Origin of the sequence: Salinicoccus albus DSM 19776 (assembly GCF_000385175.1) — a bacterium.
GTDB classification, from domain to species: domain Bacteria; phylum Bacillota; class Bacilli; order Staphylococcales; family Salinicoccaceae; genus Salinicoccus; species Salinicoccus albus.
In genome coordinates this window covers 1-45874 of record NZ_ARQJ01000017.1, presented here as the reverse complement: position 1 = coordinate 45874, position 45874 = coordinate 1, and the positions used below count along the sequence as shown (strand labels likewise).

Below are 45874 nucleotides of genomic sequence, written 5' to 3'. Positions count from 1 at the left end.
GGCTCTATGTCAAATAGGGTTGATGAAAGATTTTAGCCGGAGCGCCTAACTTGCTTTACGCGAGTTAGGCGCTCTTTTTATTTCCGGTTGGTATAACCGTGTCATCAATAATATCCGGTCTCTAAAATGGGCAAAGTTCCGATAGCCAAAAGCCACGCGTTTTAATGCTTTGATACTGTTATTGATGCCCTCCAACGGGCCATTCGTTAGTTTTGGATAGTGTAATGTCTGTTCAATATGCGGCGCATACTTTTTGAATGTCCGTAATACTCTTCGCATACCGGGTGACAGCGGGGCGGCGTGTGATGTTTGTATGAGCGCTTTAAACTGCTCCATATGGCCCTGTCTTAACGCATCAGACAGTGCATGGGCGTAGTCGTAATTGGCGTTTAATGTTTCATCGACATTGAGCAGATACTGCGCAATACTGTCGGTGGACTTCCATTCTGAAAACAGCCGATATTTTTTATATTCCGTTCGCGTTAAGTGGTTCGGTGGTTTTAACAACAGCTTCCAGTACCGTTTAAACTTATTGTATAGTGGCCGGTCCCGATGTCTGTATTGATTCATGACTTGAATGCGCGTACGATTCAGCTCTCGATTTAATGCCTGAACCAGGTGAAACTTATCAATGATAATTTTTGCCTTCGGGAAACACGCCTGAATGACATGGAAGTAAGGGGCATACATATCAACCGTAACGGTCTTCACTTTGTGGCGCACCGACCGGTCATAGCGTAAAAAATATCGGGTTAATGCATATTGTTTCCGGTCTTCCACGATATCAATCACCCGATGGCTGACCGCATCACAGAATATAAAACTCATGGCTGTGTCCACCGATTTCACGCTTTTAAATTCATCAAAGCAGAGGTGTGCCGGTAAGGTGTGCGTCGGCCGCTGACGAATGGCATGCGCTGTTTCTTCAATCACACGACGCACGGTCGTTGTCGAGACACTCGCCATTTCCGAAATGTATTTTTCGGTGAGCCGTTGGTCGCATTGGTGGGCAATCCACTGACGGGTGCGTGTCGAGATGTGACAATATTTCTCGACGATGGGGGTCTCTGCAGTAAAGCTGTGGCCACAATCTTTACAGAGATAGCGCTGTTTTGTCAGTTTTAAGAATGCCGGCAGCCCGGAAATATGCGGCAACGTGATGCGGGAGGCACGGGTCCCGTTTTTGACGATACTGTACTCAGCATTCATGCATCCACAATCGGGACAGTGTGTCGGAATATACGTAAGTTTGGCCGTGATAAACAGGGATTTAATCCCTTTATGGCTGATCTCTTCAACCGTCGTGTTCGTGCAGTCGATATTATTCTCTTTTATTTGGAGTAAAGATAGTATAAAATGCTTCATAGGCGTAAATGTTTCCTTTGTATGGGGTGTGGTGACTTCATTATAAAGAACATTTGCGCTATTTTTATACCTTTTTATAGAAAAATACGATTAATGACATTTCAGTCATCAACCGTATTTATTATAGAGCCCAAAATAACAGCCCATCTCTGAGCTCAGAGATGGGCTGTTTAATTTTGAAATCTATGCCTTCAATTTGTTTCTGAGAACAAGCTGCAGAATACCGCCGTTGCGGTAATAGTCCACTTCTACTTCAGAATCAAACCGTGCTTTTACCTTAAATTCTTTCTTGTCACCTGATTCATTTAACGCAGTAACATTTATCATATCTCCAGGTTTAACAGTATCATCTACCTGAATATCAAATGTCTCACTGCCGTCCAGTCCATGCGTATCAGCATTCTCACCATCAGCAAACTGCAGTGGCAATACACCCATCATCACAAGGTTGGAACGGTGGATACGTTCGTAACTGGCAGCGATAACCGCTTTAACACCGAGAAGATTCGTACCTTTAGCTGCCCAGTCCCTGCTGGAGCCCATTCCGTAGTCATCGCCGGCAATTACGGCAAGACCGGTGCCATCCTCTTTATATTTCATGGCTGCATCATAAATGCTCATCACTTCGCCTGTCGGCCAGTAAGTCGTAAATCCGCCTTCAGTGCCCGCAGCAATTTTGTTACGGATACGAATGTTGGCAAACGTACCGCGCACCATCACTTCATGGTTACCGCGCCGGGAACCGTAAGAGTTGAAGTTTCTTGGTGAGACACCCTGATCAATCAGCCATTTACCAGCCGGGGTATCCTTGCCGATTGCGCCTGCCGGTGAAATATGGTCGGTGGTCACCGAATCACCGAATTTGCCAAGCACACGCAGCCCGTTAATCGGCGTCACTGTCCCTGGTTCAGTGGACAGATCCTGGAAGAATGATGGATTTTGAATATATGTGGATTCCGGATCAAAATCATAAAGCGGTGCGTCTGTCGTTTCAATATTATTCCAGGTTTCATTGGAATCAAATACAGTTTCGTACTCCTTCTTGAAGAGTTCAGGCGTCACGGTGCTCATTACAGTATCTTTAACCTCTTTCTGTGAAGGCCAGATATCTTTCATGAATACATCATTACCGTCCTGATCTGTGCCGAGCGGCTCATTCTTCAAATCAATATCCACTGTGCCCGCCAATGCATAGGCAACGACAAGCTGTGGGGATGCAAGATAGTTCGCTTTTACCAGCGGATGAATACGCCCTTCAAAGTTACGATTGCCGGACAATACAGATGAAACCAGCAGATCTTCTTCTACAACCGCGTCGGATATTTCCGGACGCAGCGGACCGGAGTTACCAATACAGGTGGTACAGCCGTAGCCAACCAGATTAAAGCCGAGCGTATCCAGATACTCCTGTAAACCTGAGTCTTCAAGATAGCCAGTAACTACTTTTGAACCTGGCGCAAGAGAAGTTTTTACATAAGAAGGTACTTTAAGTCCTTTTTCCACTGCTCTTTTAGCAATCAGTCCGGCACCAAGCATTACGTATGGATTGGAAGTGTTTGTACAGGAAGTAATGGCAGCGATTGCCAGGTCACCTGTTTTCATCTCTGTTGTTTCACCATTGTCAAATTTCACCGTTGACGTTTTATCAAACTCGGATTCATCCAGACCATGACCGCTGTTGCCGCTTTCAGCAGTAATGGATTTTCTGTACTCTTTTTTCATGTTGGAGAGCTCGATGAGATCTTGTGGACGTTTTGGACCGGAAAGTGACGGTTCCACAGTCGAAAGGTCAAGTTCAACAATATCCGAATACACTGCTTCATCATCCGGGTTGAAGAACATATCATTTTCTTTGAGATAGTTCTCCACTACATCGATATGGTCTTCTGTACGGCCGGTCAAGCGCATATAGCTGAGTGTTTCTTCATCAACAGGGAAGAACGCACACGTCGCCCCATATTCCGGAGACATGTTCGCTATTGTTGCACGGTCGGCCAATGGGAGTTTGGACACGCCTTTGCCGAAGAACTCAACAAATTTGCCCACCACACCTTTTTGACGGAGCAGTTCCGTCACGCGCAGTGCCAGATCTGTTGCTGTAGAACCTTCCGGCAGCGCATTGGTCATTCTGACACCGATGACTTCAGGTACGGGGATGTATGAAGGCTGTCCAAGCATGCCCGCTTCAGCTTCAATACCGCCAACACCCCAGCCAAGCACGCCAAGACCGTTGATCATTGTCGTATGGGAGTCCGTGCCTACCAGTGTATCCGGGTAAGTAACCAGACCATCATCTTCCTCTCTGACATGGACAACGTTCGCCAGATACTCCAGGTTGACCTGATGGACGATTCCAGTTGCAGGCGGCACCGCCCTGTAATTGTCAAATGATTTAGTGGCCCAGTTCAGGAACTCATAACGCTCCTTATTCCTGTCAAATTCGAGCTCCATGTTTTTCTGCAGCGAATCATGAGTCCCATATTCATCCACTTGCACCGAATGGTCAATGACGAGATCGACCGGTACTTCCGGGTTAATCTTCTGAACGTCTCCGCCAACATCATCCATCGCTTTCCTTAATGATGCCAGGTCGACCACTGCAGGCACCCCAGTGAAATCCTGCAAAATAACACGTGAAGGTTTGAATGGTACTTCTTTGCCTTCGTTATTACCCTGATCCCAGGTTGCAAGCGGTTCAATGTGCTCATCTTTGATTACTGTGCCGTCATACTGTCTGAGGACAGATTCAAGCAATACTCTGATTGAGTACGGCAGTTTTGACGGATCGGACATACCTTTTTCAGTTAATGATCTTAATCTGAAATAATTGTACTCCTTACCGCCGGCACTAAATGAACTTTTAGCAGTTTCATTTAAACTTTGACTCATGTTAATAGCCCCCTATCAATATTCCAGTCATATGACCGTTCCTTATAATTGTATAACTAATCCCATTTGGTGTAAACGGAACATACTTCAAAATCATCTTAATTATGATTTAAAAAAACAACCTATAGCGATAAGCATGACTTATCACTATAGGTTTATCCAATAATTATATGTTAATCATTATATGTTCCCGATATTTTACTGACTTTCTCCAAACCAGTCTTATTATACATTTTCTCCTAAGGATTGAACAGTTGTAAATTCAACCTTGTCTTTGAATGTGAAAAATGTCATATTGTTAAAGCATGTTAGATTCAATCATTCTTTTAAAAGGAGGTTCATTATGTGGAAGGAATTTAAAGCGTTTATCACCCAGGGCAACGTCATGGAACTTGCCGTCGCAGTTGTCATTGGCGCAGCATTCGGCCGGATCATCACTTCACTGGTCGAAAACATTATCATGCCTTTGACTGCACTCATTTTCGGTGACACTGATTTCGCAAGAAGCTGGGAATACATGGGGATCACCTACGGAGTATTTATCCAGTCGGTCGTGGATTTCCTCATCATTGCAGCCGCTGTCTTCATGTTCATCAAAATAGTCAACAAAGCGACCAAAAACAAATTTGTCGAAGAAGAAGCCGCGGAAGAAGAGCAGGTTTTATTACTCAGGGAGATCAGGGATTCACTTAAGGAAAATAAGAATGATATCTAGCAGATTAAGAAGAAATCAGGGAGACCGCTGAAGTTAACCAGTCAGCGGTCTCCCTCTTTAATATTCAGGATATGTTTAATACGATTGCAGTCACCAGCGCAATCGCTGCAATTATCAGCCAGAATGCAGTAATTTTCCATACAAACTTGACCCACTTGATGTATGGGATCCCGGCAACTGCAAGGACACCCATCAATGAAGCGGAGGTCGGGATAATCGTATTTGTGATGCCATCCCCATACTGGTAGGCCAATACAGCAATTTGACGCGGGATTTCCTGCAGATCAGCAATCGGTGTCATTATCGGCATCGTGGTCATCGCCTGGCCGGACCCTGACGGGATGAAGAAGTTAATAATCACCTGGATGACGAGCATTCCCAGTGCTGAAATCGTCTGTGGGAGGTAATCAAGCACCCCGCTCATGCTGTATATGATGGTGTCGATGATCAGACCGGATTCCAGCACAACCAGAATCGCGCGTGCAAACCCGACGATGATCGCACCATATACCACAAGCTTCATCCCATCGATAAATGAATCAAAAATATCATTGATTCGCATGCCGCCCATCAGTCCAGCGATTATACCGACAAGGAAAAAGTTTGCGGACAATTCTGTTAGAAACCATCCATGCTGAAAAATCCCATACACATTAATAATGATACCCAGCGCGAATGCAGCCAGTATGAATATATGTCTCTTTTTCAATGCCCCAAAATTCATTACATCTTCGGTAAAGTTAATCTGACCATTTTGCGTTTCATTAAAAACAATGCTTTTTTTAGGATCCTGTTGAACTTTTTTAGCATAATGCATGACATATAATATCGCAGCACTCAAAACGAATATATATACAATGGTCCTAAATTCCCAGCCGGAGAAAATTGTCAGCTCGGCAATCTCCTGCGCAATGCCAACTGTAAATGGATTCAGCATGCCCCCGATAAACCCTGAAGCAGCGCCGAGTGTGACCATTGCCGTGCCGACGATTGCATCATAACCCAGTGCAGTGGCAAGTACGATTCCTATCGGTACAAAGATAATTGTTTCTTCCGACATCCCTGTGGTAAAACCAAGCAATGAAAAGACAAACATGATGACGGGTATCATCAATTTTTCATTGCCTTTTACCGAATGCATCACTTTCTGTATCGCCGCCTCTATCGCACCAGTCGCTCTGATGACACCGAATGCACCGCCGACAAGAAAGATATAAAAGATGATATTGCCCCCTTCAATCAAGCCGGTCGGGATGGCTTTAAACAATTCAAAAAATGACACCGGATCCTGTTCGACACCGGAAAAACTGTCTGGCACCACCTGCGTCTGTCCCTCTCTCTCGACTCTCTCATACTCACCGGCAGGAATCACATAGCTCAATACCGCACTGATGATTGCAACCGCCAGAAGAATTGCATAAGTGTGCGGAAACCTGTGACCGGTACCTATGGTCTCTTTTTCATCGTGTTGCATAAACATCTCCCCTGTTTATAAAATATATCTCCATTATACATACAAAAAATGAAATAACAGAATTATTTGATTTATGACAGTATTTACTGACACTTCATTATTTCTATACAGGAAAGATAAAAATGAGCAGCCGCAGCTGCTCATTTCAGTTTTTTTCATTGAAATACTGTTTAATTTCACTGATGAAATAAAGGCTGCCGGTTACAAGAAGCATTTCCCCGTCAAATGTTTCAATGAAATTTTTATAGTCTTTGATTTTTTGCTTGTGCGGGTGATCAACCGCTTTATAGATTGTTTCAACAGATAATGCGTTAGGAAAATCAAAATCTGTTACGTAAAAGCGATCGGCAATTTCACATAGCTGGTCCACCATCCGTGTAAGCGGCTTCCCTTCGATCGCTGAAAACAGTACACTGATTTCTCTGTCGCTGTAATTTTCTTTGATGGTATTTACCAATGCTTCTGTAGCTTCGTTATTATGTGCGCCGTCAAGAATAATAACAGGTGACTGGCTGATAATCTCAATTCTTCCCGGCCATGACACTTCTTCGATGCCCCGGATCATTTTATTCAGCTCCAGAGATGTCTCCCCCCTATCCTGGAGTGTGAGCAGTGATGCGATTGCAAGGGCGGCATTCTCATGCTGATGCCTGCCGAGCATATTCAGATGTATGTCCTGAAAGTCATATCTGCCGTATTGGAAAGAAAATTCGTCATCTGAGGACACCAGTATGATGTCCCGATCCAGCTCGACGCCCTGTGAATGATTGTCTTTCAGCATTTTGTAAATATAATCCTTGGCATGTTCATCTTTGACGGCAAATGCCAGAGGGACGTCCGGTTTAATCACTCCGCTTTTATCTTTGGCAATATCAATGAGGGTGTTTCCCAAGACATTCGTATGATCCAGACCGATGCTTGTGAGCACTGTCATAATAGGTTCAAATACATTGGTGGAATCGTTTTTGGCGCCGAGTCCCGCTTCAATGATCACATAATCCACCGATCTGATTCTGCCAAAATAAACAAACATCATTGTCGTGATGATTTCAAATTCAGTTGCTGATCCCAAATCTGTTTTTTCATCCATCTGTTCGCTGACGGGGCGGACGATTTCAACCAGCTCCATGATTTCATCATCAGTAATCGGCTGGGCGTTTACTGATATGCGTTCGTTGAACGTCTCAATGTAGGGTGACGTAAATGTGCCCACATCGTAATCGTTATAGTTCAAAGCATTTCTCATATAAGAGGCTGTGGACCCTTTGCCGTTCGTACCGGCAATATGAATGCCATTGATATTATCCTCAGGACTGCCAAGCTTCTCAAGCATCCATTTCATGCGTCTGATCCCAGGCTTTATCCCAAATTTTCTGCGCTCGTGAATCCATTTCAAGCCATCCTGATAGTCCATACTTCACCCCTTTCTCTCAAGACTTTCGATACGTTCTTTTACTTCATCATACTGCGCCTGATAATCCATCTTTTTTTCTTTCTCCTTACTGACGACCGCTTCAGGCGCCTTGCTGACGAAATTTTCATTGGCGAGCTTGCCTTCAACACGTTTTAGCTCACCTTCCAGACGTTCCAATTCAGATTTAAGTCTTGTGAGCTCCGCTTCCATATCGATCAGCCCGGATAATGGCAGAATCACTGTCGCACCTTTGACAACATCTGTCTTTGCATCATCTTCCACTTTGATATTTTCAGCAATTTCCAATGCGGATGGATTACAGAACTGTACCAGATAGCTTCTGTTGGATTCTATACCCTGTCTTCTACTTTCATCCTTTACTTCAATCTGAATATTAATCGGTCTTGATATAGGGGTATTTAACTCATTTCTTGTCTGTCTGACAGATTTGATGATTTCCACCAGAATCGCCATTCTTTCTTTGGCTTCCATGTACATATGATCATCATCTGGCTCCGGCCATTCGCTCACAACGATGCTGCGCTTTGCATCGATAGTCTGATAGATCTCTTCAGTGACAAACGGCATGAATGGGTGAAGCATTTTCATCACGCGGTCCAGCGTATAAAGCAGCACTGAGCGTGTCATGTGTTTTTCGCGCTCGGCGCCTTCTGTCATCGACACTTTCGCCATTTCAATATACCAGTCACAGAATTCATCCCATATGAAATTGTATAGAAGCCGTCCAACTTCACCGAATTCATATTGCTCGGACAGTCTTGTCACATCTCTAACCGTTTCATTCAGCCGGGTCAGTATCCATTCATCAGCTAGTGTCTTATCACCGTTGAGATCAATATCATTCATCGTGAAATTCTCACCGATATTCATCAGACTGAACCTTGATGCATTCCATATCTTATTGATAAAGTTCCATACAGACTCCACCTTGGCATCAGAATATTTCAGATCATGACCCGGAGTCGTCCCGGTTGCCAGGAAGTATCTCATTGCATCAGCACCGTATCTGTCGATGACGTCCATAGGGTCGACACCGTTGCCGAGTGATTTTGACATCTTGCGATTGTGTTCATCCCGTACGAGTCCATGAAGCAGCACATCCTCAAATGGATACTCACCTGTATGCTCAAGGGAAGAAAATATCATGCGCGCCACCCAGAAGAAGATAATATCGTATCCGGTGACCAGGACATTTGTCGGAAAGAATTTTTTAAGATCATCCGTCTCCTCTGGCCAGCCCATAGTGGAAAAAGGCCATAGGGCACTGGAAAACCAGGTATCGAGCACATCTTCATCCTGTTCCCAGTTTTCAGGGTCTGCCGGCGCCTCAATGCCCACATAAATTTCACCGGTTGTCTTGTGATACCAGGCAGGTATCTGATGCCCCCACCAGAGCTGACGGGAGATCACCCAGTCCCGGATGTCCTCCATCCATCTGCGGAATGTGGCATCAAAGCGATCCGGTACGAAACGAATGGCATCATCCGAATCCTGATTGTCAAGGCTCTTTTCCGCCAGCGTATCCATACCGACAAACCACTGGGTGGATAAATATGGTTCTACAACTGCATCACTCCGTTCAGAGTGCCCCACAGAGTGCAGGTGGGGCTCAATTTCCAGCAGGCAGTCCGCTGCTTTTAAATCTTCTACGAGTGCGCTGCGGCATTCAAAGCGATCCATGCCGTCATATTTACCGGCAGATTCATTCATTGTACCGTCCGGATGCATGACATTGATTCGCTCCAGATTGTGACGCTCTCCAATCACAAAATCATTTGGATCATGAGCCGGGGTCACTTTCATCACTCCGGTGCCAAACGCCTGCTCAACATACGGATCAGCAATAATCGGCAGTCTGCGGTTGACAATCGGCAGCACAGCATGCTGGCCAATCATCCCCTGGTAGCGCTCATCATCCGGATGCACGACAATCGCTGTATCTCCAAGCATCGTCTCCGGGCGAGTAGTGGCGATTTCTACATGTCCGCCGTCCTCAAGCGGATATTTAACATGATAGAAATGTCCTTCAATTTCCTTGTGGACCACTTCAATATCACTGAGCGCTGTTTGAGTCACCGGATCCCAATTGATGATATATTGGCCGCGATAGATAAGCCCTTTTTCATACATATCAACAAATACTTTGCGCACCGCATCTGAAAGGCCTGTATCCATGGTAAAACGCTCTTTATCATAATCCAGGCCGAGACCCAGTTTCTCCCACTGATGTCTGATGAACCCCGCATATTCCTCTTTCCAGTTCCAAACATGTTCCAGAAACTTCTCACGCCCGATTTCACGACGGTCAATCCCCTGTTCACGAAGCCTTGCATCCACCTTGGCTTGTGTGGCTATCCCCGCATGATCCATGCCCGGCAGATACAGCACTTCGTAGCCCTGCATACGTTTCATACGGGTAATGATGTCCTGCAGTGTCGTATCCCATGCATGCCCCAGATGCAGCCTGCCAGTGACATTGGGCGGCGGAATGACAATTGAATAAGGTTCCTTATCAGAATTTGCATCCGACTTGAAATAACCGGCCGCTACCCATTCCTTATATTTTCCCGCTTCAACAGACTGCGGGTTATATTTCGTTGGCATATCCATAAAATCTCTCCTTTTACTGCATAATAAAAACTCCCTGATCCATCAATAGGACGGGAGTTCCGCGGTACCACCTAAATTCAGCAAAACGCTGCACTTACAATGATTAACGCTCATAAAACGTAAAGCCCTACGTATCAGTTCAGGCTAAATATCAAAACAGACTACATTCACGGTATCCTTCGGCATGCTTCCAGCGGACACACACTCTCTATCACCCGCATACCATGAAACTTCTGTACTCTCAAATATAAACTTACAGTTATATTATTTCATTCGGGATGAACTGTCAAGCCTGTTACTTCAAGCCCTCCCGCTTTTGCCGGCTGCGTGAAAGAATCAAATTGATGATCGGAGCGACAATCAACAATATGAAGAATATACGGAATATATGATAGCTTGAAATCATTGCAATATTTGATCCCATTTCCACCGCAACGATAATAATTTGGCCGATACCTCCAGGCGCCGCGCTCAGGAAAAGATTATTGAAGTTATGTTCAGTAAATGCAATGAAAATCAAGACGATGATCATCGTGCCGAATATCAGAAAGACATTCATTAATAGCATGGAAACGACCATCTTACCGTTCAATCTATTGATTAATGAGGAAACCTGTAATCCGATCCGGATGCCCAAAAGCAGCTGGGCGAAGAACATGAACTCAATATTTAAAGAAAAATTGTAACCGGTCAAAAGGTTCCAGATCAGAACCGCGAGCATCGGACCGATCATCACAGGCACAGGGAACTTCAAAAGTCTCATCACAAACATAAGAATCAGGGCACCGGCGATCAGGAAAAACATCTCGGGGATAATGACGGATGTTAGTACCGGGGCGCCATCCTGCATGGCACCACCTGAGGGATCAGTGAAAATACTGGCTATAAACGGTATGAAAATGACAACTAGGACAATTCTGGACATCTGAGTCAAAGTGACCAGCAGCAGATCCGCTCTATCTTCCTCTTCAGCCATGATAATCATCTGGGAAAGTGCACCGGGTATGGAGGCAAGGAGAGCAGTTTCATATGTACAGCCGCTCATTTTCATAAATAATCTGGCCAGAAGCAGACTGAGTCCAATGACCATAAAGGTAAGAAGTACAATATTAAACACATCATCCTGCATATCGATGAGCGTTTCAGTGGTGAATGTAGAACCAATTTCAATGCCGATGACAAAGATGCCGAGGTCGCCCATCCACTTCTTAAAATGGAAATTGTCTCCGATCAGTCGATAGAAGATGACGGTGGCAATCATAGAACCGAACAGCCACGGCAGTATCATGCCAATATTGTGCAGCACCCATGACACAAAAAATGAGAAAATGAAAAGCAGACCCAGATTCATATATTTCTTCACGATTACACCCCCCTCGCCCAATTATTTCGGATTTCGTTATATATGGTATAATTAAACCTCCCACAGCCCTATGTGGGAGGTTGTTAAGTAAATTATTGTCCTGCTAAGTATTCATGAAGTGCTGTGAGATCCTCATCGGCAATCTGATCCTGGCTGAACGCGGGCATGGAAGCCGGTCCTTCTCTGACAGTTGAAGAGAAGTCTTCTTCAGAGAGGCTTGTACCTGCCAGTGCAGGTCCCGTTCCGCCGGAGAAGTCCTCACCATGGCATGATGCACAGTTATCTCGGGCAAAACCTTCAGCATCGAAGTCGCCGGAAGATGCCTGCTCTCCGCCACCATCTCCGCCGGATTCTTCTGTACTCTCTTCTCCGCCGGAGCCTTCACCGTCGGACGCCCCTGATGATTCCTCTCCTGATGAACCGCCTTCAATATCGCCGGCAATCGGGTGACCGCCGTTGCCTGTCGCCAGATGAATAACGAGCGGAACCAATAAGACAACGACGATAATAGGAATAATCCAGGCAAGCGGATTTTTCTTATCATTCTCTTTTCTTTCGATCATATTCCTGTTTTGACCGTGGATGTAGACTTTTTCTTCTTTATTTTGTCCCTCCATATAAAATTCTTTGTCGGTCAAATGTTTGTTGTCATTATCATTCGCCATTTACTCTACCTCCATTTAACTGTTTGATTCAATTATACACTGACTGGTACATATTGTGAATGCTTAGTTGTCTGTAACACTGTCCAAAGCATTGCTGAATGCTTGTATCGTTGATTGGATATCTGCTTCAGTATGCTTGGTGGACAGGAACATACCTTCGAACTGGGAAGGAGGCAGATAGATTCCTTCTCTAATCAGTGCCCTGTACATTTTGGCGAATAGATCGGTGTCACTTGTATTTGCACTGTCAAAATCAGTGACCGGACCGTCAGTCAGGAAGAAGCCAATCATTGAACCGGCACGATTCACAGTAATTGGATATCCTTTATCATTGAAAACCGCTTTAAGACCTTTCTCAAGCATATCCCCCAGCTTGTTGAAATATTCATAGCTTTCGGGTGTCAATTGCTTCAGAGTTTCAAGACCCGCCGTCATTGCCAGAGGGTTGCCTGATAATGTACCCGCCTGGTATATGTCACCCGCCGGTGCGATATGTTCCATTATATCTCTTCTGCCGCCGTATGCACCAACCGGCAGACCGCCGCCGATCACTTTGCCTAAGGCTGTCAGATCAGGTTTAACGTCAAAATAACCCTGAGCAGAATTGTAGCCGACCCTGAACCCTGTCATCACTTCATCGAAAATTAAAAGTGTATCATTCTGTTCAGTGATATCGCGCACAAATTCCAAGTAGCCGTCGAGTGGAGGCACGACGCCCATATTGCCTGCAACAGGTTCCATAATTACTGCTGCGATATCATCGCCGAACCGTTCAAACGCCTCTTTTAAACTCTCCTTGTCATTATATGGGACGGTAATTGTATTGGATGCGGTACCTTCGGGCACCCCGGGGGAGTCCGGCAGGCCGAGCGTGGCTACGCCGCTGCCCGCTTTAATCAGCAGCGAATCACTGTGCCCATGATAACAGCCTTCAAACTTAAGTATTTTATTCTTACCGGTAAAGCCTCTGGCCAGTCTGATTGCCGCCAATGTTGCTTCCGTTCCGGAAGACACCATACGCACCATTTCCACTGAAGGAACCCTGTCTATCACAAGTTCGGCCAGCTCATTCTCCAGTGCTGTCGGCGCGCCAAAGCTCGTGCCTTTCCGGGCGGCTGCTGACACCTTGTCTACAACCTTATCATCGCTGTGTCCCAAGATTAACGGACCGAAGCTGAGCACGTAATCGATATATGCGTTGCTATCCACATCATATACTCTGGATCCTTTGGCATGATCGACAAAGACAGGTTCCATTCCGACTGATTTAAACGCCCTGGCTGGGCTGTTCACCCCACCAGGCATAAGGTTGACCGCTTTGTCATAAAGTGCTTTCGACTGTTCCAACATTTTAATACATCCCTTCATCGAGCATTTTACATATATCTTTGGCGAAATAGGTAATAATCATATCTGCGCCCGCACGTTTCATTGAGATCATCTGTTCCATAATGATCCCTTCATCGAACAGACCCGCGTCTATCGCATTGCGCGTCATGGCATACTCACCGCTTACGTTATATGCAACCACGGGTACATCCGTGTTATTTCTGACATCTCTCATGATGTCCAGGAAGCTGAGTGCTGGTTTGACAATCATCATGTCACAGCCTTCACTCAGATCACTGTTCAGTTCACGCTGTGCTTCCGAGCGGTTGGCTGGATCCATCTGGTAGGTTCTCCTGTCACCGAATGAAGGCGTGGATTCAGCGGCGTCTCTGAATGGGCCGTAAAATTTGGAGGAAAACTTGATACCGTAGCTCATAATCGGAATATGCCTGAATCCGTTATCATCCAGACCTTTTCTTATTTCAGCAACAAATCCATCCATCATGTTGGACGGTGCGATGATATCTGCACCGGCTTTTGCCTGTGAAACTGCTGTTTTTACAAGGAGTGGCAGAGTGCTGTCATTATCAACGTCTTTGGTTTTGGGATCGATCAGACCGCAGTGGCCATGATCTGTGTATTCACAAAGACACGTATCCAGAATCACCAGAATCTCCGGATAAAGCCTTTTACTTATCCTGCAAGCTTCCTGGACAACACCATGATCGTGGTATGCGCCGGTGCCTTCCGGATCCTTTTCATCAGGTATACCAAAGAAAATCACGGTTTTAATGCCTGCGTCACTCACTTCTTCCAGTTCATGATGCAGCAGGTTCAAAGAAACCTGGTAAACACCTTTCATTGAAGGTACTTCTTTCCTGATATCATCCTGTTCAACCACAAAAATCGGATAGATCAGATCATCTTTCGTTACTCGGGTCTCACGTACCATATCTCTCATAAATGCCGTACTTCTCAGACGGCGATGTCGGTCAAAACTCATTCTCTACACCTCTGTCCATTCCATATTCAAGCATGTCTATCATGTCCTGCAGCGTTTCTTTTCCCGGCTGGACGCTCTTAATACCGTATTTTTTCAACGCGTCGGCAGTCACATGACCAATGGCTGCAACGATTGTATTTTCGGGGATCTTTGGGCCAAATCTGTCTGCATAAGCTTTGACGCCGGACGGACTGGAAAACGTGATTGCAAAAGGCTTAGAATCCAGCAGTGCACCGATTTCCTCCAAAGAAACTGCATTCGGCACGGGCTTGTACAGCCTGATCCTGGTGACACTCATCCCATTTCCCGTCAAATGGTCATATAGGAGCGGCCGGGCATTAAGACTGACAGGATATAATATACGTTTGTTTCCATCGGCTTCAAATTCTTTCATAAAAGTTTCCTGTGAGTACCCCGTGGGTTCAAAGTCGACTGCTATGCCATGTTTCCGCAGAGACTCAGTTGTCTTCATACCAATGCTCGCAAGTTTTCTATAATTGACCCTGGAAATAAAGCGCATAAAATGTTTCACTGCATTCGGGCTTGTCAGAATTAGCCAGTCGTATTCCACAGCAAAAATCTTTTCATCAAAAGGCAGTGTTTCTGTTGTAATAATCGGGGCATGACGGATATCCAGAGCATTCGAAGTGATACCTGAAAGCCTGCTCTGAGTGACAATTACAGTACGATCAGAGGTTTGCATTAATCCGGTCAATAATATCCTTGGCACCGATTTTCTCCATCTCATCGGCGACGAGATTACCCAGCGTCTCAGGATTCCCATGAGATTTTTTCACAACATATTGTTCACTGCCATCCTCCGGCATAATCAAACCGATCAGATACATTTCCCCATCTTCGTATGTGGCAAAACCACCGATCGGCACCTCGCAGCTGCCATCCATCCGTCTGAGGAAAGTGCGTTCCGCTGTTGTGCATTCAGCATCTTTTTCAGAATGAACATTTTCAAGCATTTCGAGTAATTCAGCATCATTCGAACGGATCTCAATTCCCAGAGCCCCCTGTGCAATCGCTGGGATGAATGTTTCGGGGTCAAAATATTCCGTTACAATGGAATCGGACCATCCCATGCGCTTTAATCCTGCTGCAGCGAGGACAATCGCATCATATTCACCGGACTCCATCTTTTTAATACGGGTGTCAATATTACCGCGAACCCAATTCACAGTAATATCATCCCGTATCGCAAGAAGCTGGGCGCCTCTCCTGAGACTGCTGGTGCCTACCACACTGCCTGCAGGCAGTTCCCTAAACGGCACATTGCCGTTCGACAGGAACGCATCCCGCATATCTTCACGCTCAGGCACGCACCCGATCATAAAGCCTTCAGAAAGTTCACTTGGGACGTCCTTCAGACTGTGGATCGCCATGTCAATCTCACGATTTTCGAGTGCCTGTTCAATCTCTTTGACAAATAAGCCTTTGCCGCCGACTTTTGACAGTTGGACATCGACAATCCTGTCACCTTTGGTAACAATTTCCTTGATTTCTACATCGATATCCGGATAATGCTCTTTCAGCTTTTCAATGAATTGTTTGGATTGTGTCATCGCCAAACCGCTTCGCCTTGAACCGACGATAAATTTCCTCATAATCGAAGTTCTCCTTTAATATCCCCAAAAATGGAAACTGGATAGTTGTGTGATAAATAAATAATTAAGCATGCAAATGATAAATACTGCAATATTCAGCTTCGCAATACGCTGCAGATTACGGGCTGTCCGCACTTGAAACAGCAATGCGGCATACATTAGAAGTACCACAAATGTCCCGAGTACTTTAAAATCCCTGAATATATCAACACCGATGATGTTTACACCCCAGATGGCACCCAGCAGAATACTGACCGACATGCTGAACACACCAAACATCATCGAGCGCACCATCATCTTTTCTGCAGTGCCTATGCTGAATAATGAAAAGAACAGACGGTTAAAACGCTTTTTTTTAAGATTATCATATTGAATGACATAAATCACAGCATGCAGCACTGAGATGAAGAAGAGCAGGTATGCAATAAGCGCCAGGCCGACATGTATGACAAGCAGTTCATTCATCAATGTTGAGACTTCAGTGATTCTGTCGTAGGTGACAGGGGCAAATGTATACAAAGTATATAGTGTGAAAGTGGTTAGTATATATATGAACAGGGCAATTTCCGAGTCACTTTTTCTGTAATGGACCAAACCTGCAATAATAATCAGCATTGATAACGCATAAAACCCTTCAAACATTGTTTGAACGGGGATGCGTCCGATGCTGATGCCGATGCTCACAAAACTGACCGATTGCAGCAGTGCGGCAAATAATGCAATATAAAACGAAGCCTTTCTGGCCCGACGATTTCTAAAAAACAAATCGTAACATAGTACAGAAAGGCTCACAAAATATAGTAATAGTATCAATTCATGGATGCGGAACATAATGTCCATACTGTCCCCACCTGTCTAGTCGAGTGCGAGCTCTTTTTTTCTCGCTTGAAGCTTTTTCTGCTGCTTAACTTTATCCTGCTGTTTAATATCCTCTACAACATCTTCGATTCCAAACAGCTGTTCAATTTCTCTAAGTTTCTGTTCGGATTTTTTATCCCCTGCCATCTCTTTTGTATAGACGATAGGTTCTTTAAGCATTTGGTTTATGATACTCTTCATATGTTTGGATACTACTGTGCGTTCACGTTCCGTCATATCAGGCATCTTTCTTTCAACACTCTTGAACGTCTCTTCATGGATGTTCAAGGCCTTTGTGCGCATCGCCTGAATGACGGGAACGACACCAAGCATATTCACCCATTCATTAAAGCTGTCCATAGATTCAGCAATCATTCCTTCTATTTTTACCGCTTCCTCCTGCCTTGTTGAAAGGTTCGCATCCACCATGCCCTGAAGATCATCAACATTATACATATATACGTTATCGATGCTGCCTGCAGATGGATCTATATCACGCGGCAGTGCGATATCCATCATCACCAGCGGGCTGTGTTTTCTGATTGAAACTGCATTGCCCACAATATCTTCAGTAATCACATAATTCCTTGCCGCAGTGCTTGTGATAACAATATCTGCATCCGCCAGTTCTTCTTCCAATTGCTCGAAGGGCACGCTTTTGCCATTAAAACGTTCAGCCAATGCCTGCGCTTTATCTTCAGAACGGTTCACGACCGTCAATTGATCAATACCGTTTGATGTGAGGTTCAGCAGCGACTGTTCCGCCATTTCACCTGCCCCAACGACAAGCACTTTGGTGTCCTTGACATCCGCAAATATTTTCTTGGCCAATTCCACGGCTGCATAGGACATTGAAATGGCATTTTTCGAAATATCCGTTTCGCTATGGCCACGTTTTGCCAGCGTAATTACTTCTTTAAATAATTTATTGAACACAGTGCCTGTGGTATGCTCTTCCTGTGCAGTGAAAAAAGCATCCCTGATCTGTCCAAGTATCTGTGTCTCTCCCAGCACGATGGATTCAAGACCGGATGTCACCCGGTACAGATGTTGTATAGCATCATCGGCAACTTTAACATCGATGATATTTTTCACCGTTTCAAAATTTATATCAAACCAGTCAGCAAGAAATTTTTGCGAATAATACTTACCAGTATGCACCTGGTCGCTGACTACGTATACTTCCGTCCTGTTACATGTAGACAGAAGCAGGCCTTCCAATATACTTTTCTGTTCCCTGAGCTTATGTAAAGCAGGGACTATTTCATCCTCCTGAAAAGCAACTGCTTCGCGTTCTTCTACCGTTGCCTTCTTGTAATTCAGACTCAATGCAATCACATGCATCAGAATGGCCCCCCAATCATTTTGCACCAACACATAGTGCCTATAACACTCTTTATTTTAACAGATAATATGTTCGTTTTCCATGCATCTCACTATTTATATTGATTATAAATAAGAAAAATTTGTGACCTAATTGATATGCTTGTAGATTGCTTCCATTATCTCCGGCATATTATATTTGTCAATCGCTGAAAATGCAATCATCGTATCTGAATCATCCAAATCGATGCTTTCCCTGACGATTTTCAAATGTTTTTGGACCTTGCTTTTTGAAATCTTATCCTGCTTTGTACACACAACAATGACAGGCAGTTCAAAATGCTTTAGAAAGTTATACATCAGTATGTCATCCTCGGTTGGCTTGTGTCTGAGGTCAATCAGCTGGATGACAGCAGCAAGCGGTTCACGTTCCGCAAGGTAGGTTTCAATCATCATCCCCCACTTCTGTCTGTTCACTTTGGATTGTTTTGCATATCCGTAACCGGGCACATCCACAAATATAAACTTTTTATCCATATCATAAAAATTTAAGATCTGAGTCTTGCCGGGCTTAGATGACGTTCTAGCGATATTTTTCCTGCCGGCCACCGCATTGATAAATGAGGACTTGCCGACGTTTGATCTGCCGCTTAGCGCAATCTCCTTAAGACCGGTGTCCGGATACTGTTCAGGACCTGCTGCTGAAATTATAATATCAACATTTCCAGGATTTATCTTCATATTACCACTCCCTGTAATGAAAAAGAGCTGCCTCAAAAAGACAGCTCCTCCATGGATTTCAATTATGCACTTTTACGTTCAGGATCGATGAATTCGTCATTCTCATCATACAGCAGCGGCTGTACTTCATCCTCTATGGTTTCCCTGGTGATCTTCACCCTGCGGATATCGTCATTCGAAGGAATATTGAACATGATATCAACCATGCGTTCTTCAATGATTGACCGCAGTCCGCGTGCACCTGTTTTTCTTTCTATGGCAAGTTCACTGATGGCATTGAGTGCTTCTTTATCAAATTCAAGCTCAACATTATCGATTTCAAGCATCTTTTTGTACTGCTTGACCAGCGCATTTTTAGGGTCCGTCAATATGGAGTTCAGCGCCTCTACATCCAGTTCTTCCAAATAGCTGATGATGGGGACACGCCCGATGAATTCGGGAATCAGACCGTAGCTCTGCAGATCATCCGGACGCACTCTTGAAAGCAGTTCATCCTTATCCTCAATTGTCTCGGAAGCACCGCCGAAGCCGATCACTTTTTCGCCGATTCTTCTTTTGATGATTTCATCCATGCCGTCGAATGCGCCGCCGAGTATGAAAAGAATATTTTTCGTATCGATCTGGATGGATTCCTGATTTGGATGTTTCCGGCCGCCCTGCGGCGGAACGCTTGCAGTCGTACCTTCCAGAATTTTCAGAAGCGCCTGCTGTACACCCTCACCAGAGACGTCTCTTGTAATGGATGTGTTTTCACTTTTTCTCGCGATTTTGTCAATTTCATCGACGTAGATAATACCTTGTTCGGCACGTTCTACATCAAAATCAGCTGCCTGGATCAATCTCAGAAGAATGTTTTCAACATCGTCACCCACATAGCCGGCTTCTGTGAGACTTGTTGCATCGGCGATGGCAAATGGGACATTCAGCGTCCTTGCCAGCGTCTGGGCAAGCAGTGTTTTACCGCTTCCTGTCGGTCCGATCAGAGCGATGTTACTCTTGGATATTTCCACATCATCTTCAGTGGTCTGGTTCACCCGTTTATAATGGTTATAAACTGCAACACTTAACGCGCGTTTAGCATTTTCCTGCCCGATCACGTAATCATTGATAGAATTCAATATTTCTTGAGGTTTTGGTATTTCTGTGAATACTTCTGTTTTTTCAGACTTAAGTTCTTCCTCAATAATCTCATGACAAAGTTCTATACATTCGTTACAAATATATACTCCGCTGCCGGCGATAAGCTTTTTCACCTGTTCCTGATCTTTACCACAGAAGGAACAGGTCAGATTCGTGTCATCTTCATTAAATTTAAACATATTCAACACCTCTTTTTTCATTCCTGTAAAATATACTAAAAAATCTCATCAAAATCAAATATCTGGATTATACGTGAAATATGAGTATAAAGGCTCTGCAACACCAGTTGCAGAGCCTTTATATACTTTTACCGTCTGATGATCAGGATTGTTTTCTATTCTGTACAAGCACATCGATCGCTTTTTGAACTTTAAGGTCATCTTCAAGCATTGAAAGATCACCCAGAGTGGATTTAATATCTTCAACTTTAATTCCAAACTGTTCGCTCATCTTTTCAAGTTCAGCATCCATATCCGCTTCAGCCACTTCTATATTCTCATCAATTGCAATCTGTTTAAGCACCTGGTTTGTGCGCACGCGTTGTTCTGCATCATCTTTCATCTGTTCACGCAGTGCATCTTCATCCTGACCTGAAAGCTGCTGATACATTTCCATATTGATGCCCTGCTGGGAAAGACGCTGTTCAAATTCCTGCAGCATCCGGTCCGTCTCACTTTTAACCATTGCTTCCGGCACATCAATCTCTGCATTGTCTGCCGCCTGCTCAATCAGCTGTTCCTTCATGGATGTTTCAGCCTGATTTTCTTTCGATTCCTTCAGTTCTTTCTCAAGCTTCTCTTTATATTCATCGACCGACTCAACTTCTTCGTCGAGTTCCTTCAAAAGTTCTTCATCCAGTTCAGGAGTTTCTTTCACTTTGATGGAATTGATTCTTACTTTGAATACCGCTTCTTTTCCGGCAAGCTCTTCTGCATGGTATTCTTCAGGGAACGTGAGTTCCACATCTTTCTCATCATCCACTTCAAGTCCGATGACCTGTTCCTCAAAACCGGGGATAAAGCTTCCGGAGCCAATTTCAAGATCGTAACCTTCCGCTTTGCCGCCCTCGAACTGTTCGCCATCCACATAGCCGTCAAAGTCAAGGTTTACAATGTCACCTTCTTCGGCTTTACCATCTTCTTTAACAACCATGTCTGCATGGGACTCAAGCTTATTGTCGATTTCCTGCTGGACATCATCTCCAGTAACTTCAGTGTCCATTTCCTCTGCCTCAAGACCTTTATATTCGCCGAGTTTTACCTCAGGTTCAACCGTCACTTTTGCTTTGAAAATAAGATCTTTGCCTTTTTCAACTTCCTCTACATCCACATCCGGCTGATCGACCGGGTTGATGCCCGCTTCTTCGACGGCTGCTGTATAAGCTTGCGGAAGCACAATGTCAATTGCATCCTGATAGAGGGACTCTACACCGAACCGTTTTTCAAACATTTGACGCGGTATTTTACCTTTTCTGAATCCGGGGACGGATACTTCTTTAGATACTTTTTTAAATGCTTCATCCAGAGCTTCATCAAATTCCTCTGCAGGGACAGTGATCGTCAGAATTCCTTCATTGCCCTCTTGTTTTTCCCAATTTTGAGACATAGTCTAATTCCTCCGTAAGTACGTAATTTCAATTAACCAATATAGTATAACATATCATTTTTGACTGTCCAACTATTGATTTTGCCCGTCATCACCGGCAATTGAGCTTTCCATAAAACGGATCCATTCAACAACATTGCCGTTCACCTCTTTTTGTTTTTCATACTCAAGGTTCACCATATCATGAAGAATTTTAAGGTAAGCTTTTGTAATCTCATCCATATTATAGTCCGGTGCAAAAGGATAACAGTGTATAATATGGGACATCAGCATGCCCCTGGCAGGTTCCAGGAGTTCGGGCATACGGTGTTCAACTTCACTTAACACATTGTACAAAACGATGCTGGATAACTCAAATTCCTCAATCGACTGCAGATGCTCCGGCACAATTGTATGTGAAATGCCAAATTTGTTCACTTCAATGGCATCCCGATCCTCGATCTCTCTTAAAAACAACAGCATGAATGTAAGCAATTCATTGTTATCCGTGAGCGGCACCAGATTCCTGATCAACGCCCTGTAATGATCATTTTTCTCATTTGTCCATTCACCTAACAACTCGAGTTTCTCGTAATGTATTTTATGATTAAAATCGTCTTCTGTAATTTCAGAAAGTGCCTCCGCCGCTGCCGAAGAATCGTCATCTAAAGATTTCTTTGCCCGGTGCCTGAGGGCAGCCAGCTCAATTCTGAACCCTTGCGGAATCTCTTCTTCCATTAAGTGATCGATGAACGCAATCACTTCAAAGTATCTTTCCTGTTTGAGGAGGGAAATCAGCATATAATACATATGTGTTTCATAATTTCCTGAGTCTTCATTCATAGCTGACATGGCAGCATCGACGATAATCCCTTCATTATTGTTTTTCAGCAGCGCTTCATAATATTTTTCGATAAACTCCAGTGCCGGAGCTGTCATCCCGGCGTACTGATCGAACCTCTCGATGTAGCCCCTGTAATCCCCCCGGCTGTAAAACGTCTTAAGGTCCTGTTCCGCCTTCCTCAAAAAGCGCCCATGTGTACTGACTTTATCCGCCATAGGCATCCCTGATGATCAATTCACTCCACGATTCATATGGCGACATGACAGGAAGGTTTTCGTCAGCTTCCCAATTCAGTTCCAGCGTATCCGCCTCTTTAGAAGTGACAATCGAGGGATCCACTTTCACGCTTAATACAAGGCCGATATGCACTTTGCCAACCTCATTATCGTCATCGTTGATCAGCCCCATGATTTCCATCTCTTTAACAGCTTCACCCTCAAGTCCGACTTCCTCTGCCAGTTCCCTTTTGGCATTAACCGACAATTTATCATTGATATCGTCAGACTCAGGCACATCATTCATATGGCCGCCGACACCGATGGACAATAGACCGTGCAGACGAGCCTCACCACCGCCGTCAAGTCTTTTATACACAAGAGTAGATTCATCTCGATCCGATTTTATGATCACATAGCTGACCAGCTGTTTATATGAAGGAGCCTCCTCCATATCGCCGCGGCGTTTCACTTCAAAATCCTCAAATGAAGATACAATGCTATCATACCGCGCGTCACCTCTGCCAATGAATCCGTTAAAAGCCGTCCGCTCATCATCAAAGAGCCTGGACCTTGGAACAACAAGTATCTGTTCGTCAAATTTGTTCACCATCATTCTCCTCCCGTGTACTAATCATCATAAGTTATTTTATAAAAGCCTTCGGGGTTTGTAAATCATTATCATTTTTCAATTACAATCCTATACAAATTACAGGCAATAATAAAAACCTTGTAACAATGCGTTATGTTACAGAGTTTTAAAGACAATTATTGAATTTCATTTACGTCCTTAAACCCTATCAAATGGGTATATTGAGAGACTTATTGACCAGATATTGACTAGAGCATTTTTCTAAGCTTTAAATTTTTATCATATACAATGGATGGTATCGATTTTACTGTGAACGAGTGGTATCAACAAGACTCTGTGGGTGACGTGACAACCTCTAATGCAAATGATACTTATCTCATTTTAGATGTAACGGTTACGAATAATCAGGATGAAGCCGCAATGCTGACGAACAATTTCTTCAAAATAGTAATTGGAGAAACGACATATGAAGCTGACGGCGAAGCATCTACAACAGCTAATCAAGCGATTAGTCCGGATAATCTCGGATTACTCGGCGAAGAATTGAATCCTGGTTCATCACGCAGTGCATTGATCGTATATGATGTCACACAAGAAGTGATTGATAATACAGAAAAACAATTGCAAGTACAATCAGGAATGTTTGGTACGGAAACCGGATTAATAAACTTAAATTAATAAAGACAAAGCCACCTACTTTAAATAGTAAGTGGCTTTTCTGTTCATTTAAACTGTAAAGTCAGCAGTATCTCATTTAGATCCACTGATTTCATCATTCCTACAGGCAGACCTGGTACGTCATTAATATCCGGGCAGTAATTATTTATTCATTTTCTATCTTGTAATAGATGCTATCATCTTTATCAATGTTTCCCATAATCACGTCATGCAACAATCGCTGATTGAGCAGAATGTAAGCCACATTTATATGTAGTTCTATCTAATCACTCCTCATGGTAGAAATGGGTTCTTTTTTGTATACTTCAGGTCAAAGTATCAAATTTCTAATAGAGGATGTTGAACGTGGTTTAGATCACATTTTCAGCCATTTTAAGTGCTTTTTAATATTTTATAATCACTATTTGTAAGCGCTTTTATTTAAAGTTGTCTTTTGTTATCATAGAATTAAACTAATTCATGAATAGGAGGAATGCAAGATGAAACTGGATGGCAAAGTCGCCGTCATAACAGGTGCTGGTTCCGGTATGGGACGAGCGATCGCAACCCTGTTTGCTCATGAGGGGGCGAACGTGGTGGTGTCCGATATGAATTTGGATACCGCAGAACAGACCGTAAAAATCATTACTGAAAATGATGGTCAAGCCATTAGCTGTAAAGCAGATATCACCGATCAGAGCGACGTTGAAACACTTATTCGTCAAGCTGTCGATGCCTATGGCTCCCTTGATATTCTCGTGAATAATGCCGGTATGATGGACAACATGTATTCAGCAGGGAACATATCCGATTCATTATGGTCGAAAGTCATGGACGTAAATGTCACAGGGATGATGCGTACCATTCGAGAATCTCTCCCGATTTTTCTTAAAAAAAATTATGGCGTCATTGTGAATATGGGATCCTCATCAAGCCTTAACGGATCAAGAGCCGGGGCAGCATACACAGCTTCCAAACACGCCGTATTGGGACTGACGAAAAATATTGGATTCCAATATGCTGAAAGTGGTGTTCGCTGTAATGCGATCGCCCCTGGAGCGGTCGATACCAACATTGGAACCACCATGAGTGAACCTGATGAATTTGGTATGTCTAGAGCTATGTCCGGATCTAGCAACAACCCAAGATCTGGCAAGCCCGAGGAAGTGGCACAAATCGCATTGTTTTTAGCTTCCGATGATTCGAATTTTGTTAGTGGGGACATCATTAATGCAGATGCTGGATGGATGGCGTATTAAAATTTAAGATAATATGTAACCTGCGGGCTGAATGTGCCGCAGCCGTCCTCAAAAAATACTACTTTTGGATGTACCTTTTCCCTCGGTAAATATCTGATACCGCCTTGAGATGTATTATAGCAGCCCCCCTTTATAGCCTTCAATGATTGCCATTTCAACAACCTCGATGGCAGTATCTGGTGAGATCGTCTGCATAGACGGATATGAGACATCGAATGAAGACATATTTTGATGGACGTATATCGGTTCACTGCCAACTGTAAATGTTGCTTCAGCCGCCACCCAACGTTTGAGCAATTCGATAGTGACATTATCTCTGATACTTTGGACATCATTCTTAATTTTTTGAACTTCTTCCTTGTTTTCTTTCTGGGTGGTAAACATCATTTCTAGGGCTCCCATTGGAGTGTTCGGTACTCTATACTGCTGCGATTTGATGTGGTTCTCCATCTTATAGAATGATCTATATACATTGCAGTAGTGATTTGACCCCCTCCTGGTTTACAGATGAAATAAAAAATCTGTAAACCAGGAGGGGGTTATATGTCTGGAAGACACTTTTCTCCAGAAGAAAAGTGAGAAGTGATTGAAGCAGTGAATGCCGGGCGCACGGTCAGTGAGGTTATGGCCACATATTTCGTAGCGAAAAACACCATCAGCACATGGTGAAATCGAATTTGCAGACAAAAGCGGCAAAAGAAAGTCATACAATCAGCTGACTGAAACAGACCGTCTGAACAAAGAAATTTCCATGCTTAAAGCAGATAAATGAAAGCCTGAGATCGAGATTGCTCTTTTAAAAAAGTTGGACGCACTTGAGAGGAATTATAACCCTGCACGTACTGTGATATATTGACTAAATATTGACCAGACCATACCCTCAAAATACTCCATATTCAATGAGCCAAAAATAAAAACCCCATAACCGCGCAGGTTACAGAGTTTTTGAAAAGATTAATATTCAAATTAAGCGTCCCAGGAGGGAGTCGAACCCCCGACCTACAGCTTAGGAGGCTGTCGCTCTATCCAGCTGAGCTACTGGGACATTGATATGGTATAAAATAAAAACCCCGCCTTACGGGGTTATGGTTACTGTTAAGCGTCCTGGGAGGGATTCGAACCCCCGACCGATGGCTTAGAAGGCCATTGCTCTATCCTACTGAGCTACCAGGACTCAATTCGGACAAGTATTATTATACTCAAAATAGACTGTCAAAGTCAAACCCATTTTGATATTTTGTAATGGGTTATTACACTCTTTGAATATAAATATGTAAAACCGTCCTTAATCATCGATCCCGTCGGAGAAGCCGATACATGATGCAATCGTGATAATGGTCGTGAAGGAATTCGAATTCCGCCATTATGGATTCATTGTGGAAACCAAGTACTTCTGGTATCGCACGGCTTTTTCTGTTTTTTTCTCCGCAAATAATTTCGATCCGATTCAATCCGAGCGTATCAAAGCCATAATCTACAAGTGTTTTCACGGAGCGTGTGACGATCCCTTTGCCTTCTGCGTTTTTGGCGATCCAATAGCCGATCTGTCCTCTGCCCTGTGTTTTTACTATCAGATTGTATCCGCACATGCCGACGAGTTCATCATGATAAAATATGCCGAGTTCCATGCCTTCTTCTCTGTCCATATCCGTCTGCCACTGATTGATCACTGTTATGTATACATCCGGCCCGGTGGTATAATCCACCCATGGCAGCCACCGTTTCAGATGCAGCCGGTTCTCATCAACTGTATCAAAAAGCTTGAACCGGTCTTTCTCCTTCAGCATCTTGAGTTCTATCTCGTCATCTATTTTAATTTTCGTCATGTGATCACTGCTCTCTTATGATGAAATCATTTTCTTTTTCACTTCGCTGTCAATCTGTTCTGTGCCGCAGGTCCTCCCGCCTGCGAGCCTGTGCCTGTTCCTGGCGACGAATTTGTAGATGGCGGTTCGCATACATGTTGGCATAATTTTCGATAACCGGAGCGGAGCGGCTCCTGTGGCATCTGCAACGACTTCTATCACTGCATCGGCATGAATGTACAGATCATCAGAATAATAAGCGATTGTGTCAAAACTTTCAGGCATCACTTTCTTCAATTCGTCGACAGAGGCAAATCTGACCGTGCCGGTTCTGTCCACCCGCTCGACAAATTTGGCAAAACCATTACAGACAATGCATTTATCGTCAAAGTAAAGTATATTCAAATTATGACCTCCATATAAAATGCTATTAGAAAAGGGGACTCTATGAAACAATCTATTGAAATTGTCATCTCAACATTTTTCGTACTAATCGCAATACTCTATCTCTCAGACAGATATACCGCTTTTGACATGGCGCCCCCGATCCTTGTCATCGGCTGCCTGATTCTGATTATTTTCACTGTGCTTTGTCTGCTGAGAAATGTGATCAGACAAAACTTGTTCTCTGTTTCAATTGTTGTACTGACACTATTCATACTGCTCACACTGCTGATATAGATGGTTTCAGATGACAATGGGCCGACCTTACAGTTTGGTTAAATCTGTTTCTTCCAGAACCTGATGGCCGCGGTCCATGAATTGAACTGTATCTGTTGCTGTATCAAGTATTGCGTAAGTCTCAGCAAGCGCTCCTTTTGACAGTGAGATACTGCCCGGATTGATACAATATATCCCGTTCACATTCTCCGCTTTTGCAATGTGGGAATGCCCGTAAAATGCATATTTAGCGCCATATTCTTCTGCTCTTTTGGCAAGTGTCTGCCGATCCCTTTTTATATCATAGAAATGACCATGAGTATAAAAGGCTTTCGCTTCTTCATCATACCCTTCAACCGGATACCTTGTATCCCCGTCCACATTGCCTTTGACCCGGTGAAAATTTCTCATCTCTGTATCATCATAGTTGAATTCACTGTCACCAAGATGGACGTTCAGCTCACCGGCCTTCCTGCCGTAGATCTTATCGGATATTTCCGCTTCTCCATGATTGTCGCTCACTATCAGTATTTTAATATGAATCATTCCTCTCATCACGGACTAATAATTCGTACACGACAGTATCCTGTCTCATGTTCTCCAGCGCATTTCTTCTATGGCTTATCTTCCCTTTTTCTTCCGCATTAATCATTCCCAGATATGTCCCGTCATTTGTCTTAAACAACGGATCGTATCCAAACCCTGCCTCCCCCTGTGGCGAGTTCAAAATTTCCCCATGCAGTTCACCGCGATAGGTCCTTGTCTCTCTATTAGGAAGCGCAAATGCAATGACAGAAGTGAAATATGCGCGCCTGTCTGTCTCGCCGCCAAGCGCGCGGAGTAATTTTTCGTTATTCTCCTCATCCGTGGCCTCTGCCCCTGCAAACCTGGCAGAATATACTCCAGGGGCGCCGTCCAGAGCCAGCACGCTTAAACCGGAGTCATCACTGATTACAGGGAGCTTGAGCGCATCGCTGGCTGCTTCTGCTTTTAAAATGGCATTGCCTTCAAAGGAATTCTCCGTTTCCTCAACTTCAAAATCAGGCAGTAATTCCTTGATTCCAACAATTTCGTCATAGGGGAATATCGCTTTAAAATCGTTTATCTTACCCCGATTGCCGCTGGCCACTACAATTCTCACCATTTGGTCAGCCTCCTATATCTATTTCTTCCATTGTATATTCAATAAATGGCATCCAGTCATTCAAAATATACTCAAACCGCCCGCTATCTCCGTTTACAATCATTGTATGGGTTTTCCCTGTTCTCCCGGACGCATGTGCTTTCCTGAATGTCAGTATAGAACTCACTTCCCTCGCAGTTTCATACCCGGAGTCGATGACATTCTTCCTGCCATTGAAGTAGTCCCTGATTTCATCTGCCAGAAGCGGATAATGGGTACAGCCCAGGATAATCGTATCCGCCTTGGAACCGACGAGATGTTTGAGTGTCTGATGCAAAGCAATTCTTACGATTACTTTATCTTTATACCTCATCTCTTCAACCAGCGGTACAAACTTTGGACAGGCCAGACTGTAAATTTTGAAATCGCTGTTAATATCTTGAATGGCTGCCTTATAAGCCTCTGAATCTACAGTCACTTTTGTAGCAAGCACGATGACATTGTGGTTAATGCTGTTTTGTATCGCGCTTCTTGCCCCGGGGTTAATGACACCGATGACAGGGATATCATATCTTTGCTCAAGAAGATGGAGTGCTGATGCGGTTGCTGTGTTACAGGCAATAACAATCATTTTTACCCCGCATTTCACGAGATAATCGGTGACTTCCACCGTATACTGTTTAACTTCTTCCATTGGCCGGTCACCGTAAGGGCATCGTTTGAGATCGCCGAAGTACAGAATTTCCTCATCCGGCAGCTGTCTCATTATTTCTTTTGCAACGGTCAGTCCGCCTACTCCGGAATCCATTACACCGATTGGACTATCCATTACTGCGCCTGTCACTTTCCTGGAGTATCGATTCCAATATACCGGGAAGCTTATCCTTTTCTGCTGCATTCAAATGATCCGTAATATCAGAAATATAAGAAATCCGCTTTGCGATGACTTCATCGATAACCTTATGCCCTTTTTCCTGCATTAATATAAGCACTATTCTTTTGTCTTTTTCATATTTCTGCCTTCTGACAAAGCCGCCATTCTCCAATTTATCAACGATATCAGTCGTTGTCGAATGTGCAAGATAGAGACGATTCGACAGCTCGCCGATCGTAATCCCCTCTTTATCGCCTGCCCATTGCAGCGCTACAAATTGGAGCGGTGACAAATCGTATGTTTTCAATATTTCGCGACCATGACTTTTGACATGTGCAGAAATGTATCTTATGGATTTCTCAATAGAAATGATTGACTCTTTATCGCTCATACTTCCCAATCCTTATCCAGTTTTTTATCCATTATAACTTAATTTTATACAAAAAAACAGGAAGAGCGATGCTCTTCCTGTCAGTCTTCGTATTATTCCACTTCCTGATCACTGCCAAAGAATGATTTGAACATGTGGAAACTTGATTCTCTTTGCATTGCGGCAATGGAAGTGGTAAGCGGAATCCCTTGCGGACATGCCTGAACGCAGTTTTGAGCCATGCCGCATTCTGCAATTCCACCTTCATCCATCAATGCCTCGAGACGTTCATCCTTGTTCATGCTGCCTGTGGGATGGAGGTTGAACAGCCTCACCTGACTGATAGCCGCAGCCCCCATAAAGCCTGAGTTGTCATTGACATTTGGACAAACTTCCAGACAGACACCGCAGGACATGCATTTTGATAATTCATATGAAGTCTGACGTTTCTTCTCAGGGATTCTGGGACCAGGGCCGAGATCATGAGTGCCATCAATCGGCACCCATGCTTGTACGCGTTTTAAACCTTCAAACATGAATGAACGATCCACCTGCAGGTCTTTGACTACAGGAAATGTCGCCATTGGTTCAAGCGTGATCGGCTGCTCAAGCTGGTCAATGAGTGCGGTACAGGATTGTCTGGCACCGCCGTTGATTACCATGGAGCAGATTCCGCAGACTTCTTCAAGACAGTTCATATCCCAGGTCACGGGCGTTGTTTTTTGCCCTTTCGCATTCACCGGGTTCGTCTGAATATCCATCAGCGCACTGATCACGTTCATATTTTCCCGGTAACCCACTTCGAATTCTTCCCAGTAAGGCTGTGTTTCGTTATTTTCCTGACGTTTTATGTTCAATTTAATTGTTTCTTCACTCATTACTTATTGGCACTCCCTTCATTTTTTTTGGTGTAGTCACGTTTGCGTGGCGTAATCAGACTGACATCGACATCCTGATAGTCGAATCTTGGGGATTCTTTCGCGCCTTCAAAGTGTGCCATTGTTGTTTTCAGCCACTCTTCATCATTACGCTCCGGAAATTCCGGTTTGTAATGTGCCCCGCGGGATTCATTCCTGTTGTATGCTCCGATTGTAATCACACGAGCGAGCACAAGCATGTTCCAAAGCTGACGAGTAAAGAATGCCGCCTGATTGCTCCACCTTTTTGTGTCATTAATATTGATGTTTTCGTATCTTTCCATCAATTTGACTATCTCTTTATCAGTTTCAAGCAGCTTATCGTTGTGGCGTACCACTGTAACGTTGTCGGTCATAATCCGACCGAGTTCCTTATGGATGGCATATGCATTTTCATCGCCGTCCATATTCATGACGTTTTCAAACTTCTCTTCTTCCGCTTTACGATATGCTTCATATATGGAATCATCAAGATCTTCATAGGATTTGTCCAATGATCGCACATACTCAATCGCTTTTGGACCGGCAACATGACCGCCGTAAATGGCAGAGAGGAGCGCATTGGCACCAAGGCGATTGCCGCCATGCTGGGAATAATCACATTCCCCCGCTGCAAACAAGCCCGGAATTGAAGTCATCTGATCATAATCCACCCAGATGCCGCCCATTGAGTAGTGGACTGCAGGGAAAATTTTCATCGGTACTTTGCGCGGGTCATCACCTGTGAATTTTTCATAGATTTCAATGATGCCGCCAAGTTTAACATCAAGCTCATGCGAATCTTTATGTGAAAGATCAAGATATACCATGTTTTCACCATTGATCCCCAGTTTCTGGTTCACGCACACATCGAAAATTTCACGTGTTGCGATATCCCGCGGGACAAGGTTGCCGTAATCCGGGTATTTCTCTTCGAGGAAGTACCATGGCTTGCCATCCTTATATGTCCAGATACGTCCGCCTTCACCCCGTGCCGATTCACTCATCAGTCTGAGTTTGTCATCACCGGGTATCGCTGTCGGATGAACCTGGATGAATTCTCCATTTGCATACACAGCGCCCTGCTGATAGACAAGGGAAGCTGCAGATCCGGTATTGATCATGGAGTTGGTTGATTTACCGAAGATGATACCGGGACCGCCTGTCGCCATGATTACGGCATCAGATTTAAATGTCTTAACTTCCGCAGTTTTCATATCCTGTGCAGTAATTCCGCGTGCACGGCCCTCATCATCCAGAACAACACCCAGGAATTCCCAGCCTTCGAATTTATTAACCAGGCCGTCGACTTCAAAACTTCTCACCTGCTCATCAAGGGCATAAAGCAGCTGCTGTCCGGTCGTTGCACCGGCATATGCTGTCCTGTGGTGCATTGTACCGCCGAAACGTCTGAAATCCAAAAGACCTTCATTCGTTCTGTTGAATGTCACGCCCATGCGGTCCAGCAGATGTATGATTTTCGGCGCCGCGTCAGTCATTGCCTTTATCGGTGTCTGGTTGGCAAGAAAGTCGCCGCCGTAAACTGTATCATCTAAATGAATTGCCGGGGAATCCCCTTCACCTTTCGTATCGACCGCCCCATTGATTCCACCTTGGGCGCATACAGAGTGAGAACGTTTTACGGACACAACTGAAAACAGGTCGACTTCCGCGCCTGATTCAGCTGCTTTTATCGTCGTCATCAGACCTGCAAGGCCCCCGCCGACGACGATGATTTTATCATTAGCCATTATTTCCACTCCTTAATTAAATAAATGCGAGTATAGCTCGGATGCCAATAATCGTAACAGCAACGAAAATGATTGCTGATACATAGCTCATGACACGCTGTGATTTATCGGACTGGGTAATGCCCCATGTGACCATGAATGCCCACAGTCCATTCGCAAAATGGAATACAGTGGCCACGATACCGATAATATAGAACACCAGCCATAATGGATTGTCCACAATCTGGGCCACGAGATCAAAGTTGATTTCTTCACCAAAGAATACCTGCACCCTTGTCTGATAAACATGGATGGCGATAAAGATGAATGTAATCACACCGCTGACCCTCTGTAATAGAAACATCCAGTTCCTGTATGTACTGTGCCAGCCGTACTGTTTCCCTCCGATGTTATACTTGGCTGTGAATGCGATATACACACCGTATATACCATGGAATAAAATCGGCAGATAAATCACGAAAATCTCTAAGAATAGAACAAAAGGCAGATTTGCCATGATGCCTGCTGCCACATTAAACGCTTCTTCACTCCTCGTAGCTGTATGGTTGACAAGCAGATGTTGAATGAGGAATACACCCAACGGAATGACACCTAATAAAGAATGAAGACGTCGTAATGCAAAACTTGAATCCTGTTTCGACACTCGAATTCCCCCCTAACTGACCGCTAAATATAGTTTCACAACTTTTATTCTACCCCTCAGGCATATATAAATCAAGATAACATGAGCGGTTCAGTTCAAAAGAAATGTGAAAATATAGCCGGCAGTATTTTACAAATGAGGTTTTGTTGTATCAAGAATTAAGTTTTTCTATGATCCGATCAGCCACCGGAGCAGGAATTCCAATATCGGTATAGTCATCTGCCTGTTTTTCTTTCATGCGTTTGATCGATCCGAAATGACTCAGCAGTTTTTGCTTGCGCTTCGGGCCGACACCGTCTATGCCATCCAGTACTGAAGCCACGGAGGATTTCCTGCGTGTATTCCTATGGAAGCTGATGGCAAATCGGTGTACTTCGTCCTGGATTCGCTGGAGGAGATAAAATTCCTGGGAATTTTTCTTCAACGGGACGACTTCGCCCGCTTCCCCATACAGCAGTTCAGCCGTTTTGTGTTTTTCGTTTTTTGCCAGACCGGCTACGGGGATATCAAGTGACAGTTCATCTTCAAGCACATTCCTGATCGTATTCATATGGCCGAGTCCGCCGTCTGCAATAATCAGTCCGGGCAGCGGCAGTCCCTCTTTGAGCACACGTGTATATCTCCTTCTCACGGCTTCAGCCATGGAAGCATAATCATCCGGACCGGTCACTGTTCTAATTTTATATTTCCTGTAGTCTTTCTTGCTGGGACTGCCGTCTAAAAATGCCACCATCACACTGACAGGATCGACGCCCTGAATGCTGGAATTGTCGAATGCCTCAATGCGGACCGGCGTTTCAATATTCAGGACCTCCCCGAGATTTTCAATGGCCCGGATTGTCCTGGCTTCATCTTTCTCAATCATTTCAAATTTATTTTTAAGTGCAATATCTGCGTTTTTATTCGCAAGATCAACCATTTCTTTTTTCTGTCCGCGCTTCGGTTCCAGCACGTCTACGGGCAGGTAATCATTGATGACCTGGCGGTCCAGGCCTTTAGTGATGTGAACTTCCTTGGGAAGCAGATTGGACTCGAGATCGTAGAACTGGGCAATATACCGGTAGAACTCTTCCTGGACATCATCCTGTACCGGAAACATTTCGGCCTTTTTCTCAATCAGGCTGCCATTTCTGACAAGCAGCACGGAAACAGCCATCCAGCCTTTTGAAACGGCATAGCCAAAACAATCCCTTGCCGTCATATCCTTGGTAATCATCTTCTGTTTGTTCATCGTCTGTTCGATGTGACCGATCAGATCCCTGTATTCTTTCGCTTTTTCAAATTCGAGCGAAGCAGATGCCTCTTCCATCTTCTCCCTGAGATCGTCCACGATCTGTTTTGTCTCGCCGTTCAAAAAACGCGTGATGCCGTCAATCATTTCCTTGTATGTGTCCTGGGATACGTCATATACACAAGGACCAAGGCATTGGCCAATGTGATAATAAAGACACAATCTGTCCGGCATCGTATTACATTTTCTCAAGGGGTAGATACGGTCCAGCAATTTTTTGGTTTCATGGGCACTGTAGGCGTTCGGATAGGGGCCGAAATAAGTCCCTGTGCCAGGCATTACCGTCCTTGTGACGAGCAGCCTCGGATGCTCTTCATCAGTAATTTTTATAAACGGGTAACTTTTATCATCTTTTAACAGCACATTGTAGTGCGGATAGTGCTTTTTCACCAGATTGAGCTCAAGAAGCAGAGATTCCACCTCAGAGCTGGTCACTATGAAATCAAAATCAGCAATTTCCCTGACAAGTCTCATCGTCTTTTCGTCATGAGCGCCGGAGAAGTAGGATTTAATACGGTTTCGGAGGTTTTTCGCCTTGCCTACATAAATGACGATGCCGTGTCTGTCTTTCATGAGATAGCAGCCAGGCTCAGTCGGGAGTGCTGACAGCTTCAGTTTCAGATCCTCCATCTTATATCCCTCATATCAGTATAATATCTTCTAAAAATACCTATATATTTTGTCTGCCATACAGCTGATTCAATTGTATCAAATTCGTATATTTTTTACTGTCCGCCGAATTGTGTATTTTGATCATGCGGTTTTCTCAGTTTAATAAAAAAACCGCCCCGCGGCGGTTTTAAAAGTTAAGCGTGTTTATCGATCAGTGATGCCAGCTGTTCTTTCGGCTGAAAACCAACGACCTTATCTACCGGCTCACCGTCTTTGAACAGAATAAGTGTCGGAATACTCATCACTTCATATTCACTTGCAGTCGCCTGGTTATCATCGACGTTCAGTTTAGCGATATCTGCTTTGCCTTCTACATCAGTAGCAAGTTCCTCAAGAACCGGTGCAAGCATTTTGCATGGTCCGCACCATGGTGCCCAGAAATCTACCAGCTTAACACCGCTGTCCATTTCGTCTTTAAAGTTTTGATCGTTCACTTCTATTATTGCCATCGATATTACCTCCACTTTGCTAGTTTATGTTCATCATTATATCATGAGGATAAATTAAAGCTCAATGTAACTGCTTAAACCATAAATATCATATATAGAACACCGCCCAAGAACATAATGACGCCGGCCGCTATTAATATTTTAGCCAATGTAATCATATCAAAATTTTTCACAGATCCACCTACTTCATTTCCACTACCGTGACCCCGAATCCGCCTTCGGACGGCGCACCGCCTCTGAAGGATCTGACTCTGGAGTGGTTTTTGAGAAATTTTTGTACACCTTTCTGAAGCGCACCGGTGCCCTTGCCATGTATAATTTCAACTTCATTATAATTGGAAAGGATTACCTGGTCCAAATATCTGTCCAGCTTATTGAGGGCTTCTTCATACCTTTCGCCCCTCAGATCGAGTGCTCTCTGCACATGAGATTTGCCGACTCTTCTGGCGACTGGCCGGTCCGCTTTCGCCTTTTTACGTTTCTTCAGCTCTGAAAGTTCAACCTTCATCTTTATAATTCCCATCTGCACGGTGGCTTCATCGCCCTCTACATTCAGCACTTCCCCTTTCTGACCATAGGACAATACATCAACTTCGTCGCCCGGATGGATGGCTTCCTTCGCTTCAGTCCGCTCTGTCCTTTTCAATTCCTCCTGGTGATAGCTGTCTGACAGCGCCTTCTTCTGTTCAATAATTTCATGATCCTGTATATTCTCCGCACCTTTTTCTTTCATGTCGTGAAGCGTGCCGATGACTTCTTCGGCTTTAATTTCACTGTCTTTAATAATGCGATTTGCTTGATCTCTGGCATTTTTCTTCAGCTTTTCCCTATACGCTCTGTAGTCATCCAAAGCGGTACTGAGTTCACTGTGAAGCGCCTTGGATTCCTTAAGCACCCGATCGGTGTCCTCTTCATTTTGCTGCGCCTTTTTCGTATGCCTTTCAAGCGCTGAAATCATATCATTCACATCGCTTGAATCGCGTCCTGCAAGGTTTCTTGCCCGCTCGATCACTGCTGGCTTCATGCCAAGCTTATTGGAGATTTCAAACGCATTCGATTTGCCGGGAATCCCCATCAGCAGACGGTATGTCGGTGACAATGTATCCACATCAAATTCGACACTCGCATTGATAACATCTTCCCTGGTATAACTGTAGGATTTCAGCTGCGGGTAATGAGTTGTAGCCACAATGGTTGATGATTTTGCCAGCAGATATTCAATGATGCTGATGGCCAGTGCCGCCCCTTCTTCAGGATCCGTGCCGGCGCCCAGTTCATCTAAAAGTACCAGACTGTCATCATCCGCCACATCCAAAATACCGGTGATATTCGTCATATGGCTTGAAAATGTTGACAGTGACTGTTCAATGGACTGTTCATCCCCGATGTCGCTGTATATTTTCGAAAACAACCGGATGACACTGCCGTCACGGGCAGGTACAGGGATACCTGACTGGGCCATTAAAACACTGAGACCGACGGTTTTTAAAGTAACCGTCTTACCGCCTGTATTCGGACCGGTGATGATGACCGCACGTGTTGCTTCGTCCATGGCGATATCATTTCTGACAGATTCCTCAGAGGGAATCATCGGGTGAAATGCTGCCGGAAGATAAATTCCGCCTGTCGTCATTACCTCAGGTTTCGTTCCCCCAATCTTATTGCCGTATTTAGCTTTGGCAAACACCATATCGATATGATGCAATGAATCATCCGTCTTCGACAGTTCTGATGCGGCTTCAGCTGTTTCTGCAGTAAGCTGGTAGAGAATCCGTTCCACTTCCGTATCTTCTTCATCCCTGAGTGTCTGTATCTGGTTCGTCATCTCAACCGCTGCCATAGGTTCCATATATACCGTTTGACCGCTGGCAGAAAGATCGTGCACGATACCGTTGAATTCCCCCTGATACTCCACTTTGACCGGGACGACGTAACGGTTGTTCCTCATAGTGATAATACTGTCAGACAGCTTCTTCTGATTATTTCCCCGGATAATATCATTCAATCTGTCTCTGATTTTTTCTTCTTCCGAGCTGATTTTTGAGCGGATTCGGAGCAGTGTATCCGATGCATGATCCAGCACTCTGGCATCATCGCATGTTTCTGAAATTCTTTTATACAGATAATGAATATCTGGCAGACCATTAATATATACAGGGATATAGGTGAGCTCCACTTCATCTGCCTCAAATTCATCAAACACATTTGACAGCATTCTCTTGCGGTTTAATATACTCTTGATTTCATTGAATTCCGCTACGCCGAGCATGCTCCCGATTTCCGCCCGTTTGATATGCCCTTTAATATCCGTAATTCCGCCCAGTTCTATGTTTTTGAAGCGCAGCATCGTTAATGCATCATCAACTTCGTTGATCATCTGGGTTACAGAGCCGATGTCTGAAGAGATAATAGACGGATTGATGGATTTTTTCGTTTTTTCACTCTCTGCATTTTCAGAAAGCATGGCGAGTATTTTATCAAACTCCAGTGTCGTTATCGTTCTATCATTCATTTTAAAACCTCTATTTTCCTTTTTTAACCCACTTCCTGAAATCTTCTCTGGAGAAAGTGTTTAATACATGATTTTTTTCTATCAGCCCTTTTTGCAGCACGGACACACCGTATTCCATCAGCTCCAGGTGGTCTGAATGGTGCGCATCTGTGTTCACAGTCAGTCTGATGTCAGAATGCCTGATATGATCTGCAGACAAATCCAGCCGTTTTGGATTTGCATTGACTTCCAGCACCGTATTTGTATCCCCAGCAATTTCAATCAGCGCATTCATATCCACAGGATAACCCGCCCTCGAACCTATAATTCTGCCGGTTGGATGGGCAATATGCCTGACATATGGATTCTCACACGCCGTCTTCAACCGATGCATAATTTCCGCTTCAGTCTGGGAGAAACTTGAATGGATTGCAGCAATGACATAGTCGAGTTCTTTTAATATGTCATTTGAAAAATCCAGCGTGCCGTCCTTTAAAATATCCATTTCAGTTCCAGTATATATATCAATTTCAGGAAATTCATCTCGCAGGTTTTTAATTTCTTCTATTTGATTAAAAAGCCTTTTCTCATCTAATCCATTTGCAACTCTGAGACTCTTGGAATGATCGGTAATAATCATATACGCATAGCCCCTGTTGATACAAGCTTCCACCATCTCTCTGACAGAATAGGCACCGTCGCTGTATACAGTGTGCATATGAAGATCCCCTTTGATATCGGAGAGACCCACAATCTCAGATATATCTGTCTCTGTTTCTTCTCCGGTCTCTCTCATTGCCGGAGGTATATAAGGCAGATCAAAATGATTGAAAAAACCTGCTTCCGAATCAAAAGTCACTACTTCATCGTCTGACTCGATACCGTATTCACTGATTTTTTCACCGCGCGATTTAGCAATCTGCCGCATTTTGACGTTATGCGCCTTCGAACCCGTGAAATGATGTAATGTCGTAAAATACTCTTCTCCTGTGACAAAGCGGAAGTCAGCATTTATTTCATCCATGTCAACTTCAATGATGACAGAGAGCTTTTTCTCTCCCCTGGCAACCGTTTCCCTGACAATCGGGGCGTTTAAAAATGAATCTGTAAACGCACTGACATCTTCAACCTGAATGATGAAATCCAAGTCACCGCTTGTCTCTTTCAATCTTCTCACACTGCCGGCGGCATCATATCTTATCACGCCGTCCGCATCTTCCAACACACGCTCCACAGCTTTTTTGAATAAAGTGATCTTGTCAATCGGATACCGTTCCGGCCGTTCCTGAAGGTCTTCGATTGCTTGAAAGATATTTTCCTCAGTCTTTTTACCGAACCCGGATAAAGTACTTACCCGCCCGTTCTGACACGCTTCTTTCAGTTCTTCCATCGTCGTAATTGCCAGTTCCTTATTAATTTTTGCGATTTTCTTCGGCCCCAGTGAAGGTATCTTGAGCATTCTCACAAGACCTTCCGGTACAGTGTTTTTAAGGTCATCCAGCACTGTTGAGCTGCCTGCATCCAAATATTCCCAAATCACCTCGTTTACCCCTTTGCCGATCCCTTTGATTTCTGAAAAATCATCGATCTCAGACAGTGATCTGCCGTCTGCTTCTATTGAGTTGGCCGCTTTCCGGTAAGCGGACACTTTGAATGGGTTTTCGAGTGACAGTTCCATATAGGTTGCGATTGTTTCAAGCAGTACAATGATATCTTTTTTCGTCATAATCCGCCTCCAAAAAAAGAGTCATATCCCTATGACTCTGTTTGTAACCATTCTATAAATTTATCTGAAAGTATAAATGTATTATCCATGAAGAATTGTGCCAGCCCCGAATCATTGATGGGTGTCTGAATCCAGTCGAACGGAAGCACTGCAGCCATAAAGAGCAGAACAACCATGATATATATGATTTCGATCAGTCCAAATACAGCGCCGGCAATATCTCCGCCAATCCCGAGCACATTGATCTGCTGGAGATAATCAAAAGCACTGACAATCAATTGAATAATAATTTTTGAAATAATAAAAATGATAAAGAATGCGGCCATGTCATAAAAAGCATACTCTGCATTGTTCAGTTCAGGTAAAATTGGATTCGACAGTGTTTCCTCAGTAGCTGGATATGGTACGATCAAATCGAATCTGGCAGAAAGTGTATCGTAGTTCATCGCAGCTATTATGATTGCGGAAATTGTACCGAGTAAATGTAATGATTGCAGAATTATTCCCCGGCGATAGCCAATTAGTAATCCGATTATGAGTAGTATAAGTATAACCATGAGATCAATTATCCCTCTGTTCCATTTCCTTCACAAGTGCATCATGCTTTTCCTTGAGCTTTACATAATCATCCATGACATTCACTGCTGTGAGCACCGCTTTTCTGGTCGTATCGAGGCCTGAACTCCTGACACCAATCTCCCTGATCTTTGCATCGACCAGCCCTGCTACATATCGCATATGCTCCGGATCATCTTCACCAACAAGGGTATACTGCTGGTTATAAATGTCTACAGCAATGCGATTTTTATATTCTGCCATATGACATTGCCTCCTATACGAAATTTCCCTGATAAATGTTATATATAATTTAACATAAAATCCTGATATGATGCTATTGTAATTATCATATTCAATATTACTATAAAATATCACGAATAAAAATCATCACGTGTTACAATACTGTTATTACATTAAAAAAAGATTCTGACATAAAGGAAAGATTTATATGAACTATGATCGTTTAAATACAGTCGGCAGTGACGAAGCAGGGGTCGGGGATTACTTTGGACCGATGATTGTGGCGGCGGTATACGCCCCTTCAGAAAAAGTCCCGCTGCTTCGGGAACTCGGAGTGAAAGATTCTAAAAACCTGAGCAATAAAAAAGTGGATCAGCTGGCAAAAGATATCATCCATATCATCCCCTATTCCCTGGTCATTTTGGACAACCCTTCCTATAACGGTAAAATTGATGAAGGATGGAATATCGTCAGGCTAAAAGCAGTACTTCATAACCACTGTATACAAAAAGTGCATGAAAAGATGGACTCCGGAACGGACACAGAAGCCATTGTAATCGATCAGTTCACCACTGAAAATGCATACAGAAAATATGTGCCGGAACCATTTAAACCGGATCTCATCTACCAGGAGACCAAAGCAGAATCAAAATCCCTTGCAGTAGCATGTGCGAGTATACTGGCCAGGAGCAAATATCTGGCACAGATGTCAAACCTGAACCGCAGCCTGAAAAGAGAAGTGCCGAGAGGCGCCAGTAAAAAAACGGATATGTTTGCTGCTGAAATTGCAGAAAAACACGGGATGGATTTTCTTGACTCCATCTCAAAGAAACACTTCAAATCAAGGGAGAAAGTCAAAGATCTGCTTGATAAAAAGCATAATCATACTTGATCAAACAACCCATGTGCCTGAGGCACATGGGTTGTACTGCTATCTGATTGCCGCCCCTTTTTCCTCAAGCGCTGTTAAGACCGGCTTATGGACCGCTTCAACTTCTTCATCAGTCAGTGTTTTCTCCTTATTAAGATATGTCAGTCTGAGTGCCACTGATTTCATACCTGCTTCAACATTCTCTCCTTCATAAATATCGAAAACATAAACATCTTCCAAATATTTAGCATTGGCGTGATGAATGACAGAAATAAGCTCATCTGCTGTTACGGACTGTTCCACGATCAATGCAATATCCCTCGTAATACTTGGGTATTTTACAAGCGTCTCATAAACAATACTGCCCTGTTTAACCGAGAGCAGGCGATCAAGATTAATCTCAAATACAGCTGTACGGCCAAGGTCATGATCAGATGCATACTTTGGATGGAGTTCTCCTGCGAATCCGATCCTCTCATCACCGAGCAATATATCGGCTGTACAGCCAGGATGCATTTCTTTGAACCCTTCAGTCTGGCGGAAGTTAATTTCCTCAATGACTCCAAGCTTTTCAAAGATGCTTTCTGCAATCCCTTTGACTGCATAGAAGTCTGCAGGTACACCAGCGCCCAGCCAGTCCGTCTGATTCATGTCACCTGTCACGATACCCCCGAGCATTTCGATCTCGTCCGGCAAATTACCCTGCCCTTTATTGATGAAAATCTTTCCCATTTCGTAAAGATGTATATTTTTCTGTTGTCGATTGACATTATACGTCGCATTATCAACAAGATTCGGTATCATACTGTTTCTCATAACAGCATGATCTTCACTCATCGGCATAAGCAGTTCCATACCATCAGTTCTGTTGGTGAATTCCACTGATTTTGATCTGCTTGTAATCGCATAATTCATCGCCTGGGATAAACCGAGAGATTCTATTTGACGCCTGATGATTCTTATTTTTTTCTGTTCATCAGTCAGCCTGCCAGGAGTGATTCTGGTGAATTCAGGCAGGGATACAGGCAGTTGATCATAGCCGTGGATTCTGGCCACTTCTTCGGTGATATCTTCTTTGATCTTTAAATCATCTCTTCTGGAGGGAATGTGAACAGTCATCGATTCACCGTCAGTATCTGTTGAAAGACCAAGTCTGCTCAGACATCGCGTAATTTCATCGGTCGTTAAAGACATTCCTAAATGACGATTGATAAAAGTTCTTGTAACATCGATCTCGCTATTTTTCAGGTTCAGTTCTCCATCATAGATGATATTTCCGGTTACACTGCCCCCGGCATATTTTTCAAGCAGATATGCCGCCCGGTCCAGCGCTTCATTGACAAATTCATGGGAAACCCCTTTCTCAAAGCGGATTGAAGATTCACTTCTCAGCCCCAGACGGCTGCTTGTCTGCCTGATTGATACCGGATTGAACATAGCGGATTCTATCAATACAGTCGTTGTCTCTTCTGAAACTTCAGAAAAGGCGCCTCCCATAACTCCTGCCAGGGCAATTGGTTCTTTCCCGTTTGTAATCACTACATCATTATCTTTAAGCGCCCGTTCTTTACCATCTAATGTCGTCATTTTTTCCCCTTCTAAAGCAAACCGGGTCACAATGTGCTCCGATCCGATGTTATCTTTATCGAACATATGGAGCGGCTGTCCGAATTCCAGCAGTACATAGTTGGAGATATCCACGACATTGTTGATCGGGCGAATTCCCGCTTTTATCAGGCGGATCTGCATCCATGTAGGGGACGGTGTGATCGTCAGATCTTTGACGATACGGGCACCGTAGTAAGGGACTGCTTCAGCATCTTCATTGGTCACCTTGAAATTTTCATCTTCTCCATCAACTTCAGTCAGAGGGCTTTTCGGACGCTTTACTTCTCCCCCGAATAATGCCCTTGTTTCGTAGGCAGCTCCAGCGATGCTGAGCGCATCTTTACGGTTCGGTGTCAGATCAAACGCCATCACCTGGTCATCAAGGTATAACGCTTCAAGTGCGTCAGAACCTGCTTCATACGCTTCCTGAAAGATGAAAATCCCGTTTTGATACTCTTTTGGCACAAAGTCTTCCGGGACACCCAATTCTTCAAGTGAACAGATCATACCTTCGGATACCTGCCCGCGCATTTTCGCCCGCTTGATTTTAATGCCGCCCGGCAGTCTGCCGCCAACTTTAGCAACAACCACGTAAGTATCCGCTCTGACGTTCGATGCCCCGCATACAATCTGGTTGCTTTCACCACCCGTGTCCACTCTGCATATACTCAGCAGGTCCGCATCCGGATGCTTTTCAACCGATTCTACATAGCCGACAACAAGGTTTTTAATCCCTTCCGTATAATCAATAATGTCGTCAACTTCAATTCCGCCCCGTGTGATTGTTTCAGACAGTTCATCGATCGATGCCTCAACAGGGATCCACTCCTTCAGCCATTCTTTAGATACTCTCATTATGAACCCCTCCATCTTCGGTCGGTTTAAACTGATTGATGAACCGGATATCATTCGTATAGAAATTCCGGATATCCTCAATGCCATATTTCAGCATTGCAACACGGTCAGGCCCCATGCCGAATGCAAAACCTGAAAACTTATCAGGATCGAAACCTGCCATTTCCAGAACATTCGGGTGCACCATTCCTGCGCCTAAAATTTCAATCCAACCGCTATCTTTACATACACTGCACCCGGCACCTCTGCAATTGAAGCATGAAATATCAACTTCAACACTCGGTTCTGTGAACGGGAAATAACTCGGACGCAATCTGATTTCACGGTCCGGGCCAAAAATCTCTTTCGCAAACAGCTGGAGCGTGCCTTTAAGATCGCTCATGCGGATATTTTCATCCACAACAAGACCTTCAATCTGTGTAAATTGATGAGAATGCGTCGCATCATCACTGTCCCTTCTGTAAACTTTCCCGGGACAGATTATTTTTACAGGCCCTCCGCCTTTTTCCGACCGCATTGTGCGTACCTGCACCGGTGAAGTGTGTGTACGGAGCAGTATTTCATCAGAAAAATAAAAAGTGTCCTGCATATCCCTGGCTGGATGCGACTTGGGCAGATTCAACGCCTCAAAGTTATAGTAATCGGTCTCAACTTCGTATCCTTCGGCAACCCTGTACCCAAGACCGATAAAGAAATCCTCGATGTCTTCTATCGTTCTGCTCAATGGATGCGGACTGCCCAGCTGAAACCGTCTGCCGGGCAATGATACATCAATCGTTTCCGCTTTTAACTGAGCTTCGAGCGCTTCATTTTCAAATTTTTCAAGAGTATCATCGATAATCCCTTGTATATGTGTACGCACTTCATTGACCTTCTGGCCGTAAACAGGTTTATCTTCCTCCGAAAGGTTTTTCATCTCTTTCATAAGGCCTGTCACTTTGCCTTTTTTGCCTAAGTATTCCACTTTTAGATCCTGCAGATCCTTTTTATGTTCTACGGATTTTAAAGCTTCATCAAATGCATGCCGAATTTCATCAATGCTGCTGGTCTCCATTTTCCCACTCCTTCAAAATGAATCGAGTAGGGTAAGATAGCCTTACCCTCTCACACCACCGGACGTACGGTTCCGTATACGGCGGTTCAATTCACGTTGTTAACTATTAATAGTATTATAATATTCTAGACAGTTAACTAGCCCGGCTTGGGCTAGTTTTTCTTTTGATATAGCTCTTTTAAGACACGTTTTCGTAGCGACCCAAATATATCTGTCACCGCAATATGCGGTCAGTCTGGCTAAATCCTTTCCTATGCCGAGCT

41 protein-coding genes and 2 tRNA genes are annotated in these 45874 nt (G+C 44.1%); 5 read left to right on the top strand and 38 right to left on the bottom strand.

Translation table 11 applies throughout. The features are described from left to right. Positions 1 to 45: 45 nt before the first annotated feature. Positions 46 to 1365 carry an ISL3 family transposase gene (locus G343_RS0102075; protein WP_020006453.1) on the bottom strand — a complete coding sequence of 440 codons (1320 nt, stop codon included), beginning with the start codon at positions 1363 to 1365 and terminating at the stop codon, positions 46 to 48. Between the two features lie 183 nt (positions 1366 to 1548). Beyond that, positions 1549 to 4254 carry an aconitate hydratase AcnA gene (gene acnA / locus G343_RS0102070; RefSeq protein ID WP_020006452.1) on the bottom strand — a complete coding sequence of 902 codons (2706 nt, stop codon included), beginning with the start codon at positions 4252 to 4254 and terminating at the stop codon, positions 1549 to 1551. A gap of 343 nt (positions 4255 to 4597) precedes the next feature. Between acnA and mscL the strand changes: the two genes are divergently transcribed. Next, entirely contained in the window at positions 4598 to 4969 is a 372-nt protein-coding gene (gene mscL / locus G343_RS0102065; protein ID WP_020006451.1) for a large conductance mechanosensitive channel protein MscL, read from the top strand. Between the two features lie 64 nt (positions 4970 to 5033). On the opposite strand, the gene G343_RS0102060 is transcribed toward mscL, so the two are convergent. The 16 genes from G343_RS0102060 to G343_RS0101985 form a co-directional block, all read right to left on the bottom strand. Then, positions 5034 to 6443 carry a YfcC family protein gene (locus tag G343_RS0102060; RefSeq protein WP_020006450.1) on the bottom strand — a complete coding sequence of 470 codons (1410 nt, stop codon included), beginning with the start codon at positions 6441 to 6443 and terminating at the stop codon, positions 5034 to 5036. A 145-nt stretch (positions 6444 to 6588) separates the two neighbouring features. Further along, entirely contained in the window at positions 6589 to 7857 is a 1269-nt protein-coding gene (locus G343_RS0102055; protein ID WP_020006449.1) for a bifunctional folylpolyglutamate synthase/dihydrofolate synthase, read from the bottom strand. 3 nt (positions 7858 to 7860) lie between these two features. After that, positions 7861 to 10488 carry a valine--tRNA ligase gene (locus G343_RS0102050; RefSeq protein WP_020006448.1) on the bottom strand — a complete coding sequence of 876 codons (2628 nt, stop codon included), beginning with the start codon at positions 10486 to 10488 and terminating at the stop codon, positions 7861 to 7863. A gap of 295 nt (positions 10489 to 10783) precedes the next feature. Next, the gene (locus G343_RS0102045) at positions 10784 to 11851 is read right to left on the bottom strand and encodes an AbrB family transcriptional regulator (protein WP_020006447.1); all 1068 of its coding nucleotides are present in this window, start codon (positions 11849 to 11851) and stop codon (positions 10784 to 10786) included. A 92-nt stretch (positions 11852 to 11943) separates the two neighbouring features. Beyond that, complete coding sequence (locus G343_RS0102040) at positions 11944 to 12516, bottom strand: c-type cytochrome (protein WP_020006446.1); 573 nt, start codon at positions 12514 to 12516, stop codon at positions 11944 to 11946. A gap of 63 nt (positions 12517 to 12579) precedes the next feature. Continuing rightward, positions 12580 to 13866, bottom strand: a complete 1287-nt coding sequence (gene hemL, locus G343_RS0102035) for a glutamate-1-semialdehyde 2,1-aminomutase (RefSeq protein WP_020006445.1) — start codon at positions 13864 to 13866, stop codon at positions 12580 to 12582. 1 nt (position 13867) lies between these two features. Beyond that, on the bottom strand, positions 13868 to 14848 hold the full coding sequence (gene hemB / locus G343_RS0102030; RefSeq protein ID WP_020006444.1) for a porphobilinogen synthase: 981 nt from the start codon (positions 14846 to 14848) through the stop codon (positions 13868 to 13870). After that, the gene (locus G343_RS0102025; protein WP_245541924.1) at positions 14838 to 15578 is read right to left on the bottom strand and encodes a uroporphyrinogen-III synthase; all 741 of its coding nucleotides are present in this window, start codon (positions 15576 to 15578) and stop codon (positions 14838 to 14840) included. Before G343_RS0102025 ends, hemB begins: the two co-directional genes overlap by 11 nt. Then, positions 15538 to 16461: a hydroxymethylbilane synthase gene (hemC, locus tag G343_RS0102020; protein WP_020006442.1), complete on the bottom strand. Its 924-nt coding sequence runs from the start codon at positions 16459 to 16461 to the stop codon at positions 15538 to 15540. Before hemC ends, G343_RS0102025 begins: the two co-directional genes overlap by 41 nt. A gap of 15 nt (positions 16462 to 16476) precedes the next feature. Next, on the bottom strand, positions 16477 to 17301 hold the full coding sequence (gene ccsA / locus G343_RS0102015) for a cytochrome c biogenesis protein CcsA (protein WP_020006441.1): 825 nt from the start codon (positions 17299 to 17301) through the stop codon (positions 16477 to 16479). Positions 17302 to 17316: 15 nt separating this feature from the next. Continuing rightward, entirely contained in the window at positions 17317 to 18663 is a 1347-nt protein-coding gene (gene hemA, locus G343_RS0102010) for a glutamyl-tRNA reductase (RefSeq protein WP_020006440.1), read from the bottom strand. A gap of 129 nt (positions 18664 to 18792) precedes the next feature. Then, complete coding sequence (gene yihA / locus G343_RS0102005) at positions 18793 to 19383, bottom strand: ribosome biogenesis GTP-binding protein YihA/YsxC (RefSeq protein WP_026366236.1); 591 nt, start codon at positions 19381 to 19383, stop codon at positions 18793 to 18795. Between the two features lie 62 nt (positions 19384 to 19445). Beyond that, positions 19446 to 20702: an ATP-dependent Clp protease ATP-binding subunit ClpX gene (gene clpX / locus G343_RS0102000; protein ID WP_020006438.1), complete on the bottom strand. Its 1257-nt coding sequence runs from the start codon at positions 20700 to 20702 to the stop codon at positions 19446 to 19448. Positions 20703 to 20844: 142 nt separating this feature from the next. Beyond that, positions 20845 to 22128 carry a trigger factor gene (gene tig, locus G343_RS0101995; RefSeq protein WP_020006437.1) on the bottom strand — a complete coding sequence of 428 codons (1284 nt, stop codon included), beginning with the start codon at positions 22126 to 22128 and terminating at the stop codon, positions 20845 to 20847. Between the two features lie 72 nt (positions 22129 to 22200). Next, entirely contained in the window at positions 22201 to 23166 is a 966-nt protein-coding gene (locus G343_RS0101990; RefSeq protein ID WP_020006436.1) for a Rossmann-fold NAD(P)-binding domain-containing protein, read from the bottom strand. Further along, the gene (locus tag G343_RS0101985; RefSeq protein WP_026366235.1) at positions 23156 to 23776 is read right to left on the bottom strand and encodes a DNA mismatch repair protein MutT; all 621 of its coding nucleotides are present in this window, start codon (positions 23774 to 23776) and stop codon (positions 23156 to 23158) included. The genes G343_RS0101990 and G343_RS0101985 overlap by 11 nt, the downstream gene beginning before the upstream one ends. Before the next feature lie 270 nt (positions 23777 to 24046). Here G343_RS0101985 and G343_RS14150 point away from each other — a divergent pair, with 270 nt between their 5' ends. Both G343_RS14150 and G343_RS0101975 read left to right on the top strand, forming a co-directional pair. Then, positions 24047 to 24436: a DUF4352 domain-containing protein gene (locus G343_RS14150; RefSeq protein ID WP_020006434.1), complete on the top strand. Its 390-nt coding sequence runs from the start codon at positions 24047 to 24049 to the stop codon at positions 24434 to 24436. 479 nt (positions 24437 to 24915) lie between these two features. Next, positions 24916 to 25674, top strand: a complete 759-nt coding sequence (locus G343_RS0101975; protein ID WP_020006433.1) for a glucose 1-dehydrogenase — start codon at positions 24916 to 24918, stop codon at positions 25672 to 25674. A 114-nt stretch (positions 25675 to 25788) separates the two neighbouring features. Here the strand turns inward: G343_RS0101975 and G343_RS0101970 are convergent, their stop codons facing one another. From G343_RS0101970 to G343_RS0101950, 5 genes are all read right to left on the bottom strand, one after another. After that, entirely contained in the window at positions 25789 to 26061 is a 273-nt protein-coding gene (locus G343_RS0101970) for a hypothetical protein (protein WP_020006432.1), read from the bottom strand. Between the two features lie 584 nt (positions 26062 to 26645). Beyond that, a tRNA-Arg gene (locus G343_RS0101965) sits at positions 26646 to 26719 on the bottom strand. Positions 26720 to 26774: 55 nt separating this feature from the next. Next, positions 26775 to 26848: transfer RNA gene (locus tag G343_RS0101960), tRNA-Arg, on the bottom strand. Between the two features lie 115 nt (positions 26849 to 26963). Continuing rightward, a complete protein-coding gene (locus G343_RS0101955) occupies positions 26964 to 27500 on the bottom strand; it encodes a GNAT family N-acetyltransferase (RefSeq protein ID WP_020006431.1) in 537 nt (178 codons plus the stop codon). Positions 27501 to 27515: 15 nt separating this feature from the next. Then, positions 27516 to 27884: a thiol-disulfide oxidoreductase DCC family protein gene (locus G343_RS0101950; RefSeq protein ID WP_020006430.1), complete on the bottom strand. Its 369-nt coding sequence runs from the start codon at positions 27882 to 27884 to the stop codon at positions 27516 to 27518. Between the two features lie 42 nt (positions 27885 to 27926). On the opposite strand from G343_RS0101950, the gene G343_RS0101945 reads away from it, so the two are divergent. Beyond that, a complete protein-coding gene (locus G343_RS0101945; protein ID WP_020006429.1) occupies positions 27927 to 28160 on the top strand; it encodes a hypothetical protein in 234 nt (77 codons plus the stop codon). Between the two features lie 27 nt (positions 28161 to 28187). Here the strand turns inward: G343_RS0101945 and G343_RS0101940 are convergent, their stop codons facing one another. The 13 genes from G343_RS0101940 to zapA all read right to left on the bottom strand — a co-directional run bounded on the left by G343_RS0101940 (position 28188) and on the right by zapA (position 41244). Then, a complete protein-coding gene (locus tag G343_RS0101940) occupies positions 28188 to 28685 on the bottom strand; it encodes a YfcE family phosphodiesterase (RefSeq protein ID WP_020006428.1) in 498 nt (165 codons plus the stop codon). Continuing rightward, the gene (rdgB, locus tag G343_RS0101935) at positions 28672 to 29283 is read right to left on the bottom strand and encodes an RdgB/HAM1 family non-canonical purine NTP pyrophosphatase (protein WP_020006427.1); all 612 of its coding nucleotides are present in this window, start codon (positions 29281 to 29283) and stop codon (positions 28672 to 28674) included. The genes G343_RS0101940 and rdgB overlap by 14 nt, the downstream gene beginning before the upstream one ends. A gap of 4 nt (positions 29284 to 29287) precedes the next feature. After that, the gene (racE, locus tag G343_RS0101930; protein ID WP_020006426.1) at positions 29288 to 30091 is read right to left on the bottom strand and encodes a glutamate racemase; all 804 of its coding nucleotides are present in this window, start codon (positions 30089 to 30091) and stop codon (positions 29288 to 29290) included. After that, positions 30084 to 30527, bottom strand: a complete 444-nt coding sequence (locus G343_RS0101925; protein ID WP_020006425.1) for a MarR family winged helix-turn-helix transcriptional regulator — start codon at positions 30525 to 30527, stop codon at positions 30084 to 30086. Before G343_RS0101925 ends, racE begins: the two co-directional genes overlap by 8 nt. Before the next feature lie 92 nt (positions 30528 to 30619). Further along, entirely contained in the window at positions 30620 to 31384 is a 765-nt protein-coding gene (sdhB, locus tag G343_RS0101920; protein ID WP_020006424.1) for a succinate dehydrogenase iron-sulfur subunit, read from the bottom strand. Then, the gene (sdhA, locus tag G343_RS0101915) at positions 31384 to 33153 is read right to left on the bottom strand and encodes a succinate dehydrogenase flavoprotein subunit (RefSeq protein ID WP_020006423.1); all 1770 of its coding nucleotides are present in this window, start codon (positions 33151 to 33153) and stop codon (positions 31384 to 31386) included. Before sdhA ends, sdhB begins: the two co-directional genes overlap by 1 nt. Positions 33154 to 33169: 16 nt before the next feature. Beyond that, the gene (locus G343_RS0101910; RefSeq protein ID WP_020006422.1) at positions 33170 to 33796 is read right to left on the bottom strand and encodes a succinate dehydrogenase cytochrome b558 subunit; all 627 of its coding nucleotides are present in this window, start codon (positions 33794 to 33796) and stop codon (positions 33170 to 33172) included. Positions 33797 to 33947: 151 nt separating this feature from the next. Then, positions 33948 to 35717, bottom strand: coding sequence for an excinuclease ABC subunit UvrC (gene uvrC / locus G343_RS0101905; RefSeq protein WP_020006421.1), 1770 nt, complete (start codon positions 35715 to 35717; stop codon positions 33948 to 33950). Positions 35718 to 35893: 176 nt separating this feature from the next. Continuing rightward, complete coding sequence (gene trxA / locus G343_RS0101900; RefSeq protein ID WP_020006420.1) at positions 35894 to 36208, bottom strand: thioredoxin; 315 nt, start codon at positions 36206 to 36208, stop codon at positions 35894 to 35896. A gap of 181 nt (positions 36209 to 36389) precedes the next feature. Beyond that, positions 36390 to 38720, bottom strand: coding sequence for an endonuclease MutS2 (locus G343_RS0101890; protein WP_020006419.1), 2331 nt, complete (start codon positions 38718 to 38720; stop codon positions 36390 to 36392). A gap of 10 nt (positions 38721 to 38730) precedes the next feature. Then, positions 38731 to 40425 carry a DNA polymerase/3'-5' exonuclease PolX gene (gene polX / locus G343_RS0101885; protein ID WP_020006418.1) on the bottom strand — a complete coding sequence of 565 codons (1695 nt, stop codon included), beginning with the start codon at positions 40423 to 40425 and terminating at the stop codon, positions 38731 to 38733. A gap of 29 nt (positions 40426 to 40454) precedes the next feature. Further along, positions 40455 to 40982, bottom strand: coding sequence for a CvpA family protein (locus G343_RS0101880; RefSeq protein ID WP_020006417.1), 528 nt, complete (start codon positions 40980 to 40982; stop codon positions 40455 to 40457). Positions 40983 to 40986: 4 nt separating this feature from the next. After that, positions 40987 to 41244 carry a cell division protein ZapA gene (zapA, locus tag G343_RS0101875; protein ID WP_020006416.1) on the bottom strand — a complete coding sequence of 86 codons (258 nt, stop codon included), beginning with the start codon at positions 41242 to 41244 and terminating at the stop codon, positions 40987 to 40989. Positions 41245 to 41431: 187 nt separating this feature from the next. On the opposite strand from zapA, the gene rnhC reads away from it, so the two are divergent. After that, complete coding sequence (rnhC, locus tag G343_RS0101870; RefSeq protein ID WP_020006415.1) at positions 41432 to 42115, top strand: ribonuclease HIII; 684 nt, start codon at positions 41432 to 41434, stop codon at positions 42113 to 42115. Between the two features lie 39 nt (positions 42116 to 42154). Here the strand turns inward: rnhC and pheT are convergent, their stop codons facing one another. Together pheT and pheS are read right to left on the bottom strand one after the other, a co-directional pair. Continuing rightward, positions 42155 to 44557, bottom strand: coding sequence for a phenylalanine--tRNA ligase subunit beta (gene pheT, locus G343_RS0101865; RefSeq protein WP_020006414.1), 2403 nt, complete (start codon positions 44555 to 44557; stop codon positions 42155 to 42157). Continuing rightward, positions 44544 to 45611, bottom strand: a complete 1068-nt coding sequence (gene pheS, locus G343_RS0101860) for a phenylalanine--tRNA ligase subunit alpha (protein WP_020006413.1) — start codon at positions 45609 to 45611, stop codon at positions 44544 to 44546. The genes pheT and pheS overlap by 14 nt, the downstream gene beginning before the upstream one ends. Between the last annotated feature and the right edge of the window lie 263 nt (positions 45612 to 45874).

Bases quoted from the DNA above. Each gene is read 5' to 3' on its own strand.
- G343_RS0102075 (WP_020006453.1), bottom strand. From the start codon at position 1,365: ATGAAGCATTTTATACTATCTTTACTCCAAATAAAAGAGAATAATATC.
- acnA (WP_020006452.1), bottom strand. From the start codon at position 4,254: ATGAGTCAAAGTTTAAATGAAACTGCTAAAAGTTCATTTAGTGCCGGC.
- mscL (WP_020006451.1), top strand. From the start codon at position 4,598: ATGTGGAAGGAATTTAAAGCGTTTATCACCCAGGGCAACGTCATGGAA.
- G343_RS0102060 (WP_020006450.1), bottom strand. From the start codon at position 6,443: ATGCAACACGATGAAAAAGAGACCATAGGTACCGGTCACAGGTTTCCG.
- G343_RS0102055 (WP_020006449.1), bottom strand. From the start codon at position 7,857: ATGGACTATCAGGATGGCTTGAAATGGATTCACGAGCGCAGAAAATTT.
- G343_RS0102050 (WP_020006448.1), bottom strand. From the start codon at position 10,488: ATGGATATGCCAACGAAATATAACCCGCAGTCTGTTGAAGCGGGAAAA.
- G343_RS0102040 (WP_020006446.1), bottom strand. From the start codon at position 12,516: ATGGCGAATGATAATGACAACAAACATTTGACCGACAAAGAATTTTAT.
- hemL (WP_020006445.1), bottom strand. From the start codon at position 13,866: ATGTTGGAACAGTCGAAAGCACTTTATGACAAAGCGGTCAACCTTATG.
- hemB (WP_020006444.1), bottom strand. From the start codon at position 14,848: ATGAGTTTTGACCGACATCGCCGTCTGAGAAGTACGGCATTTATGAGA.
- hemC (WP_020006442.1), bottom strand. From the start codon at position 16,461: ATGAGGAAATTTATCGTCGGTTCAAGGCGAAGCGGTTTGGCGATGACA.
- ccsA (WP_020006441.1), bottom strand. From the start codon at position 17,301: ATGGACATTATGTTCCGCATCCATGAATTGATACTATTACTATATTTT.
- hemA (WP_020006440.1), bottom strand. From the start codon at position 18,663: ATGCATGTGATTGCATTGAGTCTGAATTACAAGAAGGCAACGGTAGAA.
- yihA (WP_026366236.1), bottom strand. From the start codon at position 19,383: ATGAAGATAAATCCTGGAAATGTTGATATTATAATTTCAGCAGCAGGT.
- clpX (WP_020006438.1), bottom strand. From the start codon at position 20,702: ATGTTTAAATTTAATGAAGATGACACGAATCTGACCTGTTCCTTCTGT.
- tig (WP_020006437.1), bottom strand. From the start codon at position 22,128: ATGTCTCAAAATTGGGAAAAACAAGAGGGCAATGAAGGAATTCTGACG.
- G343_RS0101990 (WP_020006436.1), bottom strand. From the start codon at position 23,166: ATGGCGGATAAAGTCAGTACACATGGGCGCTTTTTGAGGAAGGCGGAA.
- G343_RS14150 (WP_020006434.1), top strand. From the start codon at position 24,047: ATGGATGGTATCGATTTTACTGTGAACGAGTGGTATCAACAAGACTCT.
- G343_RS0101975 (WP_020006433.1), top strand. From the start codon at position 24,916: ATGAAACTGGATGGCAAAGTCGCCGTCATAACAGGTGCTGGTTCCGGT.
- G343_RS0101970 (WP_020006432.1), bottom strand. From the start codon at position 26,061: ATGATGTTTACCACCCAGAAAGAAAACAAGGAAGAAGTTCAAAAAATT.
- G343_RS0101955 (WP_020006431.1), bottom strand. From the start codon at position 27,500: ATGACGAAAATTAAAATAGATGACGAGATAGAACTCAAGATGCTGAAG.
- G343_RS0101945 (WP_020006429.1), top strand. From the start codon at position 27,927: ATGAAACAATCTATTGAAATTGTCATCTCAACATTTTTCGTACTAATC.
- G343_RS0101940 (WP_020006428.1), bottom strand. From the start codon at position 28,685: ATGATTCATATTAAAATACTGATAGTGAGCGACAATCATGGAGAAGCG.
- rdgB (WP_020006427.1), bottom strand. From the start codon at position 29,283: ATGGTGAGAATTGTAGTGGCCAGCGGCAATCGGGGTAAGATAAACGAT.
- racE (WP_020006426.1), bottom strand. From the start codon at position 30,091: ATGGATAGTCCAATCGGTGTAATGGATTCCGGAGTAGGCGGACTGACC.
- G343_RS0101925 (WP_020006425.1), bottom strand. From the start codon at position 30,527: ATGAGCGATAAAGAGTCAATCATTTCTATTGAGAAATCCATAAGATAC.
- sdhB (WP_020006424.1), bottom strand. From the start codon at position 31,384: ATGAGTGAAGAAACAATTAAATTGAACATAAAACGTCAGGAAAATAAC.
- sdhA (WP_020006423.1), bottom strand. From the start codon at position 33,153: ATGGCTAATGATAAAATCATCGTCGTCGGCGGGGGCCTTGCAGGTCTG.
- uvrC (WP_020006421.1), bottom strand. From the start codon at position 35,717: ATGGAGGATCTGAAACTGAAGCTGTCAGCACTCCCGACTGAGCCTGGC.
- trxA (WP_020006420.1), bottom strand. From the start codon at position 36,208: ATGGCAATAATAGAAGTGAACGATCAAAACTTTAAAGACGAAATGGAC.
- G343_RS0101890 (WP_020006419.1), bottom strand. From the start codon at position 38,720: ATGAATGATAGAACGATAACGACACTGGAGTTTGATAAAATACTCGCC.
- polX (WP_020006418.1), bottom strand. From the start codon at position 40,425: ATGACGAAAAAAGATATCATTGTACTGCTTGAAACAATCGCAACCTAT.
- G343_RS0101880 (WP_020006417.1), bottom strand. From the start codon at position 40,982: ATGGTTATACTTATACTACTCATAATCGGATTACTAATTGGCTATCGC.
- zapA (WP_020006416.1), bottom strand. From the start codon at position 41,244: ATGGCAGAATATAAAAATCGCATTGCTGTAGACATTTATAACCAGCAG.
- rnhC (WP_020006415.1), top strand. From the start codon at position 41,432: ATGAACTATGATCGTTTAAATACAGTCGGCAGTGACGAAGCAGGGGTC.
- pheT (WP_020006414.1), bottom strand. From the start codon at position 44,557: ATGAGAGTATCTAAAGAATGGCTGAAGGAGTGGATCCCTGTTGAGGCA.
- pheS (WP_020006413.1), bottom strand. From the start codon at position 45,611: ATGGAGACCAGCAGCATTGATGAAATTCGGCATGCATTTGATGAAGCT.